Annotated in this window: 56 protein-coding genes and 1 other annotated feature (2 of these 57 cut by a window edge); of the genes, 44 read left to right on the forward strand and 12 right to left on the reverse strand. The window is 36.4% G+C overall.

Translation table 11 applies throughout. The features are described from left to right. From J2Z40_RS08390 to J2Z40_RS08400, 3 genes are all read left to right on the forward strand, one after another. A protein-coding gene (locus J2Z40_RS08390; protein WP_066392766.1) for a molybdopterin molybdotransferase MoeA crosses the window boundary here: on the forward strand, nucleotides 1–170 show its final stretch. 1,096 nt of this gene lie to the left of the window's left edge; 170 of the gene's 1,266 nt are visible here — the last part of the coding sequence; the start codon falls outside the window, past its left edge; its stop codon occupies nucleotides 168–170. After that, nucleotides 158–697 carry a molybdopterin-guanine dinucleotide biosynthesis protein B gene (gene mobB, locus J2Z40_RS08395; RefSeq protein WP_066392768.1) on the forward strand — a complete coding sequence of 180 codons (540 nt, stop codon included), beginning with the start codon at nucleotides 158–160 and terminating at the stop codon, nucleotides 695–697. Before J2Z40_RS08390 ends, mobB begins: the two co-directional genes overlap by 13 nt. Before the next feature lie 121 nt (nucleotides 698–818). Then, a complete protein-coding gene (locus J2Z40_RS08400; RefSeq protein WP_083953858.1) occupies nucleotides 819–1,535 on the forward strand; it encodes a YwiC-like family protein in 717 nt (238 codons plus the stop codon). Between the two features lie 216 nt (nucleotides 1,536–1,751). On the opposite strand, the gene J2Z40_RS08405 is transcribed toward J2Z40_RS08400, so the two are convergent. Further along, nucleotides 1,752–2,444, reverse strand: a complete 693-nt coding sequence (locus tag J2Z40_RS08405) for a Crp/Fnr family transcriptional regulator (protein WP_066392777.1) — start codon at nucleotides 2,442–2,444, stop codon at nucleotides 1,752–1,754. 617 nt (nucleotides 2,445–3,061) lie between these two features. Between J2Z40_RS08405 and J2Z40_RS08410 the strand changes: the two genes are divergently transcribed. The 3 genes from J2Z40_RS08410 to argF are packed head-to-tail and all read left to right on the forward strand — an operon-like array spanning nucleotide 3,062 to nucleotide 7,599. After that, nucleotides 3,062–3,478, forward strand: a complete 417-nt coding sequence (locus J2Z40_RS08410; RefSeq protein ID WP_066392779.1) for a carbamoyl-phosphate synthase domain-containing protein — start codon at nucleotides 3,062–3,064, stop codon at nucleotides 3,476–3,478. Nucleotides 3,479–3,526: 48 nt separating this feature from the next. Then, on the forward strand, nucleotides 3,527–6,646 hold the full coding sequence (locus J2Z40_RS08415; protein WP_066392782.1) for a carbamoyl-phosphate synthase (glutamine-hydrolyzing) large subunit: 3,120 nt from the start codon (nucleotides 3,527–3,529) through the stop codon (nucleotides 6,644–6,646). Next, nucleotides 6,643–7,599, forward strand: a complete 957-nt coding sequence (gene argF, locus J2Z40_RS08420; protein ID WP_066392789.1) for an ornithine carbamoyltransferase — start codon at nucleotides 6,643–6,645, stop codon at nucleotides 7,597–7,599. The genes J2Z40_RS08415 and argF overlap by 4 nt, the downstream gene beginning before the upstream one ends. A gap of 105 nt (nucleotides 7,600–7,704) precedes the next feature. Here argF and J2Z40_RS08425 read toward each other — a convergent pair whose 3' ends face one another. After that, nucleotides 7,705–8,517: an undecaprenyl-diphosphate phosphatase gene (locus tag J2Z40_RS08425; protein ID WP_066392790.1), complete on the reverse strand. Its 813-nt coding sequence runs from the start codon at nucleotides 8,515–8,517 to the stop codon at nucleotides 7,705–7,707. Nucleotides 8,518–8,692: 175 nt separating this feature from the next. Between J2Z40_RS08425 and J2Z40_RS08430 the strand changes: the two genes are divergently transcribed. Together J2Z40_RS08430 and clpB are read left to right on the forward strand one after the other, a co-directional pair. Beyond that, nucleotides 8,693–8,872 carry a YjzC family protein gene (locus J2Z40_RS08430; RefSeq protein ID WP_066392791.1) on the forward strand — a complete coding sequence of 60 codons (180 nt, stop codon included), beginning with the start codon at nucleotides 8,693–8,695 and terminating at the stop codon, nucleotides 8,870–8,872. A 106-nt stretch (nucleotides 8,873–8,978) separates the two neighbouring features. Continuing rightward, nucleotides 8,979–11,582 carry an ATP-dependent chaperone ClpB gene (gene clpB, locus J2Z40_RS08435; protein ID WP_066392793.1) on the forward strand — a complete coding sequence of 868 codons (2,604 nt, stop codon included), beginning with the start codon at nucleotides 8,979–8,981 and terminating at the stop codon, nucleotides 11,580–11,582. A 94-nt stretch (nucleotides 11,583–11,676) separates the two neighbouring features. On the opposite strand, the gene J2Z40_RS08440 is transcribed toward clpB, so the two are convergent. Continuing rightward, the gene (locus J2Z40_RS08440; RefSeq protein ID WP_066392796.1) at nucleotides 11,677–11,868 is read right to left on the reverse strand and encodes a DUF2929 family protein; all 192 of its coding nucleotides are present in this window, start codon (nucleotides 11,866–11,868) and stop codon (nucleotides 11,677–11,679) included. 215 nt (nucleotides 11,869–12,083) lie between these two features. Between J2Z40_RS08440 and J2Z40_RS08445 the strand changes: the two genes are divergently transcribed. The 13 genes from J2Z40_RS08445 (at nucleotide 12,084) to J2Z40_RS08505 (ending at nucleotide 25,792) form a co-directional block, all read left to right on the forward strand. Next, nucleotides 12,084–12,827, forward strand: a complete 744-nt coding sequence (locus tag J2Z40_RS08445) for a lipase family protein (protein ID WP_066392797.1) — start codon at nucleotides 12,084–12,086, stop codon at nucleotides 12,825–12,827. Between the two features lie 74 nt (nucleotides 12,828–12,901). Beyond that, nucleotides 12,902–13,405 (forward strand): hypothetical protein, encoded by a 504-nt coding sequence (locus tag J2Z40_RS08450; RefSeq protein WP_066392799.1) that lies wholly within the window; start codon nucleotides 12,902–12,904, stop codon nucleotides 13,403–13,405. Between the two features lie 126 nt (nucleotides 13,406–13,531). After that, entirely contained in the window at nucleotides 13,532–14,491 is a 960-nt protein-coding gene (locus tag J2Z40_RS08455; protein WP_066392801.1) for a BMP family ABC transporter substrate-binding protein, read from the forward strand. Nucleotides 14,492–14,521: 30 nt separating this feature from the next. After that, nucleotides 14,522–14,716, forward strand: a complete 195-nt coding sequence (locus J2Z40_RS08460) for a ComZ family protein (protein WP_066392802.1) — start codon at nucleotides 14,522–14,524, stop codon at nucleotides 14,714–14,716. Nucleotides 14,717–15,173: 457 nt separating this feature from the next. Next, on the forward strand, nucleotides 15,174–16,106 hold the full coding sequence (locus J2Z40_RS08465; RefSeq protein ID WP_066392803.1) for a beta-ketoacyl-ACP synthase III: 933 nt from the start codon (nucleotides 15,174–15,176) through the stop codon (nucleotides 16,104–16,106). A gap of 51 nt (nucleotides 16,107–16,157) precedes the next feature. Beyond that, nucleotides 16,158–17,396 (forward strand): beta-ketoacyl-ACP synthase II, encoded by a 1,239-nt coding sequence (gene fabF / locus J2Z40_RS08470; RefSeq protein WP_066399157.1) that lies wholly within the window; start codon nucleotides 16,158–16,160, stop codon nucleotides 17,394–17,396. A 276-nt stretch (nucleotides 17,397–17,672) separates the two neighbouring features. Further along, the gene (locus tag J2Z40_RS08475; RefSeq protein WP_066392804.1) at nucleotides 17,673–18,458 is read left to right on the forward strand and encodes a DUF2268 domain-containing putative Zn-dependent protease; all 786 of its coding nucleotides are present in this window, start codon (nucleotides 17,673–17,675) and stop codon (nucleotides 18,456–18,458) included. A gap of 314 nt (nucleotides 18,459–18,772) precedes the next feature. Next, the gene (locus tag J2Z40_RS08480) at nucleotides 18,773–19,753 is read left to right on the forward strand and encodes an ABC transporter ATP-binding protein (protein ID WP_066392805.1); all 981 of its coding nucleotides are present in this window, start codon (nucleotides 18,773–18,775) and stop codon (nucleotides 19,751–19,753) included. Next, nucleotides 19,750–20,772, forward strand: a complete 1,023-nt coding sequence (locus tag J2Z40_RS08485) for an ABC transporter ATP-binding protein (protein WP_066392807.1) — start codon at nucleotides 19,750–19,752, stop codon at nucleotides 20,770–20,772. Before J2Z40_RS08480 ends, J2Z40_RS08485 begins: the two co-directional genes overlap by 4 nt. 182 nt (nucleotides 20,773–20,954) lie before the next feature. Then, on the forward strand, nucleotides 20,955–22,634 hold the full coding sequence (locus J2Z40_RS08490) for a peptide-binding protein (RefSeq protein ID WP_066392808.1): 1,680 nt from the start codon (nucleotides 20,955–20,957) through the stop codon (nucleotides 22,632–22,634). Nucleotides 22,635–22,783: 149 nt separating this feature from the next. Continuing rightward, complete coding sequence (locus J2Z40_RS08495; RefSeq protein ID WP_066392809.1) at nucleotides 22,784–23,734, forward strand: ABC transporter permease; 951 nt, start codon at nucleotides 22,784–22,786, stop codon at nucleotides 23,732–23,734. A gap of 12 nt (nucleotides 23,735–23,746) precedes the next feature. Then, nucleotides 23,747–24,661: an oligopeptide ABC transporter permease gene (gene opp4C, locus J2Z40_RS08500; RefSeq protein WP_066392812.1), complete on the forward strand. Its 915-nt coding sequence runs from the start codon at nucleotides 23,747–23,749 to the stop codon at nucleotides 24,659–24,661. Between the two features lie 384 nt (nucleotides 24,662–25,045). Further along, complete coding sequence (locus J2Z40_RS08505) at nucleotides 25,046–25,792, forward strand: YjbA family protein (protein WP_066392814.1); 747 nt, start codon at nucleotides 25,046–25,048, stop codon at nucleotides 25,790–25,792. Between the two features lie 41 nt (nucleotides 25,793–25,833). Here J2Z40_RS08505 and trpS read toward each other — a convergent pair whose 3' ends face one another. Further along, entirely contained in the window at nucleotides 25,834–26,823 is a 990-nt protein-coding gene (gene trpS / locus J2Z40_RS08510) for a tryptophan--tRNA ligase (protein WP_066392817.1), read from the reverse strand. A 115-nt stretch (nucleotides 26,824–26,938) separates the two neighbouring features. After that, nucleotides 26,939–27,170: a binding site (T-box leader), on the reverse strand. Between the two features lie 615 nt (nucleotides 27,171–27,785). Here trpS and J2Z40_RS08515 point away from each other — a divergent pair. The 5 genes from J2Z40_RS08515 to J2Z40_RS08535 all read left to right on the forward strand — a co-directional run bounded on the left by J2Z40_RS08515 (nucleotide 27,786) and on the right by J2Z40_RS08535 (nucleotide 33,638). After that, on the forward strand, nucleotides 27,786–29,432 hold the full coding sequence (locus J2Z40_RS08515) for an ABC transporter substrate-binding protein (protein WP_066392819.1): 1,647 nt from the start codon (nucleotides 27,786–27,788) through the stop codon (nucleotides 29,430–29,432). A 211-nt stretch (nucleotides 29,433–29,643) separates the two neighbouring features. Further along, a complete protein-coding gene (locus J2Z40_RS08520) occupies nucleotides 29,644–30,579 on the forward strand; it encodes an ABC transporter permease (protein ID WP_066392821.1) in 936 nt (311 codons plus the stop codon). Beyond that, entirely contained in the window at nucleotides 30,580–31,497 is a 918-nt protein-coding gene (locus tag J2Z40_RS08525) for an ABC transporter permease (protein WP_066392823.1), read from the forward strand. A 135-nt stretch (nucleotides 31,498–31,632) separates the two neighbouring features. Beyond that, on the forward strand, nucleotides 31,633–32,700 hold the full coding sequence (locus tag J2Z40_RS08530) for an ABC transporter ATP-binding protein (RefSeq protein ID WP_066392825.1): 1,068 nt from the start codon (nucleotides 31,633–31,635) through the stop codon (nucleotides 32,698–32,700). Between the two features lie 2 nt (nucleotides 32,701–32,702). After that, on the forward strand, nucleotides 32,703–33,638 hold the full coding sequence (locus J2Z40_RS08535) for an ABC transporter ATP-binding protein (RefSeq protein WP_066392828.1): 936 nt from the start codon (nucleotides 32,703–32,705) through the stop codon (nucleotides 33,636–33,638). Nucleotides 33,639–33,786: 148 nt separating this feature from the next. Here J2Z40_RS08535 and J2Z40_RS08540 read toward each other — a convergent pair whose 3' ends face one another. Next, nucleotides 33,787–33,975, reverse strand: coding sequence for a hypothetical protein (locus J2Z40_RS08540; RefSeq protein WP_066392830.1), 189 nt, complete (start codon nucleotides 33,973–33,975; stop codon nucleotides 33,787–33,789). 308 nt (nucleotides 33,976–34,283) lie between these two features. On the opposite strand from J2Z40_RS08540, the gene J2Z40_RS08545 reads away from it, so the two are divergent. From J2Z40_RS08545 to pepF, 6 genes are all read left to right on the forward strand, one after another. Continuing rightward, entirely contained in the window at nucleotides 34,284–34,859 is a 576-nt protein-coding gene (locus tag J2Z40_RS08545) for a GNAT family N-acetyltransferase (protein WP_066392831.1), read from the forward strand. Between the two features lie 369 nt (nucleotides 34,860–35,228). Continuing rightward, on the forward strand, nucleotides 35,229–35,624 hold the full coding sequence (gene spxA, locus J2Z40_RS08550; RefSeq protein WP_066392833.1) for a transcriptional regulator SpxA: 396 nt from the start codon (nucleotides 35,229–35,231) through the stop codon (nucleotides 35,622–35,624). 335 nt (nucleotides 35,625–35,959) lie between these two features. After that, complete coding sequence (mecA, locus tag J2Z40_RS08555) at nucleotides 35,960–36,625, forward strand: adaptor protein MecA (RefSeq protein WP_066392835.1); 666 nt, start codon at nucleotides 35,960–35,962, stop codon at nucleotides 36,623–36,625. 265 nt (nucleotides 36,626–36,890) lie between these two features. Further along, nucleotides 36,891–38,408, forward strand: coding sequence for a cardiolipin synthase (gene cls, locus J2Z40_RS08560; RefSeq protein ID WP_066392837.1), 1,518 nt, complete (start codon nucleotides 36,891–36,893; stop codon nucleotides 38,406–38,408). 253 nt (nucleotides 38,409–38,661) lie between these two features. Beyond that, a complete protein-coding gene (locus J2Z40_RS08565) occupies nucleotides 38,662–39,861 on the forward strand; it encodes a competence protein CoiA (protein ID WP_066399159.1) in 1,200 nt (399 codons plus the stop codon). A gap of 82 nt (nucleotides 39,862–39,943) precedes the next feature. Then, nucleotides 39,944–41,758 carry an oligoendopeptidase F gene (pepF, locus tag J2Z40_RS08570; protein WP_066392841.1) on the forward strand — a complete coding sequence of 605 codons (1,815 nt, stop codon included), beginning with the start codon at nucleotides 39,944–39,946 and terminating at the stop codon, nucleotides 41,756–41,758. Between the two features lie 61 nt (nucleotides 41,759–41,819). Here the strand turns inward: pepF and J2Z40_RS08575 are convergent, their stop codons facing one another. The 5 genes from J2Z40_RS08575 to J2Z40_RS08595 form a co-directional block, all read right to left on the reverse strand. Further along, nucleotides 41,820–41,993: a hypothetical protein gene (locus tag J2Z40_RS08575; RefSeq protein WP_157087807.1), complete on the reverse strand. Its 174-nt coding sequence runs from the start codon at nucleotides 41,991–41,993 to the stop codon at nucleotides 41,820–41,822. A gap of 480 nt (nucleotides 41,994–42,473) precedes the next feature. Next, the gene (locus tag J2Z40_RS08580; RefSeq protein ID WP_066392845.1) at nucleotides 42,474–43,352 is read right to left on the reverse strand and encodes a DsbA family protein; all 879 of its coding nucleotides are present in this window, start codon (nucleotides 43,350–43,352) and stop codon (nucleotides 42,474–42,476) included. Next, nucleotides 43,349–43,756 carry a globin domain-containing protein gene (locus tag J2Z40_RS08585; protein WP_066392847.1) on the reverse strand — a complete coding sequence of 136 codons (408 nt, stop codon included), beginning with the start codon at nucleotides 43,754–43,756 and terminating at the stop codon, nucleotides 43,349–43,351. The genes J2Z40_RS08580 and J2Z40_RS08585 overlap by 4 nt, the downstream gene beginning before the upstream one ends. A gap of 158 nt (nucleotides 43,757–43,914) precedes the next feature. After that, a complete protein-coding gene (locus J2Z40_RS08590) occupies nucleotides 43,915–44,538 on the reverse strand; it encodes a lytic transglycosylase domain-containing protein (protein ID WP_066392850.1) in 624 nt (207 codons plus the stop codon). Nucleotides 44,539–44,552: 14 nt separating this feature from the next. Further along, the gene (locus J2Z40_RS08595) at nucleotides 44,553–45,143 is read right to left on the reverse strand and encodes a CYTH domain-containing protein (protein WP_066392853.1); all 591 of its coding nucleotides are present in this window, start codon (nucleotides 45,141–45,143) and stop codon (nucleotides 44,553–44,555) included. A 123-nt stretch (nucleotides 45,144–45,266) separates the two neighbouring features. Here J2Z40_RS08595 and J2Z40_RS08600 point away from each other — a divergent pair, with 123 nt between their 5' ends. The 4 genes from J2Z40_RS08600 to J2Z40_RS08615 all read left to right on the forward strand — a co-directional run bounded on the left by J2Z40_RS08600 (nucleotide 45,267) and on the right by J2Z40_RS08615 (nucleotide 48,411). Then, on the forward strand, nucleotides 45,267–45,638 hold the full coding sequence (locus J2Z40_RS08600; RefSeq protein ID WP_066392856.1) for a UPF0738 family protein: 372 nt from the start codon (nucleotides 45,267–45,269) through the stop codon (nucleotides 45,636–45,638). Nucleotides 45,639–45,720: 82 nt separating this feature from the next. Continuing rightward, complete coding sequence (yjbM, locus tag J2Z40_RS08605; protein WP_066392858.1) at nucleotides 45,721–46,350, forward strand: GTP diphosphokinase; 630 nt, start codon at nucleotides 45,721–45,723, stop codon at nucleotides 46,348–46,350. Nucleotides 46,351–46,386: 36 nt separating this feature from the next. After that, nucleotides 46,387–47,181: an NAD kinase gene (locus J2Z40_RS08610; protein ID WP_066392859.1), complete on the forward strand. Its 795-nt coding sequence runs from the start codon at nucleotides 46,387–46,389 to the stop codon at nucleotides 47,179–47,181. Between the two features lie 345 nt (nucleotides 47,182–47,526). Next, complete coding sequence (locus J2Z40_RS08615) at nucleotides 47,527–48,411, forward strand: RluA family pseudouridine synthase (protein ID WP_066392861.1); 885 nt, start codon at nucleotides 47,527–47,529, stop codon at nucleotides 48,409–48,411. Between the two features lie 96 nt (nucleotides 48,412–48,507). On the opposite strand, the gene prpE is transcribed toward J2Z40_RS08615, so the two are convergent. Next, a complete protein-coding gene (prpE, locus tag J2Z40_RS08620; protein WP_066392862.1) occupies nucleotides 48,508–49,245 on the reverse strand; it encodes a bis(5'-nucleosyl)-tetraphosphatase PrpE in 738 nt (245 codons plus the stop codon). Nucleotides 49,246–49,489: 244 nt separating this feature from the next. On the opposite strand from prpE, the gene mgtE reads away from it, so the two are divergent. From mgtE to J2Z40_RS08640, 4 genes are all read left to right on the forward strand, one after another. Continuing rightward, nucleotides 49,490–50,869: a magnesium transporter gene (gene mgtE, locus J2Z40_RS08625; RefSeq protein WP_425351380.1), complete on the forward strand. Its 1,380-nt coding sequence runs from the start codon at nucleotides 49,490–49,492 to the stop codon at nucleotides 50,867–50,869. An 18-nt stretch (nucleotides 50,870–50,887) separates the two neighbouring features. Continuing rightward, nucleotides 50,888–52,750 carry a monovalent cation:proton antiporter family protein gene (locus J2Z40_RS08630; RefSeq protein WP_066392865.1) on the forward strand — a complete coding sequence of 621 codons (1,863 nt, stop codon included), beginning with the start codon at nucleotides 50,888–50,890 and terminating at the stop codon, nucleotides 52,748–52,750. Between the two features lie 175 nt (nucleotides 52,751–52,925). Next, entirely contained in the window at nucleotides 52,926–53,696 is a 771-nt protein-coding gene (fabI, locus tag J2Z40_RS08635) for an enoyl-ACP reductase FabI (RefSeq protein ID WP_066392867.1), read from the forward strand. Between the two features lie 122 nt (nucleotides 53,697–53,818). Continuing rightward, nucleotides 53,819–54,403 carry a CotO family spore coat protein gene (locus J2Z40_RS08640; RefSeq protein ID WP_066392869.1) on the forward strand — a complete coding sequence of 195 codons (585 nt, stop codon included), beginning with the start codon at nucleotides 53,819–53,821 and terminating at the stop codon, nucleotides 54,401–54,403. 51 nt (nucleotides 54,404–54,454) lie between these two features. Here the strand turns inward: J2Z40_RS08640 and J2Z40_RS08645 are convergent, their stop codons facing one another. Beyond that, nucleotides 54,455–54,961, reverse strand: a complete 507-nt coding sequence (locus tag J2Z40_RS08645; protein WP_066392872.1) for a CotY/CotZ family spore coat protein — start codon at nucleotides 54,959–54,961, stop codon at nucleotides 54,455–54,457. A 329-nt stretch (nucleotides 54,962–55,290) separates the two neighbouring features. Here J2Z40_RS08645 and J2Z40_RS08650 point away from each other — a divergent pair, with 329 nt between their 5' ends. The 4 genes from J2Z40_RS08650 to spoVAD form a co-directional block, all read left to right on the forward strand. Continuing rightward, entirely contained in the window at nucleotides 55,291–55,644 is a 354-nt protein-coding gene (locus J2Z40_RS08650; protein ID WP_066392874.1) for a DUF1360 domain-containing protein, read from the forward strand. A gap of 429 nt (nucleotides 55,645–56,073) precedes the next feature. After that, nucleotides 56,074–56,544 (forward strand): sporulation protein, encoded by a 471-nt coding sequence (locus J2Z40_RS08655; protein WP_066392877.1) that lies wholly within the window; start codon nucleotides 56,074–56,076, stop codon nucleotides 56,542–56,544. Nucleotides 56,545–56,559: 15 nt separating this feature from the next. Continuing rightward, entirely contained in the window at nucleotides 56,560–57,036 is a 477-nt protein-coding gene (gene spoVAC / locus J2Z40_RS08660) for a stage V sporulation protein AC (RefSeq protein WP_066392880.1), read from the forward strand. Then, on the forward strand, nucleotides 57,036–57,671 hold the 5' portion of the coding sequence (gene spoVAD, locus J2Z40_RS08665) for a stage V sporulation protein AD (protein WP_066392882.1). 381 nt of this gene lie beyond the right edge of the window; only the first 636 of its 1,017 coding nucleotides appear in the window; the start codon lies at nucleotides 57,036–57,038; its stop codon lies off the right edge, out of view. The genes spoVAC and spoVAD overlap by 1 nt, the downstream gene beginning before the upstream one ends.

Genomic DNA, 57,671 nt, shown 5'->3' on the forward strand with positions numbered 1-57,671 from the left:
GCCGATTCGTAGCTTCACCTAGTGGACTAGATAAATCGAATATCATTATGAGCCTTGCAGGGGCCAATTCATTAATGATTTTGCCAGGAGGAACGCGAGGATTTGAAGCGGGATCGGAAGTGGATATATTAATGCTAGAGGATTTTGATGGCAGCGAATGGCCGTGGTAACTGAACCAGTTGTTTTTCAAGTTGTAGGCTATCAAAATAGTGGCAAAACAACGGTAGTTAAACAAATTATTGAATCTCTTTCTGCAAAGCGATTTAAAGTTGCAACAATTAAGCATCATGGGCATGGGGGAAAACCAGATATTATTGAAAGCAAGGACTCTCACCAGCATATCACTTCCGGAGCTTTCGCATCATTAGTTGAAGGGGATGGAAGGATATTGCTCCAGGCTGAGCAAAATAGCTGGTTATTAGATAAACAAATTCAGCTGCTTTCATCCTTGAATCCTAATTTCATTCTTGTAGAAGGCCATAAATCTGCACACTATCCAAAGATTGTCTTAGTAAGAAATACAGAAGATCATGTATTATTGACTAAGCTAACTAATATAAAGGCAGTATTTTATTGGGGAAATGAACCTTTCGAATGTGAAGAGCAGGTTCCACCTTATGTTTCCTTTCATATAAATGATTCTTCAAGTTATGAATGGATATGCAATTTTTTGATTTGCCAGATAAAAAAGTCGTAAAAACATTGTCGAAAAACCGTCATATTTTGACGGCTTTTTTTTATTTATGTGATAATATTCACAGGTAAAATTGTAAAATTTGTTTATAGTGTAATTATAGTGATTACTAGGGGGGATTTTAGTGAAGCTTTGTTTACCAAAACAGCATGGTGCATGGGCAATGTTGATTATCCCATTCTGGCTTGGTGTTGTAGCATCAGAGTTTTTGTGGTCACATATCGCCTTTTTTATCGGGTGGTTATTTTTATATTTATCTACATATCCAATGCTTCTTTTATTCAAAAAGAAAAAAATGCAGTATTATTTGAAATGGACGTTCATATATTTTATTCCAGCAATCTTGCTGCTATTGATTCCACTTTTTGTACGACCATCGATTATTATATTCGGGCTTGTGATGATTCCGTTTTTTATTATTAATGCTTATTTTTCATCAAAAAATCGTGAACGGGCATTCCTCAATGATATGAGTGCGATATGTGTGTTTGCAATTGCAGGCTTGGCAAGCAGCTATTTAGTGAATGGTGAAATAAATAACTTAGCGATTATAGTATTTATTACTTCCATTTTGTTTTTTGCAGGATGTACCTTCTTTGTAAAAACAATGATTCGGGAGAAAAAGAATCCAATATTTAAATGGATTTCATGGGGATTCCATATCGCTGTGCCATTAGTATCGTTTGTTTTAGGCGAATGGCTCATAGCAATTGCCTTTATTCCAAGTTTATTTAGAGCATTTTATTTCTATGGAAAAGGGATGACAATGAAGAAATTAGGCATCCTAGAAATTGTTAACTCTGTTTTCTTTTTTGTGATTATGGTATTTGTATTATTGTAAAGGCGATGGAATCAGAAGAGGTTAACATATTTGAATGGCATATAAGTAAAAAAAGCACATGCAAAGCTGGAGAGACCCTGCTTCGCTTGTGCTTTTCTGTTGTTCTATTTGCTCTAGAAAATTATACGAGTGGTGCTTTACTTAAAGGGAAACTCCTTTATTGTCATGAGCCATTTAGATTCTCCGTGTGATTAAGGAGCTAAAATAGATTCGTTCTTATTCTATATTGCAAATATTAATTGGACAGTTTTCACAATCGATGGTTGTTTTTAAATAGGGTAAATCGTGAATCGTAATCATACTCTTTTCTATAGAAATTACATTGTTTTTACGGAGCTCCCCTAGCATGCGATTGACGACTTCTCTAGAAGTGCCGCAAAAATTAGCAAGATCCTGGTTTGTTAAAGCAATCGTAATTAAGATTCCTTCTTCATTTTCCACTCCATAGCTATTTGTTAGCCGAATCAAAGTTGAATAAAGGGCTCCTTTTTTTCCATGAAGGACAAGATCTCTAAATTTTGTTTGTGTTTTACGGTATTGTAAGCTAATCCATTTCATTAATTCTAATGCAAGTGAATGGTCTTGATTTAGCCTTTCCTCTAGCTCTTTTTTATTAATAATTGCAACTTCTCCGCTTTCAACGATCTTTGCATTCAACATATAATTGGAAGAAGGGCAAAAGAGTGAAAGCTCTCCAAATAAGTCTCCCTTTTGGCACATCCTTAATGTTAACTCTCGCCCATCAGGTACAATTTTGCTAATTTGAATGACTCCACTTTGAACAATATAAAGTTCATTAGCTAACATTCCTTCTTGATATAAGAAGGTTCCTTTTTCGATTTTTTTTGTATAGTGAGCAGATTGAAGCAGTTCTTCTAATTTTGTAGATATTTCTTTTTCATTCTCCAATAAAACCCACCTCTTTCAGTAGTATGAGTGTGGAAGGGATTACACGAATCATTTCTAATTAAATTGATTAATACTACTATTATATTGTAAAGATTAAAAACATCAAGAAAAAACAGTTGATTTATTTTTTGCAAGTTTCTATAATAAGAGCAACAGAAAATATATAATTATAAATTTTTATAATTAAATATACAAAAATGCTTGTCGGTTTGAAGAGGGAAATTATGAAAGTCTCAATTAATGACGTAACTAGATATTGGGGAATGGAGTTGCTGTATATTGTTCATCAGCATTTAAAAGCTCAGATTCAATCAATACTCACATATAGAAAAGGGAGGGCCTTCCTAATTAATAAAATTCGAACAGGCATGTCACGAGAGGAAAACTACTTACATTTAGAGATATTCATTTGGAACCTAATCTAGTTACAGCTGCTAAAGTAGTAATGCATGTATTAATACTTTGCTCCTTTAACAATTATAGAAATAGATGAATCAGTAAATATAATCCACCCTGTATTAAAGCATGGTATTCGATGGCCTTATAGGCTTTAAATTTTTGTTATAATTGTATAAATATAAAATAAAATATATAAATATTCATAATGAGGTGGATAAATGAACGGTTACTTGTACTTGGATGGTGATCAGTGTTTTAAAGGGCAATGGCTAACTGCGCCTCTAGAACATAATGTAAATAGAAAAATTATATTTTTTACAGGAATGATTGGATATGAAGACGTGCTGATAGATCCTACATATACGAATCAGATTGTTATTTTTACGTATCCGTTAATCGGTACTTATGGGATAAGCTACGAAGAATATATACATAAAAAACCATCTGTCGGAGCTGTCGTAGTTTATGAAGCTGTCGATGATCCGTCACATTATCAATCCACTTCTTCGCTTACTGAATACCTTGAAAAATGGAACATCCCGATGTTAAGTCATGTTGATACGAGAGCAGTTGTAAAGAAATTAAGGAATAGAAGTTCAATGTCAGCGATTCTTTCATCAAGTGAACCTATTTGAATCAATTTACATTCATATAAATGAATGAGTAGAGGAGCGTTCATACGTATGCCAAAAGATACAAGCATTCAGTCGATTCTTGTGATTGGTTCAGGCCCAATTGTCATTGGGCAAGCGGCAGAGTTTGATTATGCTGGGACACAAGGCTGTTCTGCTCTCAAAGAAGAAGGCTATGAAGTCATTCTAGTAAATAATAATCCGGCAACGATTATGTCAGATCAAGCATTTGCTGACCGCGTCTATTTTGAGCCATTAACTGTAGATAGTTTAGAGAAAATCATTGAATTGGAACGACCGGATGGGATTCTTGCTACACTAGGTGGTCAAACAGGCTTGAACTTAGCCTATCAACTAAGTGAGGCAGGTATTTTAGAACGGTTTCAGGTGAAGTTTCTTGGAAGTAGTATTGAAACGATAAAAAAGGCTGAAGACAGGGAAATATTTAGGGCATTGATGAAAGAATTGAATGAGCCAGTTCCTGAGAGCGAAATTATTCGTGATGTGGAAACAGCGAGGCGATTTGGACAGATGATCGGCTTTCCAATTATCGTTCGTCCTGCATACACACTCGGTGGGACTGGTGGAGGCATTGCTAATCATCTTGCTGAATTAGAAGCACTAGTAAAAGGCGGGTTAAACGAAAGTGCAATCAACCAATGCTTAATTGAAAAAAGTATTGCAGGGTATAAAGAAATTGAGTTTGAGGTGGTACGAGATTCAACTGATACTTGCATCATTATTTGCAATATGGAAAATATTGATCCAGTTGGCATTCATACTGGTGACTCAATTGTTGTAGCCCCTTCACAAACACTGACGAATGATGAATATCAACTTCTCCGTCAGGCGGCCGTAAAGATCGTTTCAAAACTTGGTATTATTGGGGGCTGTAATATTCAATTTGCGCTTGATCCTACGAGTAGAAATTATTATTTAATTGAGGTCAACCCAAGGGTTAGCCGATCTTCCGCCCTTGCTTCTAAGGCAACGGGCTATCCGATAGCACAAATAGCTGCAAAGCTCGCTGTTGGTTACAGCTTATCAGAACTGTATCATCCATTAACGAAGCATAAATCATCAAGCTTTGAGCCTGTTATCGATTATGTCGTTGTAAAATTTCCAAAATGGGCATTTAATAAATTCCCGGCAGCAGATCGTCGATTAGGCACACAAATGAAGGCGACAGGTGAAGCAATGGGGATGGATCGGAATCTTGAGCGGGCGCTATTAAAGGCAATCCATTCCCTTGATGGAGGAACGGATCTAAAAAAAACATATCTAATAGAAGCAGCCACAGATCATTTAGAACAAATGCTAACAGAGCAAACAGATGAAAGATTTTTCATTATTATGGAACTATTACGTCGTGGACAAAGAGTAGAGACATTATTTGAAATGACAAAGATTGATCGCTTTTTTTTACAATCCTTTAAGAAATTAGTCAATCTGGAACAGCAGGTTGCTGCTCAAACGTTTGAAACAATAACAAAATCTAAGCTGCAGATGTTTAAGGAAAAGGGCATTAGTGATCAATATTTGGCAAATGAATGGCATGTGACAGAAAGGGCCATTCGTAATAAGCGAAAAATGCTCGGTATAAAACCAATCTATAAAATGGTAGATACTTGTGCAGGGGAATTTGAAGCATATTCAAATTACTTTTACTCAAGTTATTTTGGTGAAACGGAACTAAATGTAAGAAAGGATAAGCGGAAAGTATTAATTATTGGCAGCGGGCCAATCCGAATCGGCCAAGGAATCGAATTTGATTATTGCTCTGTTCAAGCGGTCTTTGCTTTAAAGAAAGCGATGGTTGAAACGATTATGATTAATAATAATCCTGAAACAGTAAGCACTGATTATAAGATTGCCGATCGCCTCTATTTTGAGCCCCTTATCCTTGAGGATGTACTTAATGTAATTGAAGCAGAAGGAATTACTGAAGTTCTCATTCAATTTGGGGGACAGACTGCACTTAATTTGGCAGAGAAGCTTGAGGAATATGGTTTAACTTTACTAGGAATCACTTCAAATAAAATTAATCAACTAGAGGATCGAAAGCAATTTTATCAGCTGTTAGATGATTTAACGATCCCACATATGGATGGAGAGATTGTCCAATCGGAAAAGGAGCTGTCTACAGCAGTAAAGAAGATGGGATTTCCGGTTTTGATTCGTCCATCATTTGTTATTGGCGGAAAGGGCATGGAAATCATCAGCTGCAAGACGGAGCTGGAGCGGTACATTCAAAAGAATCGTATATATCCTGTTCTTGCAGATAGGTTCCTTCAAGGAATGGAAGCTGAATTTGATTTAGCCGCTGATGGACAGCATATGTATGTACCAGCAATTATTGAGCATATTGAACGGACTGGTGTTCACTCTGGAGACAGTGTATCTGTGATCCCCCCGCAATCTTTAACGTCTGATGTACAGGAAAAAATGATTGGCTATGCAAGATTGATCGTTCAAAAGCTCCAATATAAAGGCTTGATGAATATCCAATTTATTATCAATAAGGAAAAAGTCTATGTGTTGGAAGTGAACCCTCGTGCAAGTAGAACCGTGCCGATTATTAGTAAAGTGACCGATGTTCCACTCGTAGAAATTGCGACAAAAGTATTGCTTGGGAAATATCATTTGTCGAATGATGTAATTGCGCATCATTCAAATAATGATTTTGTTTGTGTGAAATATCCGGTTTTTTCAACCTATGCATTAAAAGGACTTGATTCAAAAGTAGGACCAGAAATGAAATCAACTGGAGAAGGGATTGCTATCGCTTCAACCTTTGAAGAAGCGATGAAAAAAGCCTTTCAGAATGATCGTTTAAAAAAAATCGTTCAATGGAGGATTGGGATAAAAGGCAACGGAAATGATAAAAGGTTAAAATTACTAGCTGAGGCTGCTGGGGTAAAGCTAATAGACATCGAGGATCATTATTCAATTCAGCAAATGAAAGAAATGATTGCTCTGTTCAGTCCTAACGAGTCTTTTGTGGATCGCAAGCTGAGGGAAGAAGCAATAAAAAACAGAATCATTACATTTACGGAACGGGAGACGCTAGAGGTATTTTTACAAGGGTTAGCGGTAGAAGAGTGGAGTGTGCGATCGATGGGAGACTGGCTAGATAGAGTGAAAAAAACAAAGGAAGTGAGCATAAGATGATTTCACTTGAAGTGACTGAACAACATTTGAATTTGAAAGGGAAACACTTTTTAACATTGGCAGACCTTTCTCCAGAAAGTATAAAAGGCTTACTAGCAAAGGCGCTGAAAATGAAAAAGTCCTTTACATTAGGAGAAGAGACAAACGTATTAAAGGGAAACATTTTAGGAATGATTTTCGAAAAACCTTCAACACGTACAAGAGCCTCATTTGAAGCAGGGATGCTACAACTTGGTGGGCACGCACTCTATTTAAACAGCAATGATCTACAGCTTGGAAGAGGTGAATCAATTGCTGATACTGCAAAAGTGCTATCTCAATATGTCGATGCAATCATGATTCGAACGTTCTCACATCAAACGCTTGAAGAGCTAAGTGCTCATGCATCCGTACCTGTTATTAATGGTTTAACGAATCTCTATCACCCATGTCAGGCATTAGCAGATTTATTAACTATTTATGAGAAAAAGGGTGGATGGGCTGGACAAAAGTTATGCTATATTGGAGATGGAAATAATGTAGCCCATTCTTTAATGATTGCGTCCGCAAAGACAGGAATGGATATTACGGTTGCATGTCCAAGAGGTTATGAACCAGATCCAGCAATTATCAAATTGGCCGAAGGATTTTCCAAAGCAAGTGGGTCAAAAGTAGCCATCTCCAATCATCCTATAGAAGCAGTGGAAAATGCTGATATTATCTATACAGATGTATGGACGAGTATGGGTCAAGAGGAAGAAAATGAAAAGCGTCTAAGAGAGTTTTCAGGCTTTCAAGTGAATGAGCATCTTGTCCAATATGGGAAAAGTGATTTTGTTTTTCTGCACTGCTTACCTGCCCATAGAGGAGTAGAGGTGGAAGGGGCAGTCATTGACGGACCACATTCAGCTATCTTTCAACAAGCAGGAAATCGGTTGCATGTGCAAAAAGCATTGCTTTCAGAGATTCTATAATAGGGAAAGGCCTTCTATTCACAAAGAAGGCCTTTTTTAGATTGATCATATTAGAAAACTAGTATGGGCAGATTCGGATGGTCCATGAAATGAATCTGCCTCTATTTAAGATAAAAAGAAGACAAGTGGCCCAACGATAAAGCAGTAAAGGGCAAAATATTTTAAATTCCCTTTAGCCATAATATTCATAAACCATTTTAATGAAAAATAAGAGGCAATTAAGGATGCAAAGAATGCAAGTGTATAGGGAATCGCTAATGTTGCAAGATTTGCATCTTTCATAATATCACGAATGCCTAAAATCATCCCACCTACACTAATGGGAATATACAATAGAAAGGAAAATTTTAATGAAGTTTCTTGCTTCATCCCAAGTCCCATTGCAGCAATAATCGTTGCTCCAGAGCGGCTAATTCCTGGAATGAGAGCTATCGCTTGTGCAAGTCCAATGATGATTGCGTCTTTAACTGTAAGATCAGCATCATTTTTTCTGCCACGAAAATTACGGATCAACCATAACGCAATTCCAGTTATCATTAATGTAATAGCTACTGTTTTAATACTTGCTAAGTTTTCTTCAATTATATCTTGGAATAAAACACCAATCACACCTGCTGGAATGGTCCCGATAATTAAATAAATAATAAAACGGAAATCAGCTTCCGCCTGTTTTTCTTTTGTTTTTACATATTTTATCCCATTGTGAACGAGCTTCATGATGGTTTCACGATAGATAATTAATACGGCAATTAGAGATCCTGTATTTACAAGTAAAGCAAAGCTCATGCCTTTGATTGTCAGGCCGAAAAAATGTTCAGCAATTTCTAAATGACCACTTGATGAAATAGGAATTGGCTCTGTAAGACCTTGTATAAGACCAAGAAAAACATACTTCAGTATTTCAGTGATTTCAGTCACAAATCGTTCCTCCAATAATAAAATGATATTCTCTCATTTAACTACAAAGGATTCTAATGTGTAAAGCAATAAAAAACAAAATCAAGGAACCATTTGGTAGTTTTTTTTTCAATAGTAACTTTCCTTAATGGAAAGAATATAAAAGATTTTAAAATAAGAAAGGAGGCGATTTGTCTTGGGACAAAACAGGCAATTTAGAGCAGGACAAAAAGCACCGAATAATGGGGTATATATTGAAATTGGGGAAACAGGCAGCAATGTGAACAATCCCCAATTATTAAAACTCCGTGCAGGTGATCGTTTTCCGGAAAACTCGAATCATAACCGTGTTTGGACCTACCAAAGAAAGCCATAATATTTTCACAATTCAATCGTATGAAATGAGTAGCCATCCCTTGTGGATGGCTTTACATATGCTATAATAGTAATAAAGGTCAAAAAAGGTCAAAGGGAGGTTTGAAATGGATTTAAACCAAATGACAGAAAGAGTGCAATCGGCGCTAATGAATGCACAGTCTTTAGCCATACGTGAACAGCATCAGGAAGTAGATGAAGTACATCTTTTTCTTTCGCTACTTGAACAAGAAGATAGCTTAATTGCTTCATTACTAATCAAATTACACATATCGTTGGAAACTGTGAAGAATGATCTTCAATTTCTTCTTTCAAAGATTCCTCAAGTATCGGGTAGTGGCATTGAACAGGGAAAGCTGTATATTTCAAGCAAACTTCAGCAACTTCTCGCAAATGCAGAAGTTGAAATGAAACAATTTGAGGATGACTTTCTTTCTGTAGAACACTTATTGTTAGCAACAGTCTCCTCTTTCCAATCTGAGATTGGTGTTGTGCTAAAAAAAGCAAACATAAATCGAAAACAGCTTGAGGCGGTCATTAAAGAAGTAAGGGGGAATCAAAAAGTGACATCACAAAATCCAGAAGCAACCTATGATGCCTTAAAAAAATATGGGAGAGATTTAGTAGAAGAAGTGAAGACTGGAAAACTTGATCCAGTCATCGGCAGAGATAGTGAAATTAGACATGTTATTCGAATCCTCTCTAGAAAGACGAAAAATAATCCTGTTCTAATCGGTGAGCCTGGCGTTGGAAAAACAGCCATAGTTGAGGGATTAGCTCAAAGAATTGTTAGAAAGGATGTCCCAGAAGGATTAAAAAACAAAACGATTTTTTCGCTTGATATGAGTGCTTTAATTGCAGGTGCAAAATTTAGGGGAGAATTTGAGGAAAGGCTGAAAGCGGTATTAAATGAAATTAAAAAAAGTGAGGGCAGCATCCTCCTGTTCATCGATGAAATCCATACGATTGTAGGTGCTGGAAAAACAGAAGGGGCAATGGATGCAGGCAATATGCTTAAGCCAATGCTTGCAAGAGGAGAATTGCATTGTATTGGGGCAACTACACTTGACGAGCATCGGAAATACATTGAAAAGGATCCCGCTCTTGAACGACGTTTTCAGCAAGTAGTCGTTCAAGAGCCAAATGTGGAGGATTCTATTTCCATTTTACGAGGTTTGAAAGAACGATATGAAATTCACCACGGGGTAAATATACATGACAAGGCACTTGTTGCAGCAGTTACTTTATCTGATCGGTATATTTCTGATCGCTTCTTGCCGGATAAGGCGATTGATTTAGTTGATGAGGCATGTGCAATGATTCGTACTGAAATTGATTCCATGCCGACCGAATTGGATGAAGTGACTAGAAGGGTGATGCAGCTTGAAATAGAGGAGGCTGCCTTACGTAAGGAAAGTGACGAGGCTAGTAAGTTAAGGCTATTAGCACTACAAAAGGAATTGGCTGAACTGAAGGATCAGACACATGAAATGAAGGTAAAATGGGAGCTTGAAAAAGAGGGCATTCATAAAGTCCAACAACAAAGAGAAACGTTAGAAAAATTACGACGGGAATTAGAAGAAGCAGAGAATAATTATGATTTAAATAAGGCGGCTGAACTCCGGCATGGGAAAATACCTGCTTTAGAAAAGGTACTAGAAGAGCTTGAAAATGAAGTGAACTTAAATAATAGTGATCGACTTGTAAGGGAAAAAGTGACAGATGAAGAAATTGCCGATATTGTTGCAAGGTGGACAGGGATTCCAATCGCAAAGCTTGTTGAAGGGGAAAGGGGTAAATTGCTTCGTCTAGAAAGTATTCTTCGGAAAAGAGTGGTCGGTCAAGATGAGGCAGTAGAGCTCGTAGCTGATGCTGTTCTTCGAGCAAGAGCTGGAATTAAAGATCCAAATCGTCCGATTGGTTCCTTTATATTCCTTGGTCCTACTGGAGTAGGAAAAACGGAGCTTGCCAAATCACTTGCTCAATCATTGTTTGATAGCGAAGATCAAATGATACGTATTGATATGAGTGAATACATGGAAAAGCATGCGGTTTCAAGGCTCATTGGGGCACCTCCCGGATATGTGGGATATGAAGAAGGCGGACAACTGACAGAAGCGGTTAGAAGGAAACCATATTCAGTTATTCTTCTAGATGAAATTGAAAAAGCGCATCCCGAAGTATTTAATATTCTACTTCAAATGTTAGATGACGGTCGAATCACAGATTCACAAGGCAGAACAGTAGATTTCAAAAACACAGTCATTATCATGACGTCAAATATCGGCTCTCAATATTTGCTTGAACGCGTTGAAGGAGAAACGGAATATATTAATGAAGAAACACGAAAAAAAGTAATGAAAACATTACAAGGTCATTTCCGTCCTGAGTTTTTAAATCGTGTAGATGAAATCACTTTATTTAAACCACTTACTTTAGCTGAAATCAAAGCAATTGTCACTAAACTTATTGATGAGCTTCAGGAAAGGCTATCAGATCAGCAAATAAAACTATTTATAACCGAAGAGGCAAAAGAATATATAGCTGAAAATGGTTTTGATCCTATTTATGGGGCGAGGCCATTAAAGCGTTTCATTCAAAGAAATGTTGAAACTATGCTTGCTAGGAAAATAATTGCAGGAGAAATTATCGAATTAGCAGAAGTTAGTATTTCAATGGGCAACAATGAGCTTTCATTGCAAGTAAAATAAAATGAGTCATCCTGATTTGTTTCAGGATGACCCATTTTTCGAGCAGGCATTAAACCGATAGTAGTTAAGTTCGGTAAGTAATGAACACTTGATATTAGTGAACCGTTTGCTTATTGTTTGAATCATCAGGAATAATTACTGCAACTATGAAAATAAGGATAGTTGCACATACTGCAAGAATAGTACCTGTTTGGAGATTGAAAGCTGCACCGATCATTGAACTAACAACATAGTTAATCATTTGAACAAGTAAAAATGTCCAGAAAAAAGTCAAAAAGTACCTCACTGAATTCACCTCTTACATTATAAAATCCCTTTTCATCTTATCATAAGCAGTCTGATAATTAAACGCTATTTTATCCATATATTGAATTTTGTCAGTAAATATGGATGATATTTATTTAATATATTATTGTCTCCACTAAAATAGGCTAAACCCCTTTCATTTTATGTGATGCTTCATACATTATTAGGAACAACTTTAGTAAAGGAGTTTTTATAATGGAAAGCCGAAACTTTCAATTGGATGCCGAATGGAATATGATTCACTATCCCGAAAAACCAAGTGGTTTCGGTATCCTAATTCTGGGAGATGAAAGAAACTTTGTCCATGCTGATGGCAGCTTTTGGACACAGAATGAGGGAAAATCACTATTACTAAACAAATGTAAAGATGAAGGATATACAATCTTTTATTCCAATCTTTATGGAAAGAGCTGGGGAAATGCAAAAGCAGTGAATCTGGCACGAAGACTATACGAGCATATAATCCGTACAGAAATTATTAATGAAAGGGTGCATCTCATTGCTGAAGGGATGGGGGCGTTAGTTGCTTTAAAATTACTGAATGAAATGGGCCCATCACAAATCAGAGCTTGCGTATTAATCAATCCAATCCTTTCCTTGCACGATCATTTAGAATTAGAAAGAGAACATAAATTTTATTATAAAAAATTAATAAAAGAGTTATCTGTCTCTCTTGATACGGATACAGCTGAACTAGAAACAATCACAAAAGGAATGAATGAATATGATATCATTGAGAATAATGATATTCCGATGAAAATTATTCAAGTTTTATATGATCGACGGGCATATAAGCAAGCAAATTTATTGAAAAAACTTACAGTTACAAGGAAAGAAAACGAAATGCCGCTTTCTATATGTTATATTTTACCCGAGAAAAGGAACCAGATTGATGGTCAAATATTGAATTTCCTAAAACAATATGAACGTATCTTATAAAAAGACAAAGGAATAGAAATAAAGAGGAGAATACATGCATAGGATACACTGAGAATATTCAGGGAGGCCTATGCATGGGAAATGCTTTAATTATAGGGACATTTGAAAATATTGGGTTTCATTTTTGTACTTCCTATTTAGAGGAGGGGTACGAAGTAATTGGGATTCAATTCACGAGCAGTATAGAAGAGGAGATTCTTGAGAATAAACGAATGGCAATTGGAAGAAACGCCAATTTTATTGAGAAGTCTTTTAAGGAATGGTTGCCAACTGCTACAATTAATGAACGAACTTCTATTATTATTGATCTCTATCATTTCCATTTGAGAGAAAGTGTGCTTAAATTAGAAGGCTCTGAAATAATTGAGAAGTTTCTTGATAAAAATGAAAGGGCAATTAATGAAACAAATTCAAAAGTTATTTTTCTTCTTCCCATACAGAGACCTCAAGCCACAGATGAGCTATTTAGTAGACTCTTTAAAAATAGAATAACGAGTCCATATGAATATCTTCATTTTGAGGAAGAGTTAAAATTAGAAAAAGGCGATTATCTTCACATAATTGAAGAAGGATTCTAGAGAAGTTGAAAAAACACTTTTCAATTCCCGTCTGTTAGGGGTAGAATAAAAAGAGTTTAGTATAATTCTCAATTCATTCAAGACATATTGTGATGTGGCTATTTCAGAGAGGCGGAGTAAAGGGAGATGCATAGAAATTTCTTGCGTTTTGGGATCCTTCTTTTAAGCCTTCTTTTATTGGCCTCCTGTGGACAGGCAATGTCTACAGGAAATCTTAAGAAAGCTGGTTTGTTAGTCCCTGATACAGTGAATGATCAAGTTTGGGGGACAAAAGGCTATAAAGGAATGTTAAAGATACAATCCCATCATAATGTTGAAGTATATTATAAAGAGGGCATGAACACACAGATGATCGTGGAACGAACAATTAAAGAGTTTGATCAAAAGGGTGTAAATCTTATATTCGGACATGGCAATGAATACGTGGAGTTCTTTAATAGAATATCCAAAGATTATCCTCATATTCATTTTGTTAGTTTTAATGGAGATGCCGAAAATGAAAATACGACAAGTTTAAATTTTGAAGGATATGCGATGGGTTTTTTCGGGGGAATGATTGCAGCGCATATGACGAAAACAAATACAATTGGAATTATTGCTGCATTTGAATGGCAGCCTGAAATAGAAGGCTTCTTTGAAGGGGCCAATTATGAAAATGAAGATGTGAATGTTGTCATCGAATACGTAAGTGATTGGGATGATGACAATAAAGCAATTGAATACCTCGATAAGGTAATGGCTAAGAATGCTGATGTAATCTACCCAGCAGGAGATGGCTATAATGTTCCTGTTATCGAGAAAGTGAAGGAAAAAGGGCATTATGCGATTGGTTATATCTCAGATCAATCTGATTTAGGTGAATCCGTTGTCCTAACAAGTACAATTCAAAATGCCGATATACTATATGAACTTGTGGCTAAACGTTTTAATGAAGGAAAATTAGAGTCTGGAAATTTATCTTTTGATTTTCAAGACGATGTTATTGCACTTGGGAAATTCAGTCCAAAAGTTGACAAGGAATATATCGAATATATTCAAGCAGCGATTGAAAAATATAAATTAACGGGTAAACTACCAAATGAATGAAGATAGTCGAAAGATGGAGGGACTTAATTGATGCAGCAACCAGATAAAACAATGGAATTTATGGCCATCGCCATGAAATACTTACCAGAAGCAAAACAGCAGTTAGATGAAGCAGGAATTCAACTTTCTATTGAAATGATTCAGCCATTCATGTCGTTGTTTACACAAGTAATGAATGAAGCATATGAGATCGGAAGAGCAGATGCATTAAAGGAAACAGAATAAATAATAGAAATAATTGTACCGGCCAGCGATGTAGATGCGGCCGGTTTTTTGTTGTTTAAAAAAGGGGGAAAATAATTGGCAAAGGCGGCTAATAAATATCAGCGATTAAAGGCGTAAATAAAAACTGACAGATAAAAGCTTGAATGAATGAAGTTGAAGGAGATTATGTGTTGCCTTCGTCCGATGTTACCTCAAAAGCCTAATCAATGTCTTATGGAGTGTGTGTTGATCAAAGCTAACTACTCCATAGAAGGTGTGCAGAATGGCTCGTTGCTAATTTAATGTAGTGAGCATTAATATTTAAGAAAATAGTCTAATTAAAAAATATTGCTTTTTCACATGGAAATTTGATAAAATTAGTACCAAGTCATAATAATTGATAATAAAATATATAAAAACTGAAATGTAGATAAAAATATTCGTCTGAAACTGTGTTTTTAAAAAAGGAGTGGGATCAATGAACGCAGGAATTATTGGAATTGGCAGATGTCTTCCGGAGAAAATTCTTACGAATGCTGATTTGGAAAAAATGGTGGATACATCTGATGAATGGATAAGAACAAGAACGGGAATTGAAGAGAGAAGAATAGCAGATGATCAAACAGATACGTCTGAATTAGCCTTCGTAGCAGCAAAAAATGCGATAACCAATGCAAATATTCCTGCAGAGGAAATAGGGATGATTATTGTTGCAACTGTTACTCCAGACAATCCATTTCCGTCAGTGGCAACCATCCTTCAAGAAAAATTAGGAGCTGTGAATGCAGCAGCAATGGATGTAAGTGCTGCATGTGCAGGCTTCATGTATGGTATGATAACAGCAAAACAATTTGTTGAAAATGGTGTCTATAAGTATATTTTAGTAGTAGGTGTTGAGAAGTTATCAAAGATTACAAATTGGGAAGATCGAAATACAGCTGTTTTATTTGGAGATGGAGCTGGAGCGGCTGTCCTTGGACATGTATCAGAAGGAAGAGGGATTCTCTCCTTTGATCTTGGGGCTGATGGCTCAGGCGGAAAGCATTTATATCAAGAGGACTATATTGTTATGAATGGGCGTGAAGTATTCAAATTTGCTGTTAGACAAATGGGTGAGAGCAGTGTGAAAGTGCTTGAGAAAGCGGGCCTATCTAAGGATGATGTTGATTTTCTTATCCCACATCAGGCAAATATTCGTATTATGGAGGCTTCTAGACAGCGCTTAGAATTACCTGAAGAGAAAATGTCAAAGACTGTCCATAAGTATGGGAATACTTCATCTGCTTCAATTCCAATTTCTTTAGTCGAAGAATTAGAAGCAGGAAAGATTAAAGATGATGATTTAATTGTGATGGTTGGCTTCGGTGGAGGCTTAACCTGGGGAGCGATCGCTCTCCGTTGGGGTCGTTAATAAAAGTAAATAGAATAAATAACTTTCTTACGTAAAGGAGATATAATGACAATGAATAAAAAAAGAGTTGTCGTTACAGGGATTGGAGCTGTAACACCACTTGGAAATAACACACAAACAACATGGGAAAATATTTTAGCTGGCGTATCTGGTGTAGGACCGCTAACAAGAGTGAATGCAGATGAATATCCGGCAAAGGTTGCTGCAGAGGTAAAGGATTTCAATATTGAAGAGTATATTGATCGCAAAGATGCTCGAAAGATGGATCGATTTACACATTATGCTGTAGCTGCATCGTTAATGGCAGTTAAAGATGCAAATTTAACAATTAATGATGAGAATGCTCATCGTGTTGGTGTTTGGATTGGCTCTGGAATTGGTGGCATGGAAACTTTTGAAAATCAATTTGAAACGTTCCTTAATCGTGGATACCGCAGAGTAAGCCCATTCTTTGTACCAATGATGATTCCTGATATGGCCGCTGGTCAAGTATCTATTACTTTAGGTGCAAAGGGTTTTAATTCATGTACAGTTACAGCTTGTGCAACAGGAACAAACTCGATTGGCGATGCTTTTAAAGTGATTCAACGCGGGGATGCAGTTGCAATGATTACAGGTGGAGCAGAGGCACCGATTACGAGAATGTCTGTAGCCGGATTCTGTGCAAATACCGCATTGTCGACAAATCCTGATCCAAAAACAGCAAGCCGTCCATTCGACCAAAATCGTGATGGATTTGTAATTGGTGAAGGTGCAGGAGTCGTCGTGCTAGAGGAGCTTGAGCATGCGCTAGCTCGTGGAGCAACGATCTATGCTGAAATTGTTGGCTACGGGTCAACAGGTGATGCATATCATATTACAGCACCTGCACCGGCTGGTGAAGGCGGCGCAAGAGCAATGAAAATGGCCATTGAAGATGGTGGATTAAAACCAGAAGACATTGATTATATTAATGCACATGGTACAAGCACCGATTATAATGATAAGTTTGAAACATTAGCTATCAAGGAAGTATTTGGTGAACATGCATATAAATTAGCTATTAGCTCAACGAAATCAATGACTGGCCATCTTCTAGGGGCAGCTGGTGGAATTGAAGCCATTTTCTCAGTACTTGCCATAAAGGATGGTATGTTGCCACCAACGATTAATTATGAAACACCAGATCCAGAATGTGATTTAGATTATGTTCCGAATCAAGCAAGAAAGAAAGACTTAAAGGCGGTCATGAGTAATTCATTAGGCTTTGGCGGCCATAATGCAACGATTGTTTTTAAACAATATAAATAATGTTAGCCAAAAGACCAAATCAATTTTGATTTGGTCTTTTGATTACGCTCTATTCTAAAAGATTTGTTTTTAAATTAAATGTGATTGAATGGAGCACATGTGAGCGGAAATCAGCCTTTACCAATTATGTGTGAAATATCATCAATCTTGGCGAAAACAGCCTTTGATTAAATAAATAAAGTATGTTTACGCATCACTCCATTTTCGATTCTGATCGAACGAACGAAAAATCCATCATCTCATAATCTATAGAAAGAATTGTAAGGCGGTGGGGGAATGGGGGTAATTAGGACGGATGAGTGGCTGGATAAAAATTTTGCTGATCCGTTAAAAATTTGCGAGGAGCTAAAAGAATCTTTTGGGAATGATGAAAGAAAGAACATCTATCAGTATTTGCTGAAATTTGGAATGTATAAACCAAATAACCAAACATATCGAGATTTTCAAAAATTAAAGGAAATGAATATGTGGGAATGTGTAGAAGAGATCTTTACTAAGTATCAAAAAAAATGGAAAGGGCCGAATATACCTGTATATATCTTTCCTATTATGGCAACGAACGGCCTTTTTCAAAAAAGTAGCTTTAAGAAAGCAGGATTAGCATTTATCGATAAACTCTTTCTGTTTCTTTCACCAATAGAAGATGAAAGGGAAATAGAAGCACTCCTCGTTCATGAATACCATCATACATGCAGATTAAATAAACAAGGAGAGAAAGTAGCAGATTTTACATTGATGGATTCTTTGATTTTAGAAGGTCTAGCAGAGCATGCGGTTAAATTATATTGTGGCGAAAAATATCTTGCGGAATGGTGCAATTATTATTCTAGAAAAGAAACTCAACAATTTTGGGAAGAAAGATTACAGAACAAATTAGACGTAAAAAAAAGGGATAAGTTACATGATGAAATATTATTTGGAATGAATGGTTACCCGAAATTGATGGGATATGCCGTTGGCTACGAACTTATTTCAATGTTCAATAAGAAAAATAAGTTAACAATTAGAGAATCCTTTTTTATGGAATCTAAGCGTTTTATTAAAGATCTTAAATCAGAATAGTAGATAAAGCAGGCCTAGGGAGTATCCTTATTGTCCTGCTTTTTTTATTTTAGAACAAACTCCAAGTCTTTTAATCTAACAATTTTAATTACATAGATTTTTAACAAAAGGATGAATATTTTAAAAACTTCTTGAATTCGTAATCTTTCTGTAATAATATACTATTAAATAATAAAAGATTTTAAATAGGTGGAATATATTGAAATTACTTTCAAATATATTTTCATATAATAAAAGTGGAAATTAATTAACGATTCCGAGTAGAAAAAGAATGCTTGGAAGAGGCATGATTTCCTAGATGGACGGAGGTCACTATGACAGCTTTATTAGAATTAAAAAATTTAAAAACGCATTTTCAAAGAAGGAAAACAACCATTCCTGCTGTTGATGGGGTAGATCTTGTTATAAATAAAGGTGAAACCGTTGCTCTTGTAGGTGAATCGGGTTCAGGTAAAAGCATTACATCCCTTTCAATTATGCGATTAATCCCAAGCCCTCCTGGAAAGATTGTGGATGGGGAGATCCTGTTTAATGGCAATGATTTAGTAAAGCTTTCTGATAATGAAATGTGCAAAATCCGTGGCAACGATATCTCTATGATATTTCAGGAGCCAATGACATCACTAAACCCAGTTTTGACAATTGGTGAACAAATTATTGAAGTACTTATGTATCATCAAAAGATGTCTAAAAATGCTGCGAGACAAAAGGCAGTTGAAATGCTTGAATTAGTAGGCTTTTCTCGTGCAAAGGCATTAATTGATGATTATCCACATCGTTTATCTGGTGGGATGAGACAGCGGGTAATGATAGCTATAGCTATGAGCTGTAATCCGAAACTGCTTATTGCAGATGAACCAACGACAGCACTTGATGTAACGATACAGGCACAAATCCTTGATTTAATGAAAGAATTAAGTAAAAAGTACGACACTTCTATTCTTTTAATTACACATGATTTAGGGGTAGTATCAGAAATTGCTGATCGTGTAGTCGTTATGTATTGTGGGCAAGTAGTGGAAGAAGCTTCAGTAGATGATTTGTTTGAGGAGCCACTCCACCCATATACAAATGGGCTAATGGGATCGATTCCATCACTTGATGGAGATGTAGATCGACTTTATTCGATTGCAGGTACTGTTCCACCTCCAGAACACTTTCCAGTTGGGTGTCGATTTGCACCTCGATGTCCCCATGCATTTGACCGATGCAGAAATGAGGCACCTGCATTACAAAGGAAAGGTTCACGCTCAGTTCGCTGCTTTTTACATGATGATAAGGAGGCAACGGTATGAACGGTACAACAATAGAAAAGAAAAGTCTACTAAAAGACAATAGGGATTCCGATTATATTTTAGAAGTGAATGATCTAAAAAAACACTTTCCGATAAAAGCAGGATTTCTTCAAAAAACAGTCGGTTCAATTAAAGCCGTTGATGGTCTTTCCTTCAAAGTAAAAAAAGGAGAAACGATCGGTTTGGTTGGTGAATCAGGCTGTGGAAAATCAACTGCTGGAAGAACGCTTATTCGCTTATATGAGCCTACTAGCGGAGAGATTATCTTTAAAGGTCGGAATATTTCAAATATTGGCGAAGGGGAATTAAGGCGCTCTGTCAGAAAAGATATTCAAATGGTCTTTCAAGATCCTTATGCATCATTGAATCCTCGAAAAACTTTAAAATCTATTTTAAGTGAGCCAATGATTACCCATAACTTATACGGCAGTAAGGAAAGACAAGAAAAAATCCAAGATTTATTAGATAAGGTTGGATTCAACCCATTATTTATTAATCGATATCCACATGAATTTTCAGGTGGACAAAGGCAGCGTATAGGAATTGCTCGAGCTCTTGCTTTAAATCCAGATATGATTATTGCAGATGAGCCAGTGTCTGCCCTTGATGTATCCATTCAAGCTCAAATTATCAATTTGATGGAAGATTTACAAGAAGAATTAGATTTAACCTATGTGTTCATCTCTCATGATCTTAGTGTTGTTAGACATATTAGTGATCGGGTAGGGGTGATGTATCTAGGAAAGATTATGGAATTTGCTAGTAAAAAGGATTTGTATGAAGAACCATTGCATCCATACACTCAAGCTCTTATGTCCGCTGTTCCAGTTCCTAAGAGAAAGGGAGCGCAAGCGAGGGAAAGAATTATTCTCAAGGGGGATTTACCTAGTCCGGCAAATCCACCACAAGGCTGTGTATTCCATACAAGATGCCCAGCAGCTACACCAATGTGTAGTGAACAAATACCAAGCTTTAAAGAAGTGAAAAAAGATCATTTTGTTGCCTGTCACCTATATTAATAGATTAGGTGAACTAGGAATAGAAACTTCAGAATATTGGAACTTTAGGTGGTTATTAAATGCCTTGAGACCTTTCATAGGGGGCAAGCGTTTAGTATATAAAATTCTTTGAAGGGGGGCGGTATTTTCAAACGTTCTCTACAAGAGGATTTAGAATTACAAACTATTAAGGGGGAAAATGAATGAAAAAGTCGGCATGGTTTTTAGTAGGTTTAATGCTTGTATTATCAATGTTCCTTGCAGCATGTTCTGGTGGCGGCGAAACAACGACAGAACCAGAAGAACCAGCAGAGGAAACGCCAGCGGCTGAAGAGCCAGCAGAAGAGCCTGCAAGCAATGATCCAGTAACAGGTGGAGACCTAATTATTGGTTCTACTGGAGCACCAACAATGTTCAACACGCTTTATTCAAGTGATGCTTCAAGTTCTGATATTGAAGGAATGATCTTTGATAGTTTAATGGGTTCTGATTTAGAATTCAACCCAGTTACTGATGGGGGATTAGCTGAAACATTTGATGCGTCAGAAGATGGTAAAGAATTCACAATTAAAATTGTTGAAAATGCAAAATTCCATGATGGAGAACCATTAGATGCAGACGATGTTGTATTTACATACAACATTCCATTAAGCCCTGATTATGATGGAGTTCGTAAATCTTATTTCGAAAACATTGAAACAGTTGAAAAAGTTGATCAATACACTGTTAAATTTACTTTAAAACAAGTAGATGCACAATTCCCAGTTGTAAGCCTTGGTTTCGGGATTTTACCTGAACATATTTTAGGTGAAGTTCCAGTTGCTGATATGGGCGAGCATGAATTTAATACGAAAAACCCTATCGGTTCTGGTCCATTCAAGTTTGAAGAGTGGAAAGATGGCGAGTATGTAAAAGTTGTTGCTAATGCTGATTATTGGGATGGTCGTCCATACCTAGATTCTATCACTTACAAACTTGTTCCAGATGCAAACGCAATTCTTGCTCAATTACAAGCTGGAGATATCGATTACTATGCTGGTATTGCACAGCCTGACGTTCCAACAGTTGAAAGCTTTGCAGATGCAGCTAACCTACGTCTAGAATCAGGTTTGGCTCTTTCTTACACATTCTTAGGATTTAACCAACGTATCGAGAAATTCCAAGATAAAAATGTTCGTCAAGCAATTACACATGCAATTGACCGTAAAGCAATTGTTGAAAACGTAATGTCTGGACTTGGTGAAGTTGCACACGTTCCAGAAAGTCCATTAAGCTGGGCATATAATCCAGATGTACCAACGTTCGAATATGATGTTGAAAAAGCAAAGCAAATGTTAGCTGATGCTGGCTGGACTCCTGGGTCTGACGGCATTCTTGAAAAAGATGGCGAAAGATTCTCAGTAGAAGTAAAAACAAACCAAGGAAATAAGGTTCGTGAAGATATCGTTGTTATTCTTCAACAACAATTAAAAGAAGTTGGAATCGAAATTAAACCGCAAATCGTTGAATTCAGTGCATTAATCGCTGATATCGACCCAGGTGTATGGAATTTTGAAGGTATCGTTCTTGGCTGGAGCTTGGGTGTAGACCCAGATCCAAGTGGAATCTTCCACACGAAAGAAATTGAAGCAGGTCTTAACTTTACTGGTTACTCAAACCCAGCGCTTGATGAGCTAATGGATGCACAGCTTCAAGAGCTTGATAAAGAGAAGCGTAAAGCAATGATTGGTGAAATTCAAGCAGGTCTTGCTGAGGATCAACCATACACATTCCTTTACTACCCAGAAGAATTCCGTGCTGTTCCTAAGAATCTAGAAGGCTATGAATTCCATCCGAAAAACCAAATGTACCACATCAACAAATGGTGGTTAAAAGCTGAATAATAAGTGCTTTTGAATGAAAGGAAAGTAAGGGATGTTGACCCTTCCCTTACTTTCTCTTTGATTTAAACTAAATCCTGAAAATTCTACTGGTTAGTTTGAATAGCCACGTATTTTAAATAAAATGAGAAGAATGAGAGGGAGAATAGACGATGGTCTCATACATTATTAGACGAACATTAATGGCTATTCCCTTGTTACTTGGAATTACCATACTGTCCTTTGCAATCATAAAGGCTGCACCAGGAGGTCCAGTTTCGATGCTTATGGACCCAAGTATGAAGCCTTCGGATCGAGAAAAGTTTGAAGAGAAGTATGGGTTGAACGAACCCGTTCATATCCAGTACTTTAAATGGCTCGGTAATATGGCACAAGGTGACTTCGGAAACTCTTTAATTAAACGTGGAGTTCCTGTTAGTGAGTTGATCATGAACAGACTTCCTAATACATTATTGCTCATGCTTGTTTCAACAATTTTAGCTGCAATTGTTGCGATTCCCTTTGGGATATATTCAGCTATGCGGCCTTATACGAAAATAGATTATACAGTAACCGTAGGTTCATTCCTGGGGGTTGCTACTCCTAATTTCTGGTTCGGGTTAATGTTAATCATGGTCCTATCAGTAAACCTTGGCTGGTTTCCAACTGGTGGGGTATCTACATTGAATGCACCATTTAGTCTATGGGATCGTATTCATCATTTAATCCTTCCTGCATTTGTTCTGGCGACAGCAGATATGGCAGCATTAACGAGATATACAAGATCCTCTATGCTTGATGTGTTAAAGCAGGATTATATTCGTACAGCTATGTCAAAAGGTTTTATGGAAAAGAAAGTTGTTCTAAAACATGGATTACGTAATGGGATGATTCCAATTATCACATTATTCGGGCTAATGCTTCCGTCTTTTATTGGTGGAGCTGCAATTACTGAGAAAATATTTGCATGGCCTGGAATTGGTTCATTATTTATTGATTCTGCTTTCCAAAGAGACTATCCAGTGATTATGGCATTAACTGTTGTTTCAGCCATTCTAGTAGTTGTCGGAAATTTATTAGCAGATATTATGTACGCGATATTTGATCCGCGTATTGAATATTAAGGAGGGGTTATTATGTCACAAAGCAATGTGGAAATCACACAAGAGGATTTACAACTAAACCCCAATTTAAAAGATAAGCCTGATACGTTAACAAGAATATTTTTTCAAAAGTTTATGATGAACAAACTTGCTGTTATCGGCGCAGTCGTATTATTCATTATCATTCTATCGGCAGTCTTTGCACCAATTATTTCACCGTATAGTTTTGAACAGATGAATTTGATTGATAAGCTTAAGCCGCCTAGCAGTGATTATTGGCTCGGTACGGATCGTTACGGGCGCGATATTTTCACAAGATTATTATTTGGTGGACAAGTTTCATTACTAGTTGGATTTGGATCTGTTCTTGGTGCATTAATAATTGGTGTATCAGTTGGTGCTCTTGCAGGATATTACGGTGGAATAATCGACGCAATCCTTATGCGATTTGTTGATATTGTTATCTCTATTCCTAGCTTTTTCCTATTAATTACTATTGTGACAATCTTTGATCCAAGTGTTGGAAATTTGATCCTTATCTTTGCGTTAACGAGTTGGACAAGTACTGCTCGACTTGTCAGAGGAGAATTTTTAACATTACGATCAAGGGAATTTGTCCTTGCTTCTAAGACGATTGGAACAAAATCTTACAAAATTATTTTTAGTCATATTTTGCCAAACGCGATGGGGCCAATCATTGTATCTGCAACATTATTAGTAGGGTCGGTTATCCTAGCAGAGGCAGCACTCAGTTATTTTGGACTTGGAATTTCACCACCGACAGCGACTTGGGGGAATATGCTACAGGATGCACAGAACTACACCGTAATGAAAACAGCACCATGGTACCCGTTTTTCCCAGGATTACTCATCTTACTTACTGTACTTTCCTTTAACTTTATTGGTGATGGTCTAAGAGATGCACTAGATCCTAAAGCGATTGAATAAAGGAAATGAACTAAGTAGCTAAAAAAAGTCTCCAAGTGGATGGAGGCTTTTTATTATTGTTATTGTTTAGGAAATTTTAAATTCGCACGTTGGATATAACTTTTTGAATTATTTAATCTAGGTCCAGCTTCGGCTCCTATCGCCTACCAAACTTCAGTCCTGCTCCGCAACGATTGTGTCGAACTCGGTTAGCTCATGTTCACTTTGCTTTCTTATCTAGAGGGGCAGTTATCCATTTTTTACGGCGATGCTTAGGCGCCTGCGCTTTTATTATGGACTTCGCCTTTTCTATAAATGTAATGATTCATCTTCAAATTTAGGAATAATTTTACTTCTGACTGCCCATACTGAGAGACAAATAGTAGTTGGAGTGGGGGTTAAAGGATGTTATATCTTCATGACGTTTGGGTGAACTGGTTTGAAGGTGAAGAAAATGGCTACAATGTTTGCCATTTTCATGAATGGCGTAAAGATGATGGTGTAGAACTGCTTGACCAGGTACCATTACTGAAAATTGATCCCATATTATTTAATTACATTGAAAATGATTTATCGGAATTGCCTCAACAACTTTTAGATGATATTTATCAAAAGGCGTATTTACGGAAAAATCATGAACGTGTACAACTAGAATATTGCTTTGTTATTTCTGATGGGATGGGTATTTTAGCTATTGATACGATTGGATATAATATACCAATTCGTAAAAGCAGGCTGATTCCCCGTCAGGAACAATTGGCCTATGAAATGCTTGAAAACCATGATGTAATTTCTTACTCGTTTAACGATCAAAGTGCATTGAAGGATTTTCATATTCTTTCGCCATCGCCTGAACTAATGCATGGGTTAACAAGAAAGGAAAGACAATTAAAGCAATTAATGTTTATGGCACTCGACCAATTATATTCATCGAAAAATGAGGCTGAAGTACGGTACTGGTACACTGAATGGAGCCCTGAATACTATTCTGAAATCCAACAAATGGAATTTGAACAAGCATGGGTACAGCTGTTTGAACAAAGCAAATATGGGTGGACAAATAAGCATGAGCATTTCTGCGAAAATCTAATAAAAGGTCAGCCATTCTTTGAGAAACTGTGGGAAATGGAACATGGACCAAAAGTAAATTAAAAAAGGAGCTGATTTCGGCTCCTTTTTTGAATAAATTGTAGTTAATTTCTTTTCCGTCCTAAGCCCATTGCATTTTCCATTTTCTTTAGCATTTTATTGGCAACTACTTGGGCTTTTTCAGCACCTCGATCAAGAATTTCATCAAGCTCACTTGACTCCATAAGTTCATGATATCGCTCTTGAATTGGTTTAATTTCATTAATCACTACTTCTGCTAAATCAGATTTAAAGTCTCCATATCCTTTACCTTCATATATACTTTCAATTTCACTAATCGTTTTACCAGAGAAAATGGAGTAGATGGAAAGGAGGTTAGAAACACCAGGCTTGTTTGCCTGATCATATTTAACAATTCCTTCAGAATCGGTTACTGCACTCTTAATTTTCTTCTCAATTTGCTTAAGGTCATCAAGTAATCGTATAGAAGCTTTATTATTTGCATCTGATTTGCTCATTTTCTTCGTAGGATCCTGTAGAGACATAATTCGTGCACCGACCTTTGGAATACTCACTTCAGGTATGGTGAAAATGTCATTATATTTTTTATTAAATCGTTCAGCTAAATCACGTGTTAATTCAAGGTGCTGCTTCTGATCCTCACCTACTGGCACAAGATCTGTATTATATAACAAAATATCAGCGACCATTAATGGTGGATATGTTAATAGTGCTGCTGAAACGGCATCCTTACCAGCAGACTTATCTTTGAACTGTGTCATTCTTTCAAGTTCACCAATATAGGAGATACATTGCATCATCCATCCGGCCTGTGCATGAGCAGGTACTTCAGATTGAATAAATAGAGTTGCCTTATCAGGGTTGATTCCAACTGCTAAATAAAGAGCTGCGAGACTGCGAATATTCTTTCTTAATTCTAATCTTTCTTGTGGAACTGTTATTGCATGCTGGTCGACGATACAAAAATAACAGTTGTATTCATTTTGTAATTCAACGAATTGCTTTAGAGCACCAATATAATTCCCTAGTGTAATTTGACCGCTTGGCTGAATGCCAGAAAAAATAGTCTTCATTTCATTTTCCTCCTTTAATATATGGATAACAAGAGTGAATAGATGTAGTCTTTACGCTAAATGGAGTAGCCATTCAAATAAAAAAACACAAAAAAGACCATTCGTCTCCTAAATACATAGGGACGAATGGTCCGCGTTGCCACCCTAATTACTCAATAATGAGTCACTCATCATCCATGCATGAATCATGCATGGATCCTCTATAACGTGAGGACACGTCTCAGTTGGGAAAACCAACAGAAAGAAAGCTCAAAAGTCCATTCTATTTATATGGTTACTTGTTTCCACCATCCACAAGCTCTCTGAAAAACCAGCATAAATGTACTACTCTTTATCATAGCCATTGCATTTATTATATTATATGTATTATATTAGTAATTGGGTATAAAAATCAAGTCGATATAGAAGAGTAAGTAAATTGAATTCGTCTTCCTTTTTTTTGTGTATTACTAATGTTATTTTTATAAAATATTATTCAAATATATGCAAAAAAACACGAAAATTGACGAATTTTAATTTTTTTTTAGGCCCTCAAAACTCTTATTTTACAAGTGTTTTGAAAAAAAAAGATCTGATAGATTGATATATAACAGAGAAAACCCACTTGCAATAAATTTTTAAACTATTTATAATAAACCTAACAAACGAATACTTTACGATTTTGTTACAAATTTTACACGAATATGACAATGCGAATTTTAGGGTAGTTATTATTGTAGAATAAGAGTGAATTTGCAGAAATTGTACAGATTATTATATGGTAGGTACCTGATAGTATTAGGTAAATAATCCTAAGTACAAATCTAATAATCCGCTTTTACAAAACTAGCAGATAGTCTGCTATATTTTTTCACTATAAATTTACAGACTATTTAAGTAATACACCCGAAGCGTACAGTTGTATTTTTGTAAATAAGATGTTGTAAAGTCCGTTTGGGTAAATATACTAGGGGGTTTCATCTGTGAAGAAAAGACTATCGATCTTTTTTAGTATGTTGCTAGTTCTTAGCATGTTCCTTGCAGCTTGTGGCGGCAATGACAACGCAGACAGCGGAGAAAAAGGCAGTGATTCAGATGCAGGTAAGTCTGATGTTGCTCAAGAATTACGTGTAAATATTAACACTGAACCACCATCTCTACACCCAGGTTTAGCAAAAGACTCTACTTCTGGAACAGTACTTCGTCAAACTTTCGACGGATTGACTCGTATTGGTAAAGATGGCAAGCCTGAAGAGGCGGCAGCAGAAAATATTGAGGTTTCAGAAGACCAAAAGGTTTATACTTTCACAATCCGTGATGCAGAGTGGTCAAATGGAGACCCTGTAACAGCACATGATTTTGAAGCTGCTTGGAAATGGGCTTTAGATCCGAACAACCAATCAGAATACGCATACCAACTTCACGTGATTCAAGGTGCAGAGGATGCGAATCTAAATGGTGGATCACTTGATGATGTTGGTGTTGTTGCAAAAGATGATAAAACACTTGAAGTAACATTAGCAAATCCAACTCCATATTTCTTAGAATTAACAGCTTTCTACACGTACCTACCATTTAACAGCAAAATTGCTGAAGCAAACCCAAATTGGGCACATGATGCTGGTGATGACTACACATCTAACGGACCTTTCGTTATGACTGAATGGTCACACAGTGATAAAATTGTTCTTGAAAAGAACGAAAAATATTGGGATGCTGATACTGTAAAATTAGACTCAATTGAAATGATTATGATCAATGATCCAAATACTGAGTTATCAATGTTTGATAATGGTGAGCTTGACTGGGCTGGTGCTCCAACTGGCGCACTTCCAACTGATGCAATGCAAGCACTTAAAGACGCAGGTACTTTAGTTACACAATCAATCGCAGGTATTTACAACTATAAGTTCAATACAACTGTTGAACCTACAAGCAATGTAAATATTCGTAAAGCTCTTACACATGCATTGAACCGTCAAGAATTGATTGACAACATTCTTCAAGGTGAACAACAACCGGCAATGGGTATCGTCCCACCATCAATGTTCCCTGAGAATGAAGAAGGCTATTTCCCTGACAATGATGTTGAAACAGCTAAAGAATTTTTACAAAAAGGTTTAGAAGAGCTTGGATATAGCGATCCTTCTGAACTTCCAGCGATTACGCTTTCTTACAACACATCTGAAGCACATCAAAAGATTGCTCAAGCAATCCAAGATATGTGGGTACAAAACCTTGGCATTGAAGTAACACTTGATAACCAAGAGTGGGCTGTGTACTTAGATAAAGTACATTCACTAGATTACCAAGTTGCACGTATGGGTTGGTTAGGTGACTATAACGATGCAATCAACTTCTTAGATATGTACAAAGATGCTAATGGCGGAAACAATGATACTGGTTGGGAAGATCCAGCATACCAAGAGTTACTTACTAACTCTGCAACAGAAGCAGATCCAGAAGTTCGTCAACAAATGTTAAAAGATGCAGAAGCAATCTTCATGGATGCAATGCCTGTTGCTCCAATTTACTTCTACACAAACAACTGGGTACAAGATGATAACTTAAAAGACGTTATTGTATCTGGTCTTGGTGATGCTCAATTCAAGTGGGCATACTTTGAATAAAAATAGCTAATAAACGTAAGGTATATGGGAGTTTACCACCCGTATACCTTCGTTTCGGCTTTTTAGAAACTATTAGCTCTGTACACTGATGGCTCGAGTACATAAGCCAATTCCTTTCAAAAGGAAGTTACCTTTTATAAGGAATTGATTTATGCATGCTGCCATTAATTGGTTGCTAATGCTTATCGTAATAAATTGGAGGTGTTTGACAATGGCGAAATATATTGGAAAGCGCTTACTGTACATGATTCTATCTTTATGGTTAATCGTGACAGCGACGTTTTTCTTCATGCGCATTGCACCCGGAAACCCATTCACATCTGAGAAACAGCTACCTCCCGAAATTGAAGCGAATTTGAATGCCCACTATGGCTTAGATAAGCCTTGGTACGCACAATACGGGGATTATTTATTGAAGGTAGCAAAATGGGATTTCGGTCCATCATTTAAATATAAAAGCCAATCGGTTAATGACTTAATTAATGAAGGTTTTCCTGTATCTTTCATTCTAGGTTTGGAAGCGATCCTTATCGCAGTTGCCTTTGGTCTCATTTTAGGAATTATAGCTGCATTAAAGCATAATCGATGGCAGGATTACACCGCAATGATTATAGCCGTTGCAGGTATTTCAGTTCCATCCTTTATTATGGCAACCTTTTTACAATATTTCCTAGCGATTAAATTGGGTGTATTCCCAGTTGCGCGATTTGAAACATTTATGCATACCGTTCTACCTGCTTTAGCATTAGCTTCAACACCGATGGCATTTATTGCCCGTTTAACACGATCAAGTATGTTAGAAGTTATGAGTAATGATTATATTAAGACAGCAAAGGCAAAAGGTCTTAGCCAAGGGGTTATTACTGTAAAGCACGCTATCCGTAATGCACTTTTACCTGTTGTAACCTATATGGGTCCTTTAACAGCTGGTATCCTAACAGGAAGTTTCGTTATTGAAAAAATCTTCGGTATTCCTGGTTTAGGTTCTCACTTTGTTACTAGTATTACCAACCGTGATTATACGGTTATTATGGGTGTAACAGTATTCTATAGTATTATATTGCTTGCATCTATTCTCCTTGTTGACATCGCATACGGAATCATCGACCCGCGTATTAAACTTGCTGGTGGGAAGAAAGGAGAGTAAATTATGCAGATTTCGAAAGATAAATTTCAACTTGTCGGTACTAAAATTTCAGAAGCTGAAAAAATTTCTAAACCAAGTCTTTCGTTCTGGAAAGACGTATTTATCCGATTCCGAAAAAATAAGCTTGCTATGTTTGGATTAGTATTATTAGGCGTATTAATCTTTATGGCAATCTTTGGACCATACATGACAGAATATGACTATCGAACAAATGATTTAACGAATAAAAACCAATCACCATCTTCTGAGCACTGGTTCGGTACAGATGATCTTGGACGTGATGTTTTCACACGTACATGGGAAGGTGCTCGAATTTCTATCTTTATTGGTGCTGCAGCAGCACTGATTGATTTATTCATTGGTGTATTATGGGGCGGTATTTCAGGCTATAAAGGCGGGCGAACAGATGAATTTATGATGCGTTTCGCGGACGTTCTTTATGGTGTTCCATATTTACTTTTAGTAATCTTATTAATGGTTGTACTTGGTCAAGGATTAGGAACGATGATTCTTGCGATGACAATTACCGGCTGGATCAATATGGCGCGGATTGTCCGTGGACAAGTATTATCATTAAAGAATCAAGAGTATGTACTAGCAGCAAAAACACTTGGTGCAAACACGAGTCGAATTATGGCAAAACACTTAATTCCTAATTCAATGGCACCAATTCTCGTTACGATGACATTAACAATCCCGAGTGCAATTTTCACTGAAGCATTCTTAAGTTTTATCGGTTTAGGTTTAACACCGCCGCTTGCCAGCTGGGGAACAATGGCAAATGATGGATTGCCTGCTTTACGTTACTACCCATGGCGTCTATTCTTCCCTGCAATATTTATCAGTTTAACGATTTTTGCGTTTAATGTTGTTGGTGATGGCTTACGTGATGCTCTAGACCCAAGACTTCGCAAATAATTTTGAAATGCTAAAGGCGCTAGCTAAAGGGAGACAAGCTTAAGAGAATGAACATGATGATTGTATGTTCATCATTGAATACATGGACTTAAGACATAAGTGTCCCTAGATGTAGCTAGATAAGGGAGTGAGATTATGGAAAAAATACTTGAAGTGAAAGATTTAGAAGTCTCATTCCAAACATATGGAGGCTCTGTTAAAGCTGTTCGTGGTGTAAGCTTTGACCTTCATAAAGGTGAGACACTTGCTATTGTTGGTGAATCTGGTTCAGGTAAAAGTGTTACCTCTCAGACTATAATGAAATTAATTCCAATGCCGCCAGGGCAAATTACTGGTGGGAAAATTCTTTTCAATGGAGATGACATTGTTCCTAAGACAGATAAGGAAATGGAAAAAATCCGTGGAAAAGAAATTAGTATGATCTTCCAAGATCCAATGACTTCATTAAATCCAACGATGAAGATTGGCTATCAAATCATGGAAGGATTAATCAAGCATCAAAATATGTCTAAGCAAGCTGCGAAACAACGAGCAGTCGAACTGCTTAGTCTAGTAGGTATTCCAATGCCAGAAAAAAGAGTGAATCAGTATCCACATGAATTTTCTGGTGGAATGAGACAACGTGCGATGATCGCTATAGCATTAGCAGCAAATCCAAAACTGTTGATTGCGGATGAACCAACGACAGCACTGGACGTTACGATTCAAGCACAAATTCTTGAATTGATGAAAGACTTACAAAGCAAAATGGATACTTCGATTATTTTCATCACGCATGATCTTGGTGTAGTTGCAAATGTAGCTGATCGAGTAGCGGTTATGTATGCTGGTCAAATTGTTGAAATGGGCACAGTTGATGAAATTTTCTATGATCCAAGACATCCATATACTTGGGGATTATTAGCGTCCATGCCAAGTGTTGATAATGATGACAACCAAGATTTAGCTGCAATCCCTGGTACACCACCAGACTTAACAAATCCTCCAAAGGGAGATGCGTTCGCAGCAAGAAATAAATATGCTTTAGCTATTGATTTCGAAGAAGAACCGCCAATGTACCAAATTTCTGAGACACATTTTGCGAAAACATGGCTTCTTCATCCAGATGCTCCTCAGGTTGAGCCACCTGATGCAGTGAAGAAACGGATTCGTCAATTATCCTCTACTTTTAAAACACCTGTCTTAGTGAAGGAGGATAAATAATCATGACTGATAAATTATTAGAAATCAAAAATTTAAAGCAGCATTTTAATATTGGGAAGCCTAATATGGTAAAAGCAGTCGATGGTGTTTCTTTTGATATTTATCGAGGCGAAACACTTGGACTTGTTGGTGAATCTGGTTGTGGAAAATCAACAACAGGAAGATCGATTATTAGACTTTATGATGCGACAGATGGCCAAGTTCTCTTCAATGGCGAAGATGTACATGGCAAAAAGTCGGCGAAAGAATTAAAAAAATTCAATCGCAAAATGCAAATGATTTTCCAAGATCCATATGCATCACTTAATCCAAGAATGACTGTATCGGATATTATTGCTGAAGGCATTGATATACATGGGTTAGCAAAGGATAAAAAGGAACGTATGGAAAAGGTTTATGCGTTGTTAGAAACAGTTGGTTTGAATAAAGAACATGCTAACCGTTATCCTCATGAATTCTCTGGTGGACAAAGACAGCGTATTGGAATTGCTCGTGCATTAGCTGTTGATCCTGATTTCATCATTGCCGATGAGCCAATTTCTGCGCTTGATGTATCTATTCAGGCACAAGTTGTTAACTTGATGAAAAAGCTGCAGCGTGAAAAAGGTTTAACTTATTTATTTATTGCCCATGATCTTTCAATGGTAAAATATATAAGCGACCGTATTGGCGTAATGTATTTCGGAAAATTAGTTGAGCTTGCAACTGCAGATGACTTATACAATAATCCGATGCATCCGTATACACAGTCATTATTATCTGCCATTCCGTTGCCAGATCCAGAAACAGAACGTACACGTAAACGTAAGTCATATGATCCGAAATCCCATAATTATGGTGACAATGAAAAGCTTGAAATGCGTGAAATTGCTCCAGGTCACTTCGTTTATTGTTCAGAGAAGGAAGAAAAGCAATATAAAGCACAATATATCAAATAAAAAAACGATCTCTTGAATGAGATCGTTTTTTTTGTACAAAGAGTGACGTTTACAGCTTGTCTCGACTAACTGTAGCCACTTTAATAGTGAATAGCTGCCATCAAGATGATGAGGCAGGCATATACGTATACATTATCTTATATAATAATTAATCTTTCTTATTGCCGCCAACTGTTTTCCAGCCAACTTGCATTTTGTTGGATAAATCTACAAATTCAGTTCTCTTCTTTCCACCAAAGAAGCGATTGCCAATTCCGTTAGTAAGTACACCAATTGTTGCAGTTAACCCAATAATAATGAGAGCAACAATAACTAAATCTAAAATATATCCACCCATCTAACTCACATCCCCTTTTGAAAATTTTACATTATGTAAGATTCCCTCTCTTTATTGTATTAGATGTTAGACCGTATTAAAAGGGGTAAATTAATAATTCGTGCATTTGATTTTGAATTTTTCGTATGTTAAGTTAGTGTAATGCAAATACTGTTTTCGCAAACTATGTTGCTATTAAGCACATAATTGGCAAAGGCAGATTTTCGTTCTAATCAGCTGACCTAGCAGGTCAACCGCATTCGTTCAAAAATTTGATTCAAAGAAAGCAACTCTTTAGAGGAGCTAATGTAAATAAGGAGAGATATGCAATGAATTGGTATGAAAAGTTAAATCAGTATTTCCCAATAGAAGAAATGAAATCAAAAGAGCATATGGAAACCTTACTTAAAGATCGGCCTGAAATGTATCACAAGGATGAAGGACAATATCACGTACTCATGTATGCTGAACTTGATAATTTTGTCTTTATTGATTACTTATATGTTTCAAAAGAATCTCGAGGGCAAGGATTAGGTCATAAATTAATTGAGAAACTAAAACAAAAAGGTAAGCCAATTATTTTAGAAGTTGAACCTGTAGATTATGAAGATACAGATACTGAAAAGCGACTTCACTTTTACAAACGAGAGGGATTTGAGCATGCAACTTCCATTGGTTATAGAAGAAGATCCCTTGCAACAAATGAAGTGAATAAAATGGAAATTTTATATTGGGCTCCTAATAATGAAAGTGAAGAATTAGTATTTGATTCCATGCAAAAGACTTATGAAATGATACATACGTATCGTGATACTCATTTTTATGGTGAATCCTATCAGCCTGTCGAAGAAGTGTTAACTTATGAAAAAGACAATGAAAAGGAAGATATATTAGATGAAATTTAATGGATGAGTGCGACTAATCCTAATGTATTGCTGTATTATTGAATAGGGATAATAGCAGGAATAGTAGTGATTTCACTTTGTGAATATTATGTAACATGAAAAAAAACGAAAAAAAATGAAACTTTTTATTGTTTCATCCGTCTAATATGATAGGTGAATAAAAAATGAACAGTGGCATTGATTGTTGAGAAAGAATTTCAATTAATCCTAAATTCTTATATCAAAATGAGTGTTCTTAGTGTATACTTATTAGTACAATTACTAATTTAAAGTAATTGTAATTAAGATTAGCTCGTATGTTCATTAATTAACAAACCAAATTCAATATATAGTGTTTATACGTCAATATTAAAGGAGTGAATTTGTAAAATGGTCACATTATACACTTCACCAAGTTGTACATCATGCAGGAAAGCAAAATCATGGCTGGAAGAAAATGATATCGCTTATAAGGAAAGAAACATTTTTTCAGAGCCGCTATCAATTGAAGAAATCAAAGAAATTCTTCGCATGACTGAAGATGGAACGGATGAAATTATTTCTACACGTTCGAAAATCTTTCAAAAACTAGATGTAAACTTAGAAGCAATGCCATTGCAAAAATTGTTTGAGTTAATTAAGGATAATCCAGGATTACTTCGCCGTCCAATTATTCTAGATGAAAAAAGATTACAAGTTGGCTATAACGAAGATGAGATTAGACGTTTTCTTCCAAGAAAAGTTCGTACGTATCAGCTTCGTGAAGCACAGCGCTTAGTTAACTAAAAAAATAGACTTGATATGGAGGCCTTCTTTCTTCGGACAGAGGGTCTTTTTAATATTAGAAGTAATTAAATTTGTGAAAGAGAATAAACTTTGATAAAATACAATAAACTCAAATGGGCATCTAATGGTTTTTTTAAAGTTGTGACATTTTCATTCCCTTTATTCTCTTTTTATCATAAAATAAATGTACAAGGTGCAATAACCATTACCTTCTTTATAAAGGGGATCAACCGTATTTCGAAAAGGAATACTGAATGTAAATATGGGGGTATATTCCCTTCAAGTGCTTCTTCCGAATTTGAGGCATAACCATTTCCAGAAGGGAGCGTTGCAAAGTGGAAATCGAACGTATAAATGATCATACAGTAAAGTTTTATATTTCATATGTTGATATAGAAGAAAGAGGATTTGAGCGTGACGAGATTTGGTATAATCGCGAACGAAGTGAAGAACTTTTTTGGGAAATGATGGATGAAGTTCATGAAGAAGAGGAATTTACTGTTGAGGGTCCTCTATGGATTCAAGTACAAGCTTTAGATAAAGGTTTAGAGATTCTAGTGACGAAAGCACAGCTGTCTAAAGATGGGCAAAAACTGGAACTGCCTGTATCAGAGGACAAGATCAATCATGCCATTCCAGTTGATGAACGAATTGAAGATTTACTTGATCAGCATTTCAATCCAAATTTAGATGTGGATGAGCTGGATCTTGATGAAAATCTTGATTTTCTTTTAACTTTTGCTGACTTTGAAGATGTCATTTCTCTTGCTAAACGCGGAGGGTTAGATTCTATTCCAACAAAGCTCTATTCTTTCGAGGGGAAATATTATTTATTCGTAGAATTCCCTGAAGATGAATTTGAAGAAGAAGATATTGATAATTTATTATCTATTTTATTGGAATATGGAATAGAAACACAGAAAACCATTCATCGTATCGAAGAATATGGCCATTTAATTATTGATGGTGAAGTGTTTGAACAGTTAAGAAAGTACTTTTAGTTAGAAAGGCCGATTTCGATTTGAAATTGGCTTTTTTCATGAGATAAGAAAATAAAGCTTTTACGTTTGAAAATTGTCTAGCTCCACAACGAACACTACGATAGCGTATGGATCGCACGAGTATAAATGTTGCCTCATCAATCGAGGGCACAAGCTCCACCTCTAAAAGGTTGGTATAGGACAGCTTGCAGTGAGGCAGCGTCTTGTGCTTGTCGGAGATGAACGAGGCTTGCTGCTTTTTTATGAATTTTGGTAGGTGCAAAAGATGAAAAACACAGTTAGAATTAGCTTATTTATCATCCTATTAGTTGGCATGATTTTTGTATATGATTATTTCATTCATCCGAATGGTGGATACCTAGGCTATGTTAGTATTTTAATGTCAATGTCCGTTATTTTTATTGCCTTTGTTATTTTCCTCGAGAATCGCCATCCTGCACAGACACTAACTTGGTTAGTTGTTTTAGGAAGTTTTCCTTTAGTTGGCTTTATTTTTTATCTGTTATTTGGTCGAAATTATAAGAAAGAGAAGATGTTTAGACGCAAGTATATATTAGATAAACAACAATTTTTACGAATTGAGGGCGATATTGACCCAATCAATGAACAGAAAATGAATAAAATGGGTGATCATCAGAGAAAGCTCTTTTACTTAGCACAGAATTTGGGGCATAGCCCTATTTCATTTGCTACACAAACGAAGGTTTTAACTAATGGAGAGGAAACCTTTCAAGAAATATTGAATACATTAAGAAGTGCGACTCACCATATTCATATGGAATATTATATTGTCCGCCATGATAAAATCGGTCAAGAAATAAAGGAAATTCTTATTGAAAAGGCGAAAGAAGGGGTGAAAATCCGCTTCCTCTATGATGCTGTTGGTTCTTGGCAGTTATCAAAAAAGTATATAATGGAACTTAGGTTAGCAGGGATTGAAATCATTCCATTTGGGCCAGTTAAACTCCCCTTTCTAAATAGCAAAATAAATTTCCGAAATCATCGTAAAATTATTGTTGTTGATGGAAGCACTGGATTTGTCGGTGGTCTGAATATTGGGGATGAATATTTAGGCCGAGATGAAAACTTTGGTTTCTGGCGTGATACTCATCTAATGATGAAAGGAGAGGCTGTCAGAAGTTTGCAGCTAATCTTTTTACAGGATTGGTATTATATGACTAATGTTCAAATATCTTCAGCAGATTATCTTTCTCCAGATTTAGAGGAAAATATTCATGGAGGAGTTCAATTGATTGCCGGTGGTCCTGATAATGAGTGGAGCACGATTAAAAATATCTTTTTCTCAATGATAAATTCAGCTGAGAGATCGGTATGGATTGCTTCTCCTTATTTCATTCCAGATGAGGATATCTTTTCTGCCTTAAAAATAGCAGCACTAAGTGGGATTGATGTTCGACTCCTAATGCCTCAAAATCCAGATAAGAAAATTGTATTCTATGCCTCAAGATCCTATTTTCCAGAATTGCTTGAAGCCGGTGTGAAAATTTATGAATATAAAAAAGGTTTTATGCATAGTAAAATTGTTATCGTTGATGAGGAACTCGCATCCATTGGTACATCAAATATGGATATGAGGAGCTTCCATTTGAACTTTGAGGTAAATGCCTTTTTATACCGGACGGGAAGCACTCAGAAGCTTGTAACAGGCTATTTAGATGATTTAAAGTCTGCTAGAAGATTAGAAATAAATAAATTTAAGAAAAGACATATCGGTTTCCGAATTATTGAATCAACATCAAGACTGTTGTCACCATTTTTGTAAAACCTAGTCCATATAACAGGACTAGGTTTTTTATAGGCATTTTTATAAAGGGTCTATTCTAAAAAGATTGTTGCTTTTGAATAAACCGTTTGACGAACTAAGTCGGCTGATTGGAGCACATGTACTCGGAAATCAACCTTTACCAACTTATCAATGTTTGCGAAAACAGCCTTTCGTAAAAATGTCTTTATCGTTCGACAGGAGTTTCTTTTTCTTTGTCGAATATATGCTAATAATGAAAGGAGATGATCATTTGCTTGTATCAAAAACAACGCATGGAGAAATATTAAGTTTAGCAAAAATGTATGATCGAGAATTTTTAGAAAAGCTAAGAAGAAAAGAGTCCTTTTATTGTCCAGAATGCGGGGAACAAGTGATTTTAAAAATAGGTACAAAAAAAATCACTCATTTTGCCCATAAAAAAGGATCCGTCTGCACGGAAAGTTATGAAAGGGAATCAGAGTATCATTTAAAAGGGAAAATACGCCTGTATGAATGGTTGAAGTTACAAGGTGTATCCCCAATACTTGAACCATACTTTAAAGAAATTGCACAACGGCCAGATATTAGCTTTCAGTATCGAAATCGACAGTATGCGATTGAATATCAATGCTCAGTTATACCGGAGGAACTATTTATTAAACGTTCAAATAACTATATTCAAGCAGGCATTGTTCCGATTTGGCTTATGGCAGGCAAAAGTATTCAGCGAAAGGGAAATCATAAGGCATCTTTGTCTAGCTTCGACTTTTTATTTCTTTCAAAATCTGCGCGACAAAAGTGGACAATCCTTGCATTTTGTCCAATTGGCAATACCCTCATTACGATGCATGATATTCTCCCATTAACGATAAGGAATATTCTTACACAGTTCTCCATCATAAATTTAAAGGAAGCTACATTATCCAATCTGCTTGATCCACACGGTTCCAATCGATTAAATATCGTCGCTTGGCGAGATGAAATTAGAAAGGCAAAAAATATTCAGCCTCTTTTTCAATCACCACAAAATAAATTCCTACTTGAATTATACAAGCATTCCCTCATTCCGTCTTTACTCCCAGTTGAAATAGGTATACCAGTCCTTCATGCACCATATATAGAAACACCGATCATTCAATGGCAAAGTTACTTATTCATCGATGTCTTCAATAAGATGAACCAGTTTTCAATGCGGCATATTCATCTTTCATTTAATAAAAGGGTGAAAAATCGGGATATTAAGCTTAGAAAGCTCCCGCTTGAATCAGATAGCAATGTTTATGATGCATTGAGCGATTATATTCAATTACTCGTTCATGTTGAATTTTTAGAGCGTATTGGCAAGGGGCAATACAAGCTGACAAAAACGAGATCATTCGCTGAAAATCAGCTTCAACAGGATAGATTGGAGGAGAATTTTTATCGAAAGTATGGCAATAGGATTATTGATTGCCTATATGACAAACAATAAAAGAAGGGAATTTTATTAGTAAGATCGAAGTATTGAAGTAGGGTATTTTTTGCATTTGAATAGAAAAATGGAGGCTGAAAAAATGACAAATGAAACAATATCAAAACTTCCAAATCGAAGTGAGATACCGTTAGAGGATACATGGAAATTAGAAGATATTTTTGCAAATGATGAAGCTTGGGATAAGGAATACAAAGAAGTACAAGATATAATCCCAAATGTTGGCAAGTTTCAGGGGGAATTAGGTGATCGTGCGGAGACATTGTATGAAGCACTACAAATCCAGGATCATTTATTAGAGCGGCTTTCGAAGCTTTATACATATGCTCATATGCGCTATGACCAAGATACAACCAATTCCTTCTATCAAGGGATGGATGATCGAATTAAAAATTTATATTCCCAGGCGGGAAGCGCTTTAGCCTATATCGTTCCAGAGCTACTTGCAATTGATGAGGAGAAGATTAATAGCTTTTTGGATGAATTAGAAGGTCTGAGAGTATACAAGCAGGCATTAGCTGAAATTAATCTTCAGCGCCCACATGTATTAAGTGCAGAAGCAGAGGCATTATTAGCCCAAGCGTCTGAAGTATTAGGCGCTTCGAGTAATACATTCGGCATGCTTAATAATGCAGATCTTGAATTCCCATCGATTAAAGATGAAAACGGCAAAGAAGTAGAAATCACGCATGGCCGCTATATCCGATTTTTAGAAAGTGATGATCAGCGTGTCAGACATGATGCATTTAAAGCTGTTTATGAAACGTATGGAAAGTTCCGCAATACATTTGCAAGTACATTGAGTGGAAATGTGAAGGTCGATCATTTCAATGCGAAGATTCGAAATTACCAATCTGCTCGTCATTCGGCATTAGCAGCAAATAATATTCCTGAATCTGTATACGAAAACTTAGTTCAAACAATTAATAATAATCTTCATTTATTACATCGTTATGTGAAGCTTCGCAAAAAGGTACTCGGTGTGAAAGAGCTTCATATGTATGATTTATATACACCGTTAGTTAAAGATGTGAAAATGGAGGTGAAATATGAAGAAGCAAAAGATTTAATCCTTAAGGGATTAGCACCCCTTGGGGAAGATTATCTCAATGTATTAAAGGAAGGCTTCGATAATCGTTGGGTGGATGTGCATGAGAATAAGGGCAAGCGCAGTGGGGCATATTCTTCTGGCTCCTATGGAACTAATCCTTATATTTTAATGAACTGGCAGGATAATGTGAATAATCTTTTTACACTTGCACATGAATTCGGTCATTCAGTTCACAGCTACTATACGCGAAAAACACAACCATATCCTTACGGAAACTATTCGATTTTCGTTGCTGAGGTGGCATCAACATGTAATGAAGCATTATTGAATGATTATTTATTAAATACAATTGATGATGATAAGAAACGATTATTCCTATTAAATCATTATTTAGAAGGATTCAGAGGAACTGTTTTCCGTCAAACGATGTTTGCGGAATTTGAACATCTGATTCATCAGAAAGTACAAAATAATGAAGCCTTAACAGCTGATGCATTAACAAAGGATTATTATGAATTGAATAAAAAATACTTTGGTGAAGAAGATCTTGTGATCGATGAAGAAATTGGTTTGGAATGGTCACGAATTCCACATTTTTATTACAATTATTATGTATATCAATATGCAACAGGATATAGTGCAGCAACAGCATTAAGCAATCAAATTTTACAAGAAGGAAAGCCGGCAGTTGACCGTTACTTAGAATTCTTGAAAGCTGGAAGCTCTGATTACCCAATTGAAGTATTGAAGAAAGCTGGAGTGGATATGACAAGTTCAAAACCAATCGAGGATGCATGTAAAGTATTTGAAGAGAAATTGACTGAAATGGAAAATCTGCTTCGTTAAAGAAAGCAAAGCCTGTGGGTTCGCTCGAATGAATGTTCCACAGGCTTTTTGTACAAACTTTCTAGAAACCTTTAAATTTTTTTCGATCATTCATGCAGGCAATAAAAATTAATACAGATAAAAATAAAATAGGGGAGCTAATATAAATTGGAAATAATTTCATAAGACCAAAAATATTTAAGACAAAAGAGAATAGGATAAAAAGAAGCATAATCGTGACGGATCGTTTATTCACCTTTTTTTCCTCCAAATAAATAATCATATTCATACCATTTTATGCGGTTGTCCTATTATTATTCTATGGATTTGACAATATTGTGAAGAAACACACAAACTGATTGTTACTAAAATAATTCTATGTTAAAGTAAAGTCATGAAGTTGATCACATACAAACATTAACCCCTTTGTTTGGGCCGTGATAAATTTCTCCCATCCCCTTTGTTCGATAGTATATAGAAAAAGACCATGAACCGTATGCATGGTCTTTTTCATCTATTTGGAAATTATACATTCGTATGAGGATAGGTGCTGTTCTTATAGAAGGAGCGCCTATCTATTATCAAACACCATGACTGCTCCCCACATGCACGATAGTTTCCCGCAAACCGTATTTTCTTTATCGAAAGGGCAGACATTTAGTTCATATAGCTATGATTAAGGCGCTTCCATTATTGTTCTTTTATTATTAAATAAATGTAAGTTATAAAGGCAGGCTTAGTTCTTATTATACTTCCAAAAAATCCCGTATTTCACAGGGATTTGTTCAACAATTTGTTTTAGCTGAAGCTTTTTCATTTCTCTTTCTACTTCATTAACTGTCAAGTTATAGACAACAGCGATTTCCTGTGAGGCAACAAATTTAAAATATTGTAAAAAGACCTCAAGAGATGGGAGAGCTGATCGCTCGGGTTTTTTCATTAACATTTCCTCAATAATTTGTTCATATACCTCATAAGGATAGTTGCCAGTAATCTTTATCCCCTCATCTTCAATATTTTCATTAAAAAAGACGAGAGTTGGAATTTCCTGAACTTCCATTTCTGTCGTGATTTTTAAATCACATTGTAAAGCGCGAGTTGTACTTTCAGAATGAATGTCGGAAATAAACTCTTCCACGTCAAGTTCAGCACTTTTTGCGCATTTTTTTAATACTTCTATGTTTGAAACATTTTGCTTTTCTAAAAACAAAAGCTCCTGTAACTTTCGTAGAAATCGAATGCCTGATTTTCTTCCTTGAAGCTCTGCTGCTTTAATCGCAATAGATGCTAGATGAGGGGAGGAGATTGGATTTTCTAGCCATAGATCCCCGTCACAGGACATTCCGGACCGACTACCTGTTTTCTCCCAAAGTTCAGCAATGCTTTCGTAATTTTGTTTTCTTGCAATATTTAATGTTTCAATCGTGCCGCTTATTACTTGTTTGATGGAGAAGTAACGACCATATTCAATCGTAAGTTTTTTTATAATTGGTTCAATTGCCCAACATTCTGGGCAAAGAGGGTCAATGAACATGTACAATTCAAGTGGCTTTTTCTCACTGCCATGACAATGAGGAAATGTCGACTTTAATTCGAATGATTCCTGATTGCTCACAAGTTCTCACCTTTCATCTCTACATTTTCAGATGTGTTAATCATATGCTGAGCAGTTAAAAAAAGTCTCGCATAAAAATCTTCACGAATGTCTCCGTCAAGTCCGATTTCATCCATTGCTTCTTTCATGCATGACAGCCATGCCTTGGCTCTAGTTTCTGTTATTTCAAAAGGCAAATGTCTGGCCCGCAGCATTGGATGTCCATGTTCAGATGTATATAATGGGGGTCCTCCTAAATATTGTGTTAGAAATTGTTTTTGCTTTCTTGCAGTTTCCGATAGATCATTTGGGAAAATGGGAACGAGATCTGGATGTTGCCCAACACGGGTGTAAAAAGCTTCAACAAGTTGGTGAAGTCGTTCTTCACCTACCGCATCGAACGGTGTATGCACTTTCTCGGCCATATTAATGCTCCTTCTTCATGAAATGCGAAAAAATAATAGCGAAATATCTGTTGAATTACTTATATTTTATCAATGAGTGTTTTATATCTCAAATAAATAGCTTACAGGCAAAGAAAAAACCGTTAATTGCGCACAATTCAACGGTTTTTAAATGTTTTTTAAGCAAAATAAGTATTTTTTATTTTTTGCACATAATTTTGTGTCTCTTTAAATGGAGGAATACCATTATATTTATCAACATTTCCCGGACCTGCATTGTAAGCCGCTAAAGCTAATTCAATGTTTTCGTTGTATTTACTAAGCATTTGGCGTAAATATTTTGCTCCGCCAAAAATATTATCTTGTGGATCAAAGACATTTTTGACACCAAGTCCTTTGGCGGTCTCGGGCATAAGCTGCATAAGTCCAGATGCCCCAGCATGACTGACAGCATTTGGATTAAAGTTAGATTCTTGTTTGATTACTGATTGAAGAAGCTTTTCTGGTATATTGTATCGTTCTGCTGCAGTTTTGATGATTTCATCAAAGCTTTGATTTGATTTTGAAAGCTTTGTTAAATTGATAGGCGGCAGGGATGTGACAGGTGTGTTCAAATAAGCCTCTAATGAAGCAACGGTCCCAGACTGATTAGATAAATTATCTGAAACGGAGAGACCTTGCTCTGAAATGAACTCAGTAAGCATTTCCTGAAAGAAAGATTGACTTTCAGTATTTGTTTCAGTGCTGTTGAAATTCTTTAATGCCTGTAATTCAAGCATGACCTTCAATTGTTCGACTTTCATGTAGGAGATCTCCTTTATTCACTATAATCTTGTTTATATTTTTCAAAATAAAATCGTTTAATTTTATTTTCTGTTTGTCGAATAGGAATAGATAATTTTTCAAGCAGTGCGAGAAAAATAGCCTCGCCCTTTTCTCTATTGCTTACTTCATATTCTATCTCAAAATCTTCAATAGTTAAATAGTAACTATTGTCCAATACGAGCAAGCCCTCTTGAAAGGCAATTTCAGCTCTTTTTGTTGTCAGTGAGCCAAAGTATCGTATTCTTTTAGGGTCGATGCTCATATTGGTTAAGATTGACAATATTTTCTCATTATTAATATGTCCATTAGCGAATATTTGGTTTGCGGTTTCTGCATCGAGATTCTCATTCGTTTCTAATAACCCATCTGGATGAGGCTGTTTTAATGTGAGCTCATATTGGTCAGCTTTTTTTCTTATTCTTAACGCAGACCCTTGTTCTTTTAATGCAAAATCAGGTGTATCGAAATAATGATTTTCCTGTGTGAAAAAATCAATCTCTTTTATAGCGAAAAATTGCTTAACTTTTTCAAATTCTTGTTTTGTAATCATATTTTTAAATTCAATTTCAATATTCTGTGACATGAATATTCATCCTTTCTGTCATCCATGGATATATTATCGCAACTTTACACTTTGCGGCAATTTTTTTTTAGATTATTTGATGTCATATGATAGAATAATAAAAGAGTTTGGAGGTAGATAAAATTGAAAAAGACTATAAAAATAACACAGGCTAAAATAAATAATGAAAATGAATTAATGTTACAGTCGGAGGATTCTTTCAAAATATCAGATCTGAATCCGATGGAGCAAATGCTTGTGGATTCAGTAAATTTATCATTCATTTATGTGGTTGATAACAAAGAGGATTATACATACATAGCAATGCCGATATCTATATGGAATGAATTAAAAAAAGCGAATGAAACGAACGCTCCTGTTTATATTAGCAATCAAACAGAGCGGCTGCTTCTTCCTGGCTTGCACGAGGAATTAAGTTACTTAATTGAGAATATAAAAGGGAATAGCAATTATGGAGAAGAAATGGTTACAAAAGTGGAAAGTATATTTTTATAAAATCAATCACATCCACAAGCCTGACATATCTGAATAGGCAACTTAGTAATGTAAAATTGGATGAGGTGGTGTTATTTTACAAATGAAGCATTGGGATCAATTTTTGGCACCATATAAGCAAGCAGTAGAAGAATTAAAAGTGAAGCTAAAAGGAATGAGAAAGCAATTCGAACAGGCATCTTCTCACTCCCCGATTGAATTTGTTACGGGAAGGGTTAAGCCGATCGCTAGTATATTAGATAAAGCGAACCAAAAGGGTATCCCATTAGACAAATTAGAAACTGAAATGCAGGATATTGCTGGTTTAAGGATGATGTGTCAATTTGTTGATGACATTAAAAGGGTTGTCAGACTACTAAGAAATCGGAATGACTTTGAAATTGTTGAAGAAAGGGATTATATTTCTCACAAAAAAGTAAGTGGGTATCGATCTTATCATATGGTTATATGTTACCCTGTCCAGACAATAGATGGAGAAAAGAAAATCTTAGTTGAAATTCAAATTCGTACACTAGCAATGAACTTTTGGGCTACAATCGAACATTCATTAAACTATAAATATAAAGGGCAGTTTCCGGAAGATATTCAAATGAGGCTGCAACGTGCAGCGGAGGCGGCATTCAGGCTGGATGAAGAAATGTCCCTGATACGGGGAGAAATTCAGGAAGCCCAAGCTTTTTTCACAAAGAAAAAAGAGCAGCAGGACAAATAGCGATTGTTATAAATATGATAGAGGAGCATGAAAACGATGAAATTTGCGATTACCTCAAAAGGGGATACAAAATCAAATACACTCATGCATAAAATGAAAACATATTTATTAGATTTCGATCTAATTTATGATGAAGAGCAGCCAGATATTGTTATTTCTGTTGGTGGAGATGGGACATTGCTGTATGCATTTCATCGCTATACAGGTCGTTTGGATAAAACAGCTTTCGTAGGTGTTCATACAGGACATCTAGGATTTTATGCGGATTGGGTACCAGAGGAAATAGAAAAGCTTGTTATTGCAATCGCAAAAACTCCTTATCAGGTAATTGAGTATCCATTAGTAGAGGTAATTATTCGTTATCAGCATGGGGGCAGGGAAACAAGATATTTAGGCCTAAATGAATCGACAGTGAAAGCGGTTGATGCAACCCTAGTAATGGATGTTGATATCCGTGGTCAGCATTTTGAGCGGTTCAGAGGGGATGGATTATGTGTGTCAACTCCATCAGGCAGCACGGCTTATAATAAAGCACTAGGTGGAGCCATCCTACATCCATCGATCCCGGCGATCCAGCTAGCTGAAATGGCATCAATAAACAATAAAGTTTTCCGAACAGTTGGCTCGCCTCTCGTCTTGCCAGCCCATCATACTTGTACATTGAAACCAGTGAATAAGCTTGACTTCCAGGTTGCTGTTGACCATATTACGATGCTTCACAAAGATGTGAAGTCGATTCAATTCCGAGTGGCAGATGAGAAAATACGCTTTGCACGCTTCCGTCCATTCCCATTCTGGAAACGAGTCCACGACTCATTTGTTGCAGATTAAATTAAAAGCGGAAGCGGCTTGTTCAGGGGCGACATGCATAAGACAAGGCGGCTAGAAGGTTGTACTTTAACCTTCTGGACGTATTGGCTTATGACACGAGCCCCTAGCCGCTGCAGCTGGATAGATAAAAGCGGAAGCGGCTTGTTCAGACCCGACAAGCATAAGACAGGCTGGAATGAAGGTTGTTCTTTAACCTTTAGTCCAGCCTGGCTTATGACCTCGAGGGTCTAGCCGCTGCAGCTGGACAGATAAAAGCGGAAGCGGCTTGTTCAGGGAGATCTAGCTGCTGGAAATACAAAAGAGAAGCAGGGTGCAACTTGCTAACAGTTTTTAGGAGTATGATTTATGACAAGTTTTCAATTACAATGGGACATACTTGAGTCGGATGCAAATAAAATAATTAAAGATTTTATGAAGGAAAAAGCCATTTCAAGAGCAGCTTTAGCAGATATAAAGTATAAAGGTGGCTCCATTCTCGTGAATGGGGTCGAGCAAACGGTTCGTTACTCATTAAAGAAGGGGGATCTATTAAAGGTTAGCTTCCCGGTAGAACATCCGAGTGTGGGGATAAAAGGAGAAGCGATTCCATTAGACCTCGTATATGAGGACGAATACGTGCTCATTGTGAATAAGCAGGCAGGGATGAGTACGATTCCTTCAAGAGAGCATCCATCAGGAAGCTTAGCCAATGCCTTAATTGGCTATTATGAACAGAAAGCAATTAGGGCCACAGCCCATATTGTAACAAGATTGGATCGAGATACATCAGGACTTGTGCTTATCGCCAAGCATCGACATGTCCATCATTTATTAAGTGAAGAGCAGAAGGCTGGTAGAGTAAAACGGATTTATCAAGCATTTGTTGAAGGGGCTTTGGAAAATCATTCTGGCATTATCGAGAAACCGATTGCTAGAAACCCTAATAGTATTATTGAAAGAATGGTGGATCCAAACGGACAATATGCTTGTACTCATTATGAAGTTCTCTGCTACAAACGATCTTTTACTCATGTAAAGTTAAAGCTTGGAACAGGGCGTACCCATCAAATTCGCGTTCATATGTCTTATATAGGGCATCCGTTAGTGGGAGATCAACTATATGACGGCAATGATACTCTTTTGAAAAGACAGGCACTACATTGCTATGAATTGAAGTTTTTTCATCCATTTTTAGAAGAAAATATGACATTCAAATCAGAATTACCTAAGGATATGGGAAGTTTGATGTAAGGAAATTGCAATTGTTAAACGGAAAAAAGCCGGTTTATCCGGCTTTTTGCATTTTAATAGCAGAATGTTTCATTGAAATGAATGGTGGCAAGTTAGTTAGATTTCTCTGAACTTATCTTCTAGGTAAGGCTGCTTAGAATCGACAGAGACTATCTCCATTTCTGGGTATCTTAGAGCAGTCAATTTATTGCCAAAGACGGCTCCAGTATCGATATTATATGTATTATTCACAATTCGTACTTCTTTTACTGGGGTATGCCCGTATACGATGATTGCTTTTCCATTATATTGCTTTGCCCAATCGAGACGAACAGGTGACCCATCTGGGTGTTTTTCCCCCGTAATATCTCCATATAGTACAAAGGTTTTCACTTTATTTGAATCCTTGCCAATTAAATCTTCTCGAATTCCAGCATGTGCAATCACTAATTTGCTGTCATCAAGAACCAAGTGTAAAGGGGAGTGATCATAAAGCTGAATAAAGTTTTTCCGTATCTCCTGCTTCTCTTTATTCGTTAAGGGTTCATATTCGGCAACTGTTGTTTCTAGCCCGTGTGTATGTTGAACTTTATTGCCTTTAAAGAAACGATATAATTTATTGCAGTGATTACCTGGTACGTAAAATGCGAGCTTTTTCTTAACAAGTGTTGAAACAACTTTGGCAACTTTTAAAGAGTGGGGACCACGATCGGTTAAGTCACCAACAAATGCTAATTTTCGTTCCTTTTGATGTGTTGGGATGTTCTCATGGTTCCAAATGTATCCGAGTTTTTTTGTGAGTTCCTTAAATTCGTCATAGCAGCCATGAATATCGCCGATTATATCAATTTTCATTTTGATCTCCTTATCATTTTTGATATCTAAGGCAAGGGACAATCGAATCCATTATATAAAGCAGTACGTATAAAAAAATGATAAAAAATTAAGTCATACTTTTATCCAGTATCTAATTATGATTTAAATAGTATTGATAGGGGAAAGTAAGTAAATATAACGATTATAGGTATTATTATGCGACAAAAAAGCAAAGATTTGCTAGTATTATTTGGGTAATAATGAAAGAGGAAGGAGGATCAAGATGATGGAGATAAAGACAGAAGAGAAAATTGATCAACGAATTGATAAGGAGTTACTATTCAATTCTTTACAAAATGAAGAGATGGAAACGTTTCGTGATGAATTTTTACAGTTACACCCTTATGATCAAGCTTCATTTTTTAAGGAATTGGCTGAGGAGCATCGTAATAAAGTGTATCAGTACCTCTCACCTGAGGAGATGGCGACTCTTTTTGAGAATCTTGAAATTGATGATGAAGAATATAAAGATGTTCTTGCTGAGATGAATCCTACTTATGCGGCAGATATGATTTCGAAAATGTATGTTGATGATGCGGTAGACGTTCTTAATGAGCTTGAAAAAAACCAGGTTGTTAGTTATTTAACGATTATGGATGAAGAGGCGGCACAGGAAATTAAGGAACTTCTTCATTATGAGGAATATACAGCCGGTAGTATTATGACAACAGATTTTGTTTCGATTTCAGCGAATCAAACAGTCCGGTCAGCAATGTATATATTAAAAAACGAAGCACCTGTTGCAGAAACGATTTACTATATTTATGTATTAGATGAGCAAAAGAGATTGGCTGGGGTTATCTCATTAAGGGATTTAATTGTTAATGATGATGATACAATGATCGCTGATATTACGAATGATCGGATCGTTTCTGTATCTGTCGGAGAAGATCAAGAGGAAGTTGCTCGGAAAATTAAAGACTATAATTTTCTTGCTTTACCTGTTGTTGACTTTCAAAATCATTTATTAGGGATTATTACAGTGGATGATGTCATGGATGTTATGGAAGAAGAGGCATCGGATGATTATTCCAAGCTTGCTGCTGTAACAGATATGGATACAATTGATCGTAGTCCATGGTCTGCTGCAAGAAAGCGACTGCCATGGTTAATTATCCTCTTGTTCCTTGGAATGATGACGGCAAGTTTAATTGGACGCTTTGAAGAGACATTAAATAAAGTGGCAATCTTAGCTGTATTTATCCCCTTAATTGCTGGAATGGCTGGTAATACAGGAACACAGGCTCTTGCAGTTGCTGTACGTGGAATTGCGACGGGAGACTTGGAGAAAGAGAATAAATGGAAACTTATTATAAGGGAAGCTGGAACAGGACTTATAACAGGTACGATTTGTGGAATTCTTGTTTCGCTCGTCATTTTCTTTTGGCAAGGAAATCTCTTCCTCGGTATTCTTGTTGGGGGATCGATTTTATGCACATTAATTGTAGCGACATTAGCGGGAGCGCTTATTCCACTTGTTATGCATAAATTTAAAATTGATCCAGCTGTAGCGTCTGGGCCATTTATTACAACAATTAATGACCTGATTAGTATTTTAATCTATTTTGGATTGGCCACATTATTTATGAGTTATTTAATTTAAATGTAAAGGGGAGATTCGATGGAAGAACACGGAGCCTCGGTTGCATCTCTAGTTATCGTTATTATTGTCGCCTTTTTAACGCCTATTTTGCTGCATCGCTTTAAACTGAACTTTTTACCTGTGGTTGTAGCAGAAATATTAATGGGGTTAATCATCGGAAAGAGCGGCTTTAATATTGTACACCCAGATATGTGGCTTGAAACTTTATCAACACTTGGATTTATCTTTCTAATGTTTCTTAGTGGCTTAGAAATTGACTTTACCGCATTTTCGGGGAATAAAAAGCGTAACAAGCTTCCGAACGGAAAACTGGAACCAAATACATTTATTGTTTCAACAATTGTTTTTGCAGGTATTTTCATTGTGTCATTAGGGTTATCCTATTTATTTGTGTTAATGGGCTTTATTGATAATGTATTTTTAATGACCTTAATCATTTCAACGATTTCATTAGGTGTTGTTGTTCCGACATTGAAGGAAGGCCATTTAATGAAAACAACAATTGGGCAAATTATCTTGCTAATTGCTGTCATTGCCGATTTAGCAACAATGATTTTACTTGCGGTTTTTGTTTCATTATATGATGGAGGAAAAGGGAATACTTGGCTATTACTCGTACTATTTGCGGTTGGTGTTCTTCTTTATTTCATCGGAAGAAAGTTCAAAAATCGTAAAATTGTTGAAACGCTGGCAACAGGAACTGTTCAAATCGGAACAAGAGCTGTGTTTGCTTTAATAATTTTTCTTGTTGCACTCTCTGAAACGGTTGGAGCAGAAAATATTTTAGGTGCCTTCCTTGCAGGGGTATTAGTTTCGCTATTAGCACCAAATCAAGAGCTTGTTCATAAACTTGATTCATTTGGTTATGGATTTTTAATTCCGATTTTCTTTGTAATGGTTGGCGTTGATTTGAACGTATGGTCATTATTTAGTGATAAGAAATTATTAATGCTTATCCCGCTTTTACTAATTGCCTTACTTATTTCGAAATTGCTTCCTGTTTATCTTTTAAAAAGGTGGTATGACAAGAATACAGTTATTGCTTCAGGATTTTTATTAACATCCACATTATCGCTCGTCATTGCTGCTGCGACAATTGGAGAAAGAATTGGTGTTATCACATCAGAAATGAGTGGAACATTAATACTCGTAGCTGTTATTACAAGTATTTTCACACCAATTGTCTTTAAAAAGCTTTTTCCTAAGCAAGAAAATACAGAAAGAAAATTAAAGGTCGCATTTATTGGCGCGAATCAATTAACATTGCCAGTCTATCGGGAGTTAAAATCTGAGCTTTATGAGCCGGTACTATATCATAAGGAACAAGAGAAGGCAGATAAAACGATTTCGGATTCCTTATTTGAAATTGTGGAGCTAGCAGATTACTCGATCCAATCACTTGAACAAACAGATGCACTTGATTCAGATATTATTGTTATATCTACTGGGGATGAAATGATAAATGCAGAGCTCGCTGTCTCTTATAAGGAAAACGGAGTTGAGCGAGTGATTTGCCGGATTGAAAGTCCAGATCTTCAAGAACGGCTTAAGGAGAAAGAGATTGAAGTATTCTCTGTTCTATTGTCACAGAAAACATTGCTAAGAGCTTTAATCGAATCTCCTGGCGTAATGAACATCTTAACGAATCAAGAAACAGCATTATACGAAATAAAACTGTTAAACAGCCAATTTAATGGCATGACATTACGTAAATTCCCTTTTACTGGAGATGTTATTTTTGTAAGAATTCTCCGTGGGCATGATTCAATTGTCCCGCATGGAGATACAGAGCTTCAACAAAATGACAGTTTAATTGTTACAGGTACAAAGGAATATGTGGATGAGTTAAGGCGAGAACTGGAGTTTTGTGAAACATATTAGTTATGGAAAAAAGCAAGTCAGCTTTTCAACTGGCTTGCTTTTCTTATGTCACTAAAACTGTCGCCTACGCTTTTCTACCACCCATTTTCATGAAGAAGGCTTTTCTTTTTTTTTATTGTATAGTAGAATTAGCACTAGGTACTAATAACATGTGATAATACAGGAGGAAATAAGAATGACTCTTTCTTTAACTGGAAAAACATTTGTCGTTATGGGTGTTGCTAATAAACGTAGTATTGCTTGGGGAATTGCGAGATCCCTTCATAAAGCAGGTGCAAGTCTAATTTTTACTTATGCTGGGGAGCGAATGGAGAAAGGCGTACGGGAGCTTGCTGAATCTCTTGAGAATGCGAATTCTCTCGTCCTTCCATGTGATGTAACAAATGATGAAGAAATTGCGAAGTGTTTCGCAGAAATAAAAGCAAAGGTAGGCACCATACATGGGGTTGCACATTGCATTGCTTTTGCTAATAAAGAAGAGCTCCAAGGAGACTATATGAATACGACTCGTGATGGATTCCTTCTTGCTCATAATATTAGCGCCTATTCATTAACTGCTGTTGCGAAGGAAGCAAAGGGGTTAATGACAGAAGGTGGAAGCATTGTGACGTTAACTTATCTTGGCGGAGAGCGTGTCATCAAGAATTATAATGTCATGGGTGTTGCTAAAGCTTCACTTGATGCAAGTGTAAAATATTTAGCAAATGACCTTGGTAAGAATGGGATAAGAGTCAATTCAATTTCTGCGGGACCGATACGGACATTGTCTGCAAAAGGGGTAAGTGACTTTAATGCAAGTTTAAAAGAAATTGAAGAACGTTCACCACTTCGCAGAACGACAACACCTGAAGAAGTAGGCGATACTGCCGCATTTTTATTTAGTGATCTATCAAGAGGAATTACCGGAGAAAACATTCACGTTGATTCTGGATACCATATTGTTTAAAAACGATCAGTCTAACCTGCGCATATTTTTATGTAGCAGGTTTTTTTCTGTCCTTAAGCAACGTCATCCTCTATTTTGCATACATATAGGGTGAACACATATGTATGTGGAGGTGAGCCAAATTGGCAAATAAAAAGCAAAAAGAACCGTTGTTTTACATTCAACAGCCTACATTGCAGTTTCCTAAAACAAATATGCAGGAGTCATACTCAAGTAGAAAGGCTGAAATGCAAAGAAAAGCACAAATGGTTCAATCGATAGAGACGAAAGCAAGTGATAGAGAGGAGAAAAAGCAAGATAAATTAGGGTCTTTATCAAAATCAGATGCTCGAAATGAATCAAAAAAGCAGGAGTCAGCTTCCAATCAACGAGATCACATTCAGAAGACAATTGAGGAGTTTGAAACTGGATTGGGTGAGAAGGAGAAGGGTTCCTCCTATTCATTCCAAACAGAACGTAAGTCCTCTTTTCGAAAATTGAAGAGCTTTAAAGAAATGAGTGTAGCAGAGCGTCTCCAATATTTAGTGGAGTTTCCAAAGCAGCTTCCACCAGTTCCTTGTATATTTGAAACTAAGAATAAATCGCATAAGGGATTCCTGTTGAAACAAGAAAATGAAAGGATTGAACTAAAATCTTTGTCTGGGGATATTGAACAGATTTCTATTCAAGAGATTAAGGATATTAAAATGATCGGCTTAAGAAAGTGAAGGATAAAAAAAGAGCCAGTCGTTCTTGAACGACTGGCTGATTTTTGCTTGTTAATCTTCGCAGATGCCAAGATAAACATCATCGATACATTGTACTGCACAGAAGCAGCTCAGGTCGACAGTAATACAGCTGTCTGTTTGTCTGAAATAATCAACTTTACAAACCTTTTCAAGGTCAATGCAGCAGTTCTTTGCTAGGTCAACTGTTCGATCATTATCTGGCCCTGGAATTCTGTTCACTGGTTCAAGAACTCGAAGTACTGCGCAGCAATTATCAAAGATATCCTCTACTCTAAAGAAGATGGAAACACATGCACACTCATTTCCAGTGAAGAACGCATGGAATGGTGACCCATCCGCTGTTTTTAATACAAATACACGAGTATCTGGATGTCTATGCTTCTTCTTTCCAGGTGAGATATGTCCTAGTGGTTCTAAGAAACAATTGGAAGGGCATTCACATACATCTTCAGCATTATCTTGAATATCTTTTATTGCACGAACTACTTCACATACACAGCTATTGCCTTTGAAGTCGTCTTTTTTTCCACAACCCATTTTATTTCCTCCTTGTTTGATTCTTGTGATACTACACTACTAACATATTGCCGAAGTACCCAATAGGTAACGGACAAACGCCTTGTTTTACATAAAAATAGGCGATTTTTTTATCGAGTGGATGGATGATGATCTCTAACGATAAGAAGTGAAGTACTTATAGCTCCCAAAAAGCCAAACATCATAAATGGCTATTTTCATAAATACTTGTCCATAAACCATTAAGTAGTAAAAGGTAATTCCTCTCTAATCAACTGGTTATTTCATTCATATAACTAATTCATTCACAATACTCTTTTAGAAAAGCATGAAAAAAAGAGGTGAAAGGGATGTATTTTTCATTCATGGAACTGCTCATACTTGCTTTCGCCAGTTTTCGGTTTACTCGGCTGCTTGTCTATGATCAGATTACGGAATTTATGAGGAAGCCATTTTTTGATGAAGTACAAGAAACAACTGAAGAAGGTGTGAGTGAGGAATATTATGTTCCAAAGACAGGATTACGTGGTTTCTTTGGGCAATTATTGAGTTGTTACTGGTGTACAGGAATTTGGAGCTCCCTTTTTTTATGTCTTTTTTATTTGTATTTTCCCGAAATAGCTATCCCTTTTCTACTTGTTCTAGCAGTAGCTGGGCTTGCAGCAATTATTGAGACAGTTGTGCAAAAATGGCTGGATGAATAGGCAAAGAGTTACACAAGCAAAGAATGGATTCATACAATATACAAAGACATATTATTTTGAAGTGCCATTTTTGTTTATTATCATACTAACTATTGGGGGGAGGCTAATTATGTTAAATAAACAAGCTCAACCAGTGAAGATTAAACCTCAGAAAACGCCGAAAAAGAAAAAAGGTTGTGGGTGTGGGAAAAAGAAGATGGACTAAATGAAAAGAGCCGGTATATGCCGGCTCTTTTATTTTTTTTATGAAAAAATGGTTTTGGCAAATCGTAGCCTTTAACCCAACTAAATTTAAATTAGCAATAAAGTTTATGAAATTAACCTTTTTAAAAATAGTAGTTGGAAATAAAAGCCTATAGGATCACATTCATAATTTCACATTTTTAGGTGGACAATAACAATAAAAGATCAGTATAGGAAGGGACATAAATGAAAATAAAATACTTTTGCATGGCTTTGTTACTGATGACTGCTTTAATGGGCTGCAATCAGAATGAATCAAATGAAAGTGAACTCGCTTTAATTAAAAAGACAAATCCTAGCCCATTGCTCATTAAAAATAATTCAAGAAATGAATTTGATTTAGTTAAAAGTATTGAAAAGGATATTGAATCGATAAAGGAATTATATGATGTAGCAGTTGTAAAAGGAAAAGATGACACACTTGTTGCTTATAAAGTTAAACATCTGCAGCGATTTCATATGAAGAAAATTGAAAAGAAAATGAAAAAGATGCTGGAAGAAAAGTACCCGGACGAGAAATTTACTGTTTCAAGTGATTATAAAATTTTCTTAGAGGCAGTAAAGCTGAATGAAAAAATGAAGGATCCTAATTATTCAGAGGAAAAGGCAAGTAAAAGATTAAAGGAAATCATTAAATTAAAGAATGAAATGGCTTAGAAAGGAAGAATGGGAATGGGGAATAAAAAGAAAAATTTAACACCAGCCCAACAAAAATACCAAGGACTGCAACAAAAACATGAATTCAAACGCCCAATCTTAAAAAATTGCCTTCGGGCGTTTTGGGTTGGCGGATTGATTTGCATGTTCGGACAAGCGGTTACTTATTTTTATATATACTTTTTTAATTTTACTGAACAAACAGCTGGTAATCCAACTGTTGCAACAATGGTTTTTTTCTCGATGCTGCTTACAGGGTTCGGTGTTTATGATCACCTTGGGCAATTTGCGGGTGCTGGGAGTGCTGTTCCAGTAACAGGGTTTGGAAATGCTGTCATATCTGCAGCAATTGAGCATCGCACGGAAGGATTTGTCCTTGGTGTGGGTGGAAATATGTTCAAATTGGCAGGATCAGTTATCTTGTTTGGTGTTTTTTCGGCATTTGTTGTGGCATTAATTAAAACAATTTTAATTACGTGGGGGGTTATCTAATGCTGAAGGGGAAACAATCCTGGGTATTTCCTAATCGCCCTGTCATTACAGCAACTGGGGTATCTGGCGGCCCTTTTGAAGCAAATGGGAAGCTTGCGGCAGATTTTGATATTCTTCATGATGACTTATGGATGGGGCAGGATTCATATGAGAAAGCGCATCGAGTATTAATGGAAGAGGCGACTCAAGCTGTTCTACATAAAACCAATTTATTAGAAGAAGATATCCACTTCTTTATCGCTGGTGATCTAGTCAATCAAATCACACCGACTAGTATGAGTGCGCGAACAAACCAAATTCCATACTTTGGGATTTTTGGCGCATGTTCAACCTCAATGGAAGGATTAGCATTGGCTTCCTTTATGATCAATTATCAAGGGGCTAATCATATTTTAACAGGCGCAGCAAGTCATAATGCGGCCATTGAGAAGCAATTCAGATACCCAACAGAATATGGAGGACAAAAGCCGCCAACCGCCCAGTGGACAATTACAGGTGCCGGTGTAGCCATCCTCTCTAAAAATGAAGGCCATTCCAATCTACCAGTTACTACTTCAGCAACCATTGGAAAAGTTGTGGATATGGGATTAACAGATCCATTTAATATGGGAGGTGCAATGGCGCCAGCTGCAGCG

The sequence above is a fragment of the Cytobacillus eiseniae genome, from assembly GCF_017874625.1.
GTDB classification, from domain to species: domain Bacteria; phylum Bacillota; class Bacilli; order Bacillales; family Cytobacillaceae; genus Cytobacillus; species Cytobacillus eiseniae.

What these genes read in the sequence shown, in the direction of transcription:
- mobB (WP_066392768.1), top strand. Translation starts at nt 158, where the DNA reads ATGGCCGTGGTAACTGAACCAGTTGTTTTTCAAGTTGTAGGCTATCAA.
- J2Z40_RS08410 (WP_066392779.1), top strand. Translation starts at nt 3,062, where the DNA reads ATGAACGGTTACTTGTACTTGGATGGTGATCAGTGTTTTAAAGGGCAA.
- J2Z40_RS08415 (WP_066392782.1), top strand. Translation starts at nt 3,527, where the DNA reads ATGCCAAAAGATACAAGCATTCAGTCGATTCTTGTGATTGGTTCAGGC.
- argF (WP_066392789.1), top strand. Translation starts at nt 6,643, where the DNA reads ATGATTTCACTTGAAGTGACTGAACAACATTTGAATTTGAAAGGGAAA.
- clpB (WP_066392793.1), top strand. Translation starts at nt 8,979, where the DNA reads ATGGATTTAAACCAAATGACAGAAAGAGTGCAATCGGCGCTAATGAAT.
- J2Z40_RS08445 (WP_066392797.1), top strand. Translation starts at nt 12,084, where the DNA reads ATGGAAAGCCGAAACTTTCAATTGGATGCCGAATGGAATATGATTCAC.
- J2Z40_RS08450 (WP_066392799.1), top strand. Translation starts at nt 12,902, where the DNA reads ATGGGAAATGCTTTAATTATAGGGACATTTGAAAATATTGGGTTTCAT.
- J2Z40_RS08455 (WP_066392801.1), top strand. Translation starts at nt 13,532, where the DNA reads ATGCATAGAAATTTCTTGCGTTTTGGGATCCTTCTTTTAAGCCTTCTT.
- J2Z40_RS08460 (WP_066392802.1), top strand. Translation starts at nt 14,522, where the DNA reads ATGCAGCAACCAGATAAAACAATGGAATTTATGGCCATCGCCATGAAA.
- J2Z40_RS08465 (WP_066392803.1), top strand. Translation starts at nt 15,174, where the DNA reads ATGAACGCAGGAATTATTGGAATTGGCAGATGTCTTCCGGAGAAAATT.
- fabF (WP_066399157.1), top strand. Translation starts at nt 16,158, where the DNA reads ATGAATAAAAAAAGAGTTGTCGTTACAGGGATTGGAGCTGTAACACCA.
- J2Z40_RS08475 (WP_066392804.1), top strand. Translation starts at nt 17,673, where the DNA reads ATGGGGGTAATTAGGACGGATGAGTGGCTGGATAAAAATTTTGCTGAT.
- J2Z40_RS08480 (WP_066392805.1), top strand. Translation starts at nt 18,773, where the DNA reads ATGACAGCTTTATTAGAATTAAAAAATTTAAAAACGCATTTTCAAAGA.
- J2Z40_RS08485 (WP_066392807.1), top strand. Translation starts at nt 19,750, where the DNA reads ATGAACGGTACAACAATAGAAAAGAAAAGTCTACTAAAAGACAATAGG.
- J2Z40_RS08490 (WP_066392808.1), top strand. Translation starts at nt 20,955, where the DNA reads ATGAAAAAGTCGGCATGGTTTTTAGTAGGTTTAATGCTTGTATTATCA.
- J2Z40_RS08495 (WP_066392809.1), top strand. Translation starts at nt 22,784, where the DNA reads ATGGTCTCATACATTATTAGACGAACATTAATGGCTATTCCCTTGTTA.
- opp4C (WP_066392812.1), top strand. Translation starts at nt 23,747, where the DNA reads ATGTCACAAAGCAATGTGGAAATCACACAAGAGGATTTACAACTAAAC.
- J2Z40_RS08505 (WP_066392814.1), top strand. Translation starts at nt 25,046, where the DNA reads ATGTTATATCTTCATGACGTTTGGGTGAACTGGTTTGAAGGTGAAGAA.
- trpS (WP_066392817.1), bottom strand. Translation starts at nt 26,823, where the DNA reads ATGAAGACTATTTTTTCTGGCATTCAGCCAAGCGGTCAAATTACACTA.
- J2Z40_RS08520 (WP_066392821.1), top strand. Translation starts at nt 29,644, where the DNA reads ATGGCGAAATATATTGGAAAGCGCTTACTGTACATGATTCTATCTTTA.
- J2Z40_RS08530 (WP_066392825.1), top strand. Translation starts at nt 31,633, where the DNA reads ATGGAAAAAATACTTGAAGTGAAAGATTTAGAAGTCTCATTCCAAACA.
- J2Z40_RS08535 (WP_066392828.1), top strand. Translation starts at nt 32,703, where the DNA reads ATGACTGATAAATTATTAGAAATCAAAAATTTAAAGCAGCATTTTAAT.
- J2Z40_RS08540 (WP_066392830.1), bottom strand. Translation starts at nt 33,975, where the DNA reads ATGGGTGGATATATTTTAGATTTAGTTATTGTTGCTCTCATTATTATT.
- J2Z40_RS08545 (WP_066392831.1), top strand. Translation starts at nt 34,284, where the DNA reads ATGAATTGGTATGAAAAGTTAAATCAGTATTTCCCAATAGAAGAAATG.
- spxA (WP_066392833.1), top strand. Translation starts at nt 35,229, where the DNA reads ATGGTCACATTATACACTTCACCAAGTTGTACATCATGCAGGAAAGCA.
- cls (WP_066392837.1), top strand. Translation starts at nt 36,891, where the DNA reads ATGAAAAACACAGTTAGAATTAGCTTATTTATCATCCTATTAGTTGGC.
- pepF (WP_066392841.1), top strand. Translation starts at nt 39,944, where the DNA reads ATGACAAATGAAACAATATCAAAACTTCCAAATCGAAGTGAGATACCG.
- J2Z40_RS08585 (WP_066392847.1), bottom strand. Translation starts at nt 43,756, where the DNA reads ATGGCCGAGAAAGTGCATACACCGTTCGATGCGGTAGGTGAAGAACGA.
- J2Z40_RS08590 (WP_066392850.1), bottom strand. Translation starts at nt 44,538, where the DNA reads ATGAAAGTCGAACAATTGAAGGTCATGCTTGAATTACAGGCATTAAAG.
- J2Z40_RS08595 (WP_066392853.1), bottom strand. Translation starts at nt 45,143, where the DNA reads ATGTCACAGAATATTGAAATTGAATTTAAAAATATGATTACAAAACAA.
- yjbM (WP_066392858.1), top strand. Translation starts at nt 45,721, where the DNA reads ATGAAGCATTGGGATCAATTTTTGGCACCATATAAGCAAGCAGTAGAA.
- J2Z40_RS08610 (WP_066392859.1), top strand. Translation starts at nt 46,387, where the DNA reads ATGAAATTTGCGATTACCTCAAAAGGGGATACAAAATCAAATACACTC.
- J2Z40_RS08615 (WP_066392861.1), top strand. Translation starts at nt 47,527, where the DNA reads ATGACAAGTTTTCAATTACAATGGGACATACTTGAGTCGGATGCAAAT.
- prpE (WP_066392862.1), bottom strand. Translation starts at nt 49,245, where the DNA reads ATGAAAATTGATATAATCGGCGATATTCATGGCTGCTATGACGAATTT.
- mgtE (WP_425351380.1), top strand. Translation starts at nt 49,490, where the DNA reads ATGATGGAGATAAAGACAGAAGAGAAAATTGATCAACGAATTGATAAG.
- J2Z40_RS08630 (WP_066392865.1), top strand. Translation starts at nt 50,888, where the DNA reads ATGGAAGAACACGGAGCCTCGGTTGCATCTCTAGTTATCGTTATTATT.
- fabI (WP_066392867.1), top strand. Translation starts at nt 52,926, where the DNA reads ATGACTCTTTCTTTAACTGGAAAAACATTTGTCGTTATGGGTGTTGCT.
- J2Z40_RS08645 (WP_066392872.1), bottom strand. Translation starts at nt 54,961, where the DNA reads ATGGGTTGTGGAAAAAAAGACGACTTCAAAGGCAATAGCTGTGTATGT.
- J2Z40_RS08650 (WP_066392874.1), top strand. Translation starts at nt 55,291, where the DNA reads ATGTATTTTTCATTCATGGAACTGCTCATACTTGCTTTCGCCAGTTTT.
- J2Z40_RS08655 (WP_066392877.1), top strand. Translation starts at nt 56,074, where the DNA reads ATGAAAATAAAATACTTTTGCATGGCTTTGTTACTGATGACTGCTTTA.
- spoVAC (WP_066392880.1), top strand. Translation starts at nt 56,560, where the DNA reads ATGGGGAATAAAAAGAAAAATTTAACACCAGCCCAACAAAAATACCAA.